At 64.8% G+C, this 53888-nt stretch carries 52 protein-coding genes, 2 tRNA genes and 1 pseudogene; 35 read left to right on the forward strand and 20 right to left on the reverse strand.

The window, feature by feature from the left end; all coding sequences use genetic code 11:
- The first annotated feature begins 566 nt into the window (after positions 1–566).
- Positions 567–1136, forward strand: coding sequence for an SRPBCC family protein (locus ACIPUB_RS14340; protein WP_407607983.1), 570 nt, complete (start codon positions 567–569; stop codon positions 1134–1136).
- 148 nt (positions 1137–1284) lie between these two features.
- Positions 1285–2496 (forward strand): NAD(P)/FAD-dependent oxidoreductase, encoded by a 1212-nt coding sequence (locus ACIPUB_RS14345; RefSeq protein WP_407607984.1) that lies wholly within the window; start codon positions 1285–1287, stop codon positions 2494–2496.
- A 63-nt stretch (positions 2497–2559) separates the two neighbouring features.
- Here the strand turns inward: ACIPUB_RS14345 and ACIPUB_RS14350 are convergent, their stop codons facing one another.
- The gene (locus ACIPUB_RS14350; protein WP_407607985.1) at positions 2560–3108 is read right to left on the reverse strand and encodes a dihydrofolate reductase family protein; all 549 of its coding nucleotides are present in this window, start codon (positions 3106–3108) and stop codon (positions 2560–2562) included.
- A 167-nt stretch (positions 3109–3275) separates the two neighbouring features.
- On the opposite strand from ACIPUB_RS14350, the gene ACIPUB_RS14355 reads away from it, so the two are divergent.
- Complete coding sequence (locus ACIPUB_RS14355; protein WP_407607986.1) at positions 3276–3638, forward strand: non-heme iron oxygenase ferredoxin subunit; 363 nt, start codon at positions 3276–3278, stop codon at positions 3636–3638.
- 9 nt (positions 3639–3647) lie between these two features.
- Here the strand turns inward: ACIPUB_RS14355 and ACIPUB_RS14360 are convergent, their stop codons facing one another.
- Complete coding sequence (locus ACIPUB_RS14360; RefSeq protein WP_407607987.1) at positions 3648–4481, reverse strand: hypothetical protein; 834 nt, start codon at positions 4479–4481, stop codon at positions 3648–3650.
- A 204-nt stretch (positions 4482–4685) separates the two neighbouring features.
- Here ACIPUB_RS14360 and ACIPUB_RS14365 point away from each other — a divergent pair, with 204 nt between their 5' ends.
- The 3 genes from ACIPUB_RS14365 to ACIPUB_RS14375 all read left to right on the forward strand — a co-directional run bounded on the left by ACIPUB_RS14365 (position 4686) and on the right by ACIPUB_RS14375 (position 7153).
- Complete coding sequence (locus ACIPUB_RS14365) at positions 4686–5972, forward strand: MFS transporter (protein ID WP_407607988.1); 1287 nt, start codon at positions 4686–4688, stop codon at positions 5970–5972.
- A gap of 82 nt (positions 5973–6054) precedes the next feature.
- Positions 6055–6507, forward strand: coding sequence for a DedA family protein (locus ACIPUB_RS14370; RefSeq protein ID WP_407607989.1), 453 nt, complete (start codon positions 6055–6057; stop codon positions 6505–6507).
- A gap of 226 nt (positions 6508–6733) precedes the next feature.
- Positions 6734–7153, forward strand: coding sequence for an Lrp/AsnC family transcriptional regulator (locus ACIPUB_RS14375; protein ID WP_407608030.1), 420 nt, complete (start codon positions 6734–6736; stop codon positions 7151–7153).
- A 7-nt stretch (positions 7154–7160) separates the two neighbouring features.
- On the opposite strand, the gene ACIPUB_RS14380 is transcribed toward ACIPUB_RS14375, so the two are convergent.
- On the reverse strand, positions 7161–8618 hold the full coding sequence (locus ACIPUB_RS14380) for a GuaB1 family IMP dehydrogenase-related protein (RefSeq protein WP_407607990.1): 1458 nt from the start codon (positions 8616–8618) through the stop codon (positions 7161–7163).
- A gap of 241 nt (positions 8619–8859) precedes the next feature.
- On the opposite strand from ACIPUB_RS14380, the gene ACIPUB_RS14385 reads away from it, so the two are divergent.
- The 3 genes from ACIPUB_RS14385 (at position 8860) to ACIPUB_RS14395 (ending at position 11493) form a co-directional block, all read left to right on the forward strand.
- Positions 8860–9153: a DUF1540 domain-containing protein gene (locus ACIPUB_RS14385; RefSeq protein WP_302264509.1), complete on the forward strand. Its 294-nt coding sequence runs from the start codon at positions 8860–8862 to the stop codon at positions 9151–9153.
- Positions 9154–9389: 236 nt separating this feature from the next.
- Entirely contained in the window at positions 9390–10607 is a 1218-nt protein-coding gene (locus ACIPUB_RS14390) for an NRAMP family divalent metal transporter (RefSeq protein WP_407607991.1), read from the forward strand.
- A gap of 70 nt (positions 10608–10677) precedes the next feature.
- Positions 10678–11493 (forward strand): putative hydro-lyase, encoded by an 816-nt coding sequence (locus tag ACIPUB_RS14395; protein ID WP_407607992.1) that lies wholly within the window; start codon positions 10678–10680, stop codon positions 11491–11493.
- Positions 11494–11740: 247 nt separating this feature from the next.
- Here ACIPUB_RS14395 and ACIPUB_RS14400 read toward each other — a convergent pair.
- Positions 11741–12742: pseudogene (locus ACIPUB_RS14400) on the reverse strand (adenosine deaminase).
- Between the two features lie 123 nt (positions 12743–12865).
- Between ACIPUB_RS14400 and ACIPUB_RS14405 the strand changes: the two are divergent.
- Positions 12866–14212 (forward strand): MFS transporter, encoded by a 1347-nt coding sequence (locus ACIPUB_RS14405; RefSeq protein WP_407607993.1) that lies wholly within the window; start codon positions 12866–12868, stop codon positions 14210–14212.
- A 163-nt stretch (positions 14213–14375) separates the two neighbouring features.
- On the opposite strand, the gene ACIPUB_RS14410 is transcribed toward ACIPUB_RS14405, so the two are convergent.
- Positions 14376–15989, reverse strand: coding sequence for a PucR family transcriptional regulator (locus tag ACIPUB_RS14410; RefSeq protein ID WP_407607994.1), 1614 nt, complete (start codon positions 15987–15989; stop codon positions 14376–14378).
- Positions 15990–16173: 184 nt separating this feature from the next.
- Here ACIPUB_RS14410 and lysA point away from each other — a divergent pair, with 184 nt between their 5' ends.
- The 5 genes from lysA to ACIPUB_RS14435 all read left to right on the forward strand — a co-directional run bounded on the left by lysA (position 16174) and on the right by ACIPUB_RS14435 (position 21134).
- Entirely contained in the window at positions 16174–17478 is a 1305-nt protein-coding gene (gene lysA, locus ACIPUB_RS14415) for a diaminopimelate decarboxylase (protein ID WP_407607995.1), read from the forward strand.
- Between the two features lie 66 nt (positions 17479–17544).
- Positions 17545–18486 carry an ABC transporter substrate-binding protein gene (locus ACIPUB_RS14420; RefSeq protein ID WP_407607996.1) on the forward strand — a complete coding sequence of 314 codons (942 nt, stop codon included), beginning with the start codon at positions 17545–17547 and terminating at the stop codon, positions 18484–18486.
- Positions 18473–19429 carry an amino acid ABC transporter permease gene (locus ACIPUB_RS14425; protein ID WP_407607997.1) on the forward strand — a complete coding sequence of 319 codons (957 nt, stop codon included), beginning with the start codon at positions 18473–18475 and terminating at the stop codon, positions 19427–19429. Before ACIPUB_RS14420 ends, ACIPUB_RS14425 begins: the two co-directional genes overlap by 14 nt.
- Positions 19430–19441: 12 nt before the next feature.
- On the forward strand, positions 19442–20251 hold the full coding sequence (locus ACIPUB_RS14430) for an amino acid ABC transporter ATP-binding protein (protein ID WP_407607998.1): 810 nt from the start codon (positions 19442–19444) through the stop codon (positions 20249–20251).
- 118 nt (positions 20252–20369) lie between these two features.
- Positions 20370–21134: a SurA N-terminal domain-containing protein gene (locus tag ACIPUB_RS14435; RefSeq protein ID WP_407607999.1), complete on the forward strand. Its 765-nt coding sequence runs from the start codon at positions 20370–20372 to the stop codon at positions 21132–21134.
- Positions 21135–21158: 24 nt separating this feature from the next.
- On the opposite strand, the gene ACIPUB_RS14440 is transcribed toward ACIPUB_RS14435, so the two are convergent.
- The 4 genes from ACIPUB_RS14440 to ACIPUB_RS14455 are packed head-to-tail and all read right to left on the reverse strand — an operon-like array spanning position 21159 to position 26036.
- On the reverse strand, positions 21159–21830 hold the full coding sequence (locus tag ACIPUB_RS14440) for a GntR family transcriptional regulator (RefSeq protein ID WP_407608000.1): 672 nt from the start codon (positions 21828–21830) through the stop codon (positions 21159–21161).
- A 56-nt stretch (positions 21831–21886) separates the two neighbouring features.
- Positions 21887–23629, reverse strand: coding sequence for an acetyl/propionyl/methylcrotonyl-CoA carboxylase subunit alpha (locus ACIPUB_RS14445; protein WP_407608001.1), 1743 nt, complete (start codon positions 23627–23629; stop codon positions 21887–21889).
- A complete protein-coding gene (locus tag ACIPUB_RS14450; protein ID WP_407608002.1) occupies positions 23626–25281 on the reverse strand; it encodes a 5-oxoprolinase/urea amidolyase family protein in 1656 nt (551 codons plus the stop codon). Before ACIPUB_RS14450 ends, ACIPUB_RS14445 begins: the two co-directional genes overlap by 4 nt.
- Positions 25278–26036 (reverse strand): LamB/YcsF family protein, encoded by a 759-nt coding sequence (locus tag ACIPUB_RS14455; protein WP_407608003.1) that lies wholly within the window; start codon positions 26034–26036, stop codon positions 25278–25280. The genes ACIPUB_RS14450 and ACIPUB_RS14455 overlap by 4 nt, the downstream gene beginning before the upstream one ends.
- A 205-nt stretch (positions 26037–26241) precedes the next feature.
- On the opposite strand from ACIPUB_RS14455, the gene ACIPUB_RS14460 reads away from it, so the two are divergent.
- The 3 genes from ACIPUB_RS14460 (at position 26242) to ACIPUB_RS14470 (ending at position 27561) form a co-directional block, all read left to right on the forward strand.
- Positions 26242–26430, forward strand: coding sequence for a hypothetical protein (locus tag ACIPUB_RS14460; protein WP_407608004.1), 189 nt, complete (start codon positions 26242–26244; stop codon positions 26428–26430).
- 66 nt (positions 26431–26496) lie between these two features.
- Positions 26497–26997 (forward strand): DUF456 domain-containing protein, encoded by a 501-nt coding sequence (locus ACIPUB_RS14465; RefSeq protein WP_407608005.1) that lies wholly within the window; start codon positions 26497–26499, stop codon positions 26995–26997.
- A gap of 201 nt (positions 26998–27198) precedes the next feature.
- The gene (locus ACIPUB_RS14470; protein ID WP_407608006.1) at positions 27199–27561 is read left to right on the forward strand and encodes a hypothetical protein; all 363 of its coding nucleotides are present in this window, start codon (positions 27199–27201) and stop codon (positions 27559–27561) included.
- A 122-nt stretch (positions 27562–27683) separates the two neighbouring features.
- On the opposite strand, the gene ACIPUB_RS14475 is transcribed toward ACIPUB_RS14470, so the two are convergent.
- The 3 genes from ACIPUB_RS14475 to ACIPUB_RS14485 all read right to left on the reverse strand — a co-directional run bounded on the left by ACIPUB_RS14475 (position 27684) and on the right by ACIPUB_RS14485 (position 29974).
- Positions 27684–27809: a hypothetical protein gene (locus ACIPUB_RS14475; RefSeq protein WP_407608007.1), complete on the reverse strand. Its 126-nt coding sequence runs from the start codon at positions 27807–27809 to the stop codon at positions 27684–27686.
- A 312-nt stretch (positions 27810–28121) separates the two neighbouring features.
- Positions 28122–28832: an SDR family oxidoreductase gene (locus tag ACIPUB_RS14480; protein WP_407608008.1), complete on the reverse strand. Its 711-nt coding sequence runs from the start codon at positions 28830–28832 to the stop codon at positions 28122–28124.
- A gap of 65 nt (positions 28833–28897) precedes the next feature.
- Entirely contained in the window at positions 28898–29974 is a 1077-nt protein-coding gene (locus ACIPUB_RS14485) for an alkene reductase (protein WP_407608009.1), read from the reverse strand.
- A 177-nt stretch (positions 29975–30151) separates the two neighbouring features.
- Between ACIPUB_RS14485 and ACIPUB_RS14490 the strand changes: the two genes are divergently transcribed.
- Both ACIPUB_RS14490 and ACIPUB_RS14495 read left to right on the forward strand, forming a co-directional pair.
- A complete protein-coding gene (locus tag ACIPUB_RS14490) occupies positions 30152–30754 on the forward strand; it encodes a TetR/AcrR family transcriptional regulator (RefSeq protein ID WP_407608010.1) in 603 nt (200 codons plus the stop codon).
- A gap of 63 nt (positions 30755–30817) precedes the next feature.
- Positions 30818–31369 (forward strand): PaaI family thioesterase, encoded by a 552-nt coding sequence (locus ACIPUB_RS14495; protein WP_407608011.1) that lies wholly within the window; start codon positions 30818–30820, stop codon positions 31367–31369.
- A gap of 81 nt (positions 31370–31450) precedes the next feature.
- Here ACIPUB_RS14495 and ACIPUB_RS14500 read toward each other — a convergent pair whose 3' ends face one another.
- The 3 genes from ACIPUB_RS14500 to ACIPUB_RS14510 form a co-directional block, all read right to left on the reverse strand.
- Positions 31451–32314, reverse strand: coding sequence for an alpha/beta fold hydrolase (locus ACIPUB_RS14500; protein ID WP_407608012.1), 864 nt, complete (start codon positions 32312–32314; stop codon positions 31451–31453).
- Between the two features lie 72 nt (positions 32315–32386).
- On the reverse strand, positions 32387–33382 hold the full coding sequence (locus tag ACIPUB_RS14505) for an NADP-dependent oxidoreductase (RefSeq protein ID WP_407608013.1): 996 nt from the start codon (positions 33380–33382) through the stop codon (positions 32387–32389).
- 436 nt (positions 33383–33818) lie between these two features.
- The gene (locus tag ACIPUB_RS14510) at positions 33819–34493 is read right to left on the reverse strand and encodes a TetR/AcrR family transcriptional regulator (RefSeq protein WP_407608014.1); all 675 of its coding nucleotides are present in this window, start codon (positions 34491–34493) and stop codon (positions 33819–33821) included.
- A gap of 108 nt (positions 34494–34601) precedes the next feature.
- On the opposite strand from ACIPUB_RS14510, the gene ACIPUB_RS14515 reads away from it, so the two are divergent.
- The 8 genes from ACIPUB_RS14515 (at position 34602) to ACIPUB_RS14550 (ending at position 43341) form a co-directional block, all read left to right on the forward strand.
- A complete protein-coding gene (locus tag ACIPUB_RS14515) occupies positions 34602–36026 on the forward strand; it encodes a flavin monoamine oxidase family protein (RefSeq protein ID WP_407608015.1) in 1425 nt (474 codons plus the stop codon).
- Positions 36027–36031: 5 nt separating this feature from the next.
- The gene (locus ACIPUB_RS14520; RefSeq protein ID WP_407608016.1) at positions 36032–36910 is read left to right on the forward strand and encodes a universal stress protein; all 879 of its coding nucleotides are present in this window, start codon (positions 36032–36034) and stop codon (positions 36908–36910) included.
- 84 nt (positions 36911–36994) lie between these two features.
- Positions 36995–38521 carry an APC family permease gene (locus ACIPUB_RS14525; protein ID WP_407608017.1) on the forward strand — a complete coding sequence of 509 codons (1527 nt, stop codon included), beginning with the start codon at positions 36995–36997 and terminating at the stop codon, positions 38519–38521.
- 185 nt (positions 38522–38706) lie between these two features.
- Positions 38707–39237, forward strand: a complete 531-nt coding sequence (gene idi, locus ACIPUB_RS14530) for an isopentenyl-diphosphate Delta-isomerase (protein ID WP_407608018.1) — start codon at positions 38707–38709, stop codon at positions 39235–39237.
- 165 nt (positions 39238–39402) lie between these two features.
- Positions 39403–40167, forward strand: a complete 765-nt coding sequence (locus ACIPUB_RS14535) for an electron transfer flavoprotein subunit beta/FixA family protein (protein WP_407608019.1) — start codon at positions 39403–39405, stop codon at positions 40165–40167.
- Between the two features lie 15 nt (positions 40168–40182).
- Complete coding sequence (locus ACIPUB_RS14540; protein ID WP_407608020.1) at positions 40183–41151, forward strand: electron transfer flavoprotein subunit alpha/FixB family protein; 969 nt, start codon at positions 40183–40185, stop codon at positions 41149–41151.
- Between the two features lie 45 nt (positions 41152–41196).
- Positions 41197–42129 carry a cytochrome b/b6 domain-containing protein gene (locus tag ACIPUB_RS14545; protein ID WP_407608021.1) on the forward strand — a complete coding sequence of 311 codons (933 nt, stop codon included), beginning with the start codon at positions 41197–41199 and terminating at the stop codon, positions 42127–42129.
- A 75-nt stretch (positions 42130–42204) separates the two neighbouring features.
- Positions 42205–43341, forward strand: coding sequence for an acyl-CoA dehydrogenase family protein (locus ACIPUB_RS14550; protein ID WP_407608022.1), 1137 nt, complete (start codon positions 42205–42207; stop codon positions 43339–43341).
- 212 nt (positions 43342–43553) lie between these two features.
- On the opposite strand, the gene ACIPUB_RS14555 is transcribed toward ACIPUB_RS14550, so the two are convergent.
- Both ACIPUB_RS14555 and ACIPUB_RS14560 read right to left on the reverse strand, forming a co-directional pair.
- A complete protein-coding gene (locus tag ACIPUB_RS14555; protein WP_407608023.1) occupies positions 43554–43949 on the reverse strand; it encodes a RidA family protein in 396 nt (131 codons plus the stop codon).
- Between the two features lie 94 nt (positions 43950–44043).
- Complete coding sequence (locus ACIPUB_RS14560; protein WP_264270185.1) at positions 44044–44520, reverse strand: Lrp/AsnC family transcriptional regulator; 477 nt, start codon at positions 44518–44520, stop codon at positions 44044–44046.
- Between the two features lie 403 nt (positions 44521–44923).
- On the opposite strand from ACIPUB_RS14560, the gene ACIPUB_RS14565 reads away from it, so the two are divergent.
- Together ACIPUB_RS14565 and ACIPUB_RS14570 are read left to right on the forward strand one after the other, a co-directional pair.
- Positions 44924–45136 carry a helix-turn-helix domain-containing protein gene (locus ACIPUB_RS14565; protein WP_264270243.1) on the forward strand — a complete coding sequence of 71 codons (213 nt, stop codon included), beginning with the start codon at positions 44924–44926 and terminating at the stop codon, positions 45134–45136.
- 76 nt (positions 45137–45212) lie between these two features.
- Positions 45213–45285 (forward strand) — tRNA-Ala (locus ACIPUB_RS14570).
- A 21-nt stretch (positions 45286–45306) separates the two neighbouring features.
- Here ACIPUB_RS14570 and ACIPUB_RS14575 read toward each other — a convergent pair.
- Positions 45307–46473, reverse strand: coding sequence for a DUF4232 domain-containing protein (locus tag ACIPUB_RS14575; RefSeq protein WP_407608024.1), 1167 nt, complete (start codon positions 46471–46473; stop codon positions 45307–45309).
- Positions 46474–46899: 426 nt separating this feature from the next.
- Between ACIPUB_RS14575 and ACIPUB_RS14580 the strand changes: the two genes are divergently transcribed.
- Positions 46900–48054 (forward strand): N(5)-(carboxyethyl)ornithine synthase, encoded by a 1155-nt coding sequence (locus ACIPUB_RS14580; protein WP_407608025.1) that lies wholly within the window; start codon positions 46900–46902, stop codon positions 48052–48054.
- A gap of 72 nt (positions 48055–48126) precedes the next feature.
- Entirely contained in the window at positions 48127–48801 is a 675-nt protein-coding gene (locus tag ACIPUB_RS14585) for an alpha-ketoglutarate-dependent dioxygenase AlkB family protein (RefSeq protein WP_407608026.1), read from the forward strand.
- A gap of 9 nt (positions 48802–48810) precedes the next feature.
- Here ACIPUB_RS14585 and ACIPUB_RS14590 read toward each other — a convergent pair whose 3' ends face one another.
- Positions 48811–49713, reverse strand: coding sequence for an endonuclease/exonuclease/phosphatase family protein (locus tag ACIPUB_RS14590; RefSeq protein WP_407608027.1), 903 nt, complete (start codon positions 49711–49713; stop codon positions 48811–48813).
- A gap of 318 nt (positions 49714–50031) precedes the next feature.
- Here ACIPUB_RS14590 and ACIPUB_RS14595 point away from each other — a divergent pair, with 318 nt between their 5' ends.
- Together ACIPUB_RS14595 and ACIPUB_RS14600 are read left to right on the forward strand one after the other, a co-directional pair.
- Positions 50032–51285, forward strand: a complete 1254-nt coding sequence (locus tag ACIPUB_RS14595; RefSeq protein WP_407608028.1) for an NAD(P)/FAD-dependent oxidoreductase — start codon at positions 50032–50034, stop codon at positions 51283–51285.
- A 307-nt stretch (positions 51286–51592) separates the two neighbouring features.
- Entirely contained in the window at positions 51593–52726 is a 1134-nt protein-coding gene (locus ACIPUB_RS14600; RefSeq protein ID WP_407608031.1) for an MFS transporter, read from the forward strand.
- A gap of 24 nt (positions 52727–52750) precedes the next feature.
- On the opposite strand, the gene ACIPUB_RS14605 is transcribed toward ACIPUB_RS14600, so the two are convergent.
- Positions 52751–53365 carry a TetR/AcrR family transcriptional regulator gene (locus ACIPUB_RS14605; RefSeq protein ID WP_407608029.1) on the reverse strand — a complete coding sequence of 205 codons (615 nt, stop codon included), beginning with the start codon at positions 53363–53365 and terminating at the stop codon, positions 52751–52753.
- 375 nt (positions 53366–53740) lie between these two features.
- Here ACIPUB_RS14605 and ACIPUB_RS14610 point away from each other — a divergent pair.
- Positions 53741–53813, forward strand: a tRNA-Ala gene (locus ACIPUB_RS14610).
- The last annotated feature ends 75 nt before the right edge of the window (positions 53814–53888 follow it).

A 53888-nucleotide genomic window follows, 5' to 3' on the forward strand; every position in this document is an offset into this window, starting at 1 on the left:
AGGAAGAGGATCGGGGTGCCTTCGCCGAGCTCGTGGTAGTGGGTGATTTCGCCTTCGGCGGTTTGCAGCCACTTGTCTTCGAGGCCGAAGAAGGCGTCGGTCGTGTAATCGGGAATCTGGGTGACGGTCATCGTGAAACTCCTGCGTAAATCGGTGGGCCGGAAGGTGGTTTAGCTCAACCCTAGACGCGTGCCCGGGTGCCGGGGGATGGGTCGTGCCAAGGTGCGGCACGACTTCGGAGGCCACGAACCCGTGGCACCCGTAAAATCCTGCCGACGTGGGCCAATAGATTGCACTAGTGCATAAAATTACGCCCGCGGATCCCGGACACCGGGGCCACCCGCAGGCATGGGGCGTGGCGTAGATTTGGCTGCAAAGCACCCTCCCGAGGTGTAAAGGAAGCACAGCATGAACATCCCGTCATCCGGCATCCCGGTCGTGGACCCCGTGCAGCGCCCGGCCCCGCATCGTTTCTTCCCGCCTTGCCCTCCGCCCACCAGCGCGCCGTGCTTCCGGGGCAGGCTGCGGCAAGGCCGCCACGAAAGCACGGAAGCGGGGATGAGGGCATGAGCACCATCGGGTCGGATTCGCCTCCGCAGCGGGCGCCCTGGTGGTGGTACCCGGAATCGCGGCGCGCGGGCCGCGACATGGCGGCACAGCCGTTCACCGCGCTGGCCCCGGGGCAACGCTGGTTCCGCGCCATCGACGTCGACGCGCCGACCAACACCGTGTTTGAGTGGGTCATGCAACTGCGGGTGGCGCCCCACAGCTACGACCTGCTCGACAACTACGGGCGGCGCAGCCCGCAGACCCTTGACCGGTCGCTGCTCGACATCCAGGTCGGCGACAGCGTCATGAGGATCTTCACCGTCACCGCGGTGGTGCCGGGAGCCTCGATGACCCTCCGCGTCAACGACGGATCCCCGACGCGTCTTTTTGGACCGCTGAGCGTCCACTACGGCGTCGATCGGCTCGGCGACGGGTCCCGGCTTTCGGCGCAGCTGGTGGTTCCTCCTGCCGCGGGAGCGTTCAAGGGCCTTCGGCAATACGCGCTGGCCTGGGGGGACCTGGTGATGATGCGCAGGCAACTGAGGGAACTGAAGCGGCTGGCCGAGCAGACAGCTGCCGAGTCTTGAGTCCGGTTCCGCACCCAGCGCCGTCACGGTTTTCCCCGGGGTGCCGCGTCCGCGGGATGATGGAGGGAGCAGAAGCAAAGCCAATCGCCGTGGTGTGCCCGCCATTGGGCACACGAACGACCAACCCGAACGGATCGGCAACATCCCCATGAACCTTGATTCCATCCTGATCGTCGGAGGCGGCCTGGCCGGATTCACCGTGGCGCAGAACCTGCGCGTCCGCGGATACGCCGGAACGTTGCAGATCATCGATCCGGCAGGGATCCCCTATGACCGTCCGCCCCTGAGCAAGGGCTACCTGCTGGGGGAGAAGGACGCCGCGGGCATCGAACTTGCCCCCGCTTCATGGTTCGCCGAACACCGGGTGGACCTTCTTCAAGGCACGGTGCGGGCCCTGGAACTCGAGCCCCTGGGGGTGGAACTGGAGGACGGTCGGACGCTGCATACCGACCGCCTGGTCCTGGCCACCGGCGGCTCCGCCCGCCCGCTCCCGATCCCGGGCGGGGACCTGAACTCCGTGTTGGTGCTGCGAGACCGCGCGGATGCAGACAGGCTGCGGGCCAAGATCGTCCCCGGGATGCGGCTGGCCATCGTCGGGGCCGGGCTCATCGGTGCCGAGGTCGCCTCCTCGGCCCGGCAGCTGGGCGCCGAGGTCACGCTCGTTGACCCCATGGACCCGCCCCTGGTTCCCGCGGTCGGACCGGAGTTGGCCAGGCGGTTGCACGCCATGCATGCCGACGCCGGGATCACCGTCATCCACGGCGCCCCCGTGGGCATCACCCGCACCGCCGACGGCCACCGGCTGGAGCTGGCTGACGGTCGGGTCGTTGAGTGCGACGAGGTGCTGGTGGGCATCGGCATCATCCCCAACACCGAGCTGGCGCAGGCCGCGGGGCTCGAAACCGACAACGGGGTGCTGGTCGATGAAAACCAGCGCACCTCGCACCCCGGCGTCTTCGCCGTGGGGGACATGGCCCGTACCCGGAAGGCCGACGGAACGCTGCTGCGCCGCGGTGAGCATTGGGAGTACGCCATGAACACCGGGGCCACCGCCGCCGCGGCGATCCTGGAGCAGGAACGACCGGTCCACGGTGCCTCCTGGTTCTGGTCGGACCGGCACGGCACCCACGTTGAGGGAATCGGGGACATGAACGCCGAGGGCACCACGATCCTGCGGATCAGCGAGGGGGAACCCGTGGCCGCCTTCCGCATCGCGGCCGACGGGCGGATGCTGGGAGCAGCGGCCATCGATGGGGGACTGACCATCAAGGCGGCGCGGCGCATCATAGACAAGGGCATCATCGTCCAGGCCGCCGCGCTCGCCGACCCGGGAGTCCAGCTGAAGAAGCTGGCACGTTAGGCACGGTCACCCGGATCCGGGTGAGGGGGCAGGGTCTTCGCCTACCGCGACCGGACCCGTGGCCTAGCTTTTCGGCTCGTACCGCATGGCCACCGCCCCCGAGGCGAACTCCAGCCGGCTCACGAGCCTCAAATCGATATGTCTGGACAGCCCCTCGAACAACTTCGGCCCGTGGCCCGTCAGCCTGGGATGCACCACGAACTCGTACTCATCGATCAACCCCAACTCCGCCAGCGCCAACGGAAGCTTCATGCCGCCCACGAAAATTCCCTGGCCGGTCTCTGCCTTGAGCCGCCGGACGGCTTTTTCCAGGTCCCCGCGCACGAGCTCCGCGTTCCAATCGACGCTTTCCAGGGTGCTCGAGACGACGTACTTCCTCGCCGCGTCGATCGTCCGGGCGAAGGGCTCCATCCAAGCGGGCCTCGCCCCCGCAGCCACCGGCGAGCGCCATGCTTCCTCCATCATCTGGTAGGTCACACGGCCAAAAAGAAGGGCGTCGGCCCGGACGAGGTTCTCAACAGCATGTCGATGCAGGTCCTCGTCGACGACTCCCGCACGATGATCGCAGCACCCATCCAAGGTGACGTTGATGGAGTACCGAAGGGGTCTCATGGCGCAAGAGTACCCACTGGGCGCTGGGCATGGAATACGTGATCAGCTGTTCCCCGTCGGCATACTTCGGTTCTTCCTTGCCCCCGTCCCGCGGCGGGGCCAGACTGGAGGCGGGACAACGGCAGGACGCTGTTTGCCCCCCCGGCCAGCAGGAAGGCAGATCCAGGATGGACACCGAACCCACCGGGGACAGTCAGCGCGCCGTGGATCTGGGAGAGGTGGACATGCTGGAACCGGGCACCGCCGTGCTGGTTTCGGGCGAGACCAGCGGGTATCCGGATGACATCGGCCTCTTTCGCACCGAGGCGGGGGATTACTACGCCCTGGACGACGAGTGCCCGCACGAGGTTGCTTCCCTGTCCGAGGGATGGATCGAGGGGGACGAGATCGAATGCCCGCTGCATTCCTCGCGCTTCGACCTGCGGGACGGCAGGGTGCTTTGCCTCCCGGCGCTCAACGATGCCCGCACCCACAAGGTCGAGGTCAGGGACGGACGCGTGCTCCTGTTCCCGGGAACCGACGCGCCCTGACGCCCCCTGCTAGGGGCTCGGACGCAAGGTTGCCACGCGCACCAGGGCCGCCCCGGTGCCCAGCTCGGCACGGTCTCCGGGATTGGCCCAGTAATGCTCCAAAGTGCGCAGGAGCTGGTCCGGGTTGGCCGTGAGTTCATGGACCAGGATGACCACTTTTCCTGCCCGTGCCTGTTCCCCGGCCTCCTGGCGTACCACGATCCAGGCCGGGCCGCGCTTGCCCAGGGGCTTGTGCCGTGCGGGATCGGCCGCCTCGATGCCGGCGACATCGTTCCAATAGATTTCCCTGGCGCCGCGCGATCCATGGACCACAATGCGGCTGCGGGTGAGGTAGACACCGGGTTCCTGGGACGCTGCCGCAATGCGGGCCAACCGGATTCCGCGGTTCAGCACGTATATGCCGGTGGCCAACAGAAAAATCGCCAACAAGATGATCAGGACCAGCGGGTCGTAGTCCTGGAGGATCAGCAGCCGGGCGCTCAGCGCCACGGTGGCCACCAAAATCACTACCGCCAGACCCATCACCACGGCTGCCCATTGGGCCGAGGTCCGGAACATCGGGAACCATGTGGCGGCGCGCGGCCCCGTGCTGGTCAGAACGGCCTCGGTGCCCGCGGCGTGATCCTCCGTGGGGCGGCGGTAGGCAGATGCCACGCCGAGCAATACCGCCAGGGCACTGGCGATCAGTGCCGTGGACAACACGGGACTGGCATGTAGTGCGGCATAGATTCCGGTGCCGGCTAGAAAGGCGAACAACACAAAAGATGGCAGAAGATGGTGCGCCATTTTCCAGCCGCTGTGGCGCGGTGCCCACAGGGGTGCCTCGGAACCGGTTTTGCTCATGTCACCAGCCTAAGCCGCCGATTGGATGAAAGACGTTACACACTGCGCCATGGCGTCTTCTCCAACGGGACATTCGCTGCATATCTCGCCTACGATAAACGCACTATGGAATCGATTCGCAAACGCGTAAAAGTGATCACTTGGCTGCTGATTGCCGCCCTGGTCGTCGGCACCGGTGCCGGCCTGCTTTCGGGCGTGCTCTAAATGCCGCATAACCCCAACGATCCCGCGACTCTTCCCGGAGGCGGCGAGGCGGGACTTCCCGAGGCCCTGCGCACACCGACGGTAAACGTCAAGCGCAGCTGGGTGGCCTCGGTTGTCGCCATCAACATCGGCATCAACATTGTCTTCTTTGCCCCCATCAACGTGTTGCTCGGGTTGCAGGCCACGGCCATCGACGCCGGGTCCAAGGAAGCGATCCTGTCGCTGGTCACCGCCTGCGGCGCATCCGTGGCGCTGGTGGCCAACCCGCTGTTCGGGGCGCTCTCGGATCGCACCGTCTCCAAGATGGGGCGTCGCTCGCCCTGGATCCTCGCCGGGGCCATCCTGGGTGCCGCGTCGCTGTTGATGCTCTCCGGGGCCACAACCGTCGGGCTGATGTTGCTGGGTTGGTGCGGCCTGCAGGCAGGTGCCAACTCCGCCTATGCCGCGGTCACCGCCACGATCCCGGACCGCGTGCCGGAACGCCGGCGCGGCGGAATCGGCGGGCTCGCGGCCATGGGGCAAACCGTGGGCATCCTGCTGGGTGCCGTGGTGGGCTTCATGATCACCGGGAATATCGCCGTGGGCTACATCATCTGCGCCGCAGCCCTGGTCGTCTCCGTCATTCCCTACGTGCTGCGTGCCAACGACCCAGCCCTGCCGCGCGAGTTCCGTCCGCCGTTCAATTTGCTGGACTTCGTCAAGGGCTTCTGGATCAACCCGATGACCCACCGGGACTTCGGGTGGGCCTGGCTGACCCGGTTCATGATGAACACCGGCAACCAGATGACCATCGTGTACCTGCTCTTCTTCCTCACCGACGTCGTCAAACACCCCGACCCCGCCGGAGGAGTGCTGATCCTGACCGGCATCTACGCGATCATGGTCATCATCAGCGCAGTGCTCCTGGGTCCGATCAGCGACAGGTCGGGCAAGCGGAAGATCTTCGTGATTGTCTCCTCGATCGTCGTGGCCTCCTCCGCCCTGATCATCGCGGTGTCGCAGAACTTCGCCGGCGCTGTCATCGGTGCCGCCGTCCTGGGGCTTGGGTTTGGCGCCTACCTTGCTGTCGATTTTGCGCTGCTGACCCAGGTCCTGCCCTCGGCCAAATCCCGTGGCAAGGACATGGGCGTGATCAACGTGGCCAACTCGCTGCCGCAGGTCATCGCCCCGGCGTTGGCCTTCTTCGCAGTGAAGGTGCTGGGCGGTTACACGGCCTTGTTCATCGTTGCGGCGATCATTGGCATCTTCGGCGCCCTGCTGGTGCGCAACATCCGCTCGGTACCCTAGGCGGCGCACGGCCCGCGCCGGCCGGTGTCTGGTGGCTCACCAAAACCGCACAAGGGGCGGCGGCACCGATAGGCTGGGACCCATGGCATGGTTACGCGACGCACCGTTTGGCTGGGCCTTCGCGTTCCTCTTTTTGCTGTCCATGGCTCGGGCCAACACCACCTACTGGATTGGCCGAGGCATTGCCGCCGGGGTGGAGCACACCCGCTTTCAGCATCTGCTGACCGGCCCGATCTATCAGCGAGCCGAACGCTTCATCCAGCGTTGGGGCGTGTTTGCCATTCCGCTGTCCTTCATGACAGTTGGCATCCAGACCGCCGTCAATGCCAGCGCCGGCGTCGCCCGGATGCCGGTGCTGCGCTACCTTCCGGCCGTCATTGTCGGGTGCCTGATCTGGGCCACCATCTATTCCACCGTTGGCATGGCGGTGATCTACGCGTGGCTGGCCCTGGGATGGCAGTGGATCGTTGCAGGGGCGCTGGTCCTTCTCATCGCGACCTTGGCCTGGATCCGCTACCGCCGGCGCGACAGCTGAGGCGGATATCCGTCGATCAGTGGAGTGCGCAGTACATAACGATTGCGCCATCGTTCCGGGTGGGCTTCCTGCAGCGTGTTGAGGTCTTTGGCAAATATTCTTCGGTAGGATTCAGGAAACCAACGAAACATTGCGAAAGCTGGGTACAGACTTGGCCATCACGACAAGGAACCCCCGCGAGGCCGGCCCCGTGGAGCTCGATGACATCGACCGCGGGCTGCTGCGCATGCTCACAGAGAACGCCCGCCGCACCAACAACTCGCTCGCCGAGGAACTGGGCATCGCGCCATCGACCTGCCTGGCCCGGCTCAACGCCCTGCGCTCTGCCGGGGTCATCCGCCGCTTTACCCTGGAAATCGATCCCGAGGTCCTGGGCCACGCGCTCGAGGCGTTGATCTTCGTGAAGATCCGCCCGGGCGCCCGCCACCTCATGTCGAGCTTTGCCGAGGAAATGCGCGGCAAGCCCGGGGTCACCCAGCTCTTCTTCCTGGGCGGTGCCGACGACTTCCTGATCCACGTAGCGGTGCGCGACTCAAAGGACGTGCGCCAGTTCGTGCTCGACAACTTGTCGGCAAACCCCGCGGTTGCCACCACCCAGACGTCGCTGGTCTTCGAGCACAGCCAGGGCGCGGTGCCCTGGCTGTAGCCCGGCTTTACCAGGAGACCTCGCGCGGACGCCCCTCCTCATAGCCGGCGGCGGACTGCACCCCGACGATGGCGCGATCGCGGAATTCGGGAATCGAAGCGGCGCCGGCGTAGCTGAAGGCCGAGCGGACCCCGGAAACGATCGAATCTATCAGGTCTTCCACGCCCGGCCGGTGCGGGTCCAGGTACATGCGGGAGTGCGAGATCCCTTCCTCAAAGAGCGCCGCTCGGGCCCGTTCAAACGCCGACTGGTGCTTGGTGCGCTGCTGCACCGCGCGGGCCGAGGCCATGCCGAAGCTTTCCTTGTAGAGCCGTCCCTCGCCGTCGGAGACCAGGTCCCCTGCCGATTCGTAGGTCCCCGCGAACCAGGATCCGACCATCACGCTGGCGGCGCCGGCCGCCAGCGCCAGGGCCACGTCGCGCGGGTACTTGACCCCGCCGTCCGCCCAAACCTCCGCACCGGCCTCCCGTGCTGCCGTGGCGCATTCCAGGACGGCCGAGAACTGTGGACGTCCCACACCGGTCATCATCCGGGTGGTGCACATGGCGCCGGGCCCCACCCCAACCTTCAGGATGTCTGCGCCGGCCTCGGCCAGGTCCCGGGTGCCGGCGGCTGAGACCACGTTTCCCGCCGCGATCTGGATGCGGCGACCGGTGCGTTGGGCAAAGTCGTCGCGGGCCGCAACTGCCAGCGGCAGGGCCTCGATCATCCGCTCCTGGTGGCCGTGGGCGGTGTCCAGCACGATGACGTCCACGCCGGCCTCGAGCAGTTCGCGGGTCTTGGCGCCCACGTCGCCGTTGATTCCGACGGCGGCCCCGACCATCAGGTTCCCCGCGGGATCCACTGCCGGCGTGTACAGCCCGGAGCGCAGTACGCCCTTGCGGGTCAGCACCCCGGCCAGGTGCTCGCCGTCAAGGACTGGGACCATACCCAGGTGCCTGGAGCTGAGCATCTCAAACACCGTGTCGAGGTGCGTGTCCTTGTCTGCCGTGACGATTTCGGAGGTCATCACCTGGCGGATCGGGGTGAAGCGGTCGACGCCGAGGCAGTCCTTTTCCGCGACGATGCCCACCGGGCGATGGCCCTCGAGCACTACTGCCGCGCCGTGGGAACGCTTGCCCAGCAGGGCGAGGGCGGCGGATACCGAATCGTTGACGTCCACGGTGATGGGTGTCTCGAAGACGGGGTGTGCACGTTTGACCTTCGCGACCATGTCCTGCAGGGCCACGAGGGAGATGTCCTGGGGCAGGATCGTGATCCCTCCGCGGCGGGCAACGGTTTCGGCCATGCGCTTGCCGGCCACCGCGGTCATGTTGGAAATGACCAGCGGGATGGAGGTTCCCACGGAATCCGGGGTGGACAGGTCCACCCCGGATCGGGAGGCCACCGCCGATCGCGAGGGAACCATGAAGATGTCGTTGTAGGTCAGGTCATGGGCGGGCTTCAGATCATTGAGAAACTTCACCCGCTCAGGCTACAGCCGAAGGGACGATCGGCGCGTGACGCAAGTCATGACGGCCAGGGTGCCCGGAGTCGATTTGGGCATATTCCACGCGCGGAATTGGCACCGCATGAATATGTACGCATGGGTAACGAGAGGGCAATTAGGTCCGGAAAACAGCACTAATTTCCCGGCCCGCATTGGGGTTACCGTGGTAGGCAGAGCGGTTCGAAATCCGCGTGACCGCAGGCTTGAGGAGTGCACCATGACCGTCACCGTGCCCGTTACCGAATGCTCCGTATCCAATTGCTCGTTCAATGACCACACCCACTGCGGGGCATCCGGCATCACCATTGGCGGAAATACCGACCACGCACAATGTGCGACGTTCATCGATACCGGGGTGCATGGCGGTCTGCCGAAGATCCTGGCCTCGGTGGGTGCCTGCCAGCGTATGGAATGCACCCACAATGACCACCTGATGTGCGCGGCGGACTCGGTGCGGGTGGGGCCCGGCGCGGACAATGCCGACTGTCTCACATACGAACACGGCGCATAAGCCGCAACAAGTTTGGCCCTCCCCAGCAGCAAGGGCGCGTTTTCATTTTGCGGGGGAGGGCCTTGTCATGCCCGGATCGTAGGAGTTTTCGTCCCGTGCTCAAGGACTGGGGCTCGAGGCGCGTCGGAATAAATTGTTCAACAACCTCTTGTCAGGATTGTTGAACAACCTGTAGTGTACTTCTCATCGCTCCCACTTGTGACAGCAGTCACCCGCAACCCCCGATGGATGGAATCATGGCCACTCCAAGCACGAAACCGAAGCTCAGCACTTCAGCCAGGCGCACCGCAATGCTTGGTGCCATGTTTCTCATGGCCACCAGCGCCATCGGGCCCGGCTTCATCACCCAGACCACTGAATTCACGGTCCAGATCGGCGCTTCGTTCGCCTTCGCGATCGTCGTCTCCATCCTGGTGGACATCGCCGTCCAGCTGAACGTATGGCGGATCATCGGCGTCTCGGGCCTGCGCGCCCAAGAGCTGGGCAACAAGGTTCTCCCGGGCATCGGCTGGGTTCTGGCCGGACTCGTCTTCATCGGCGGCATGGTCTTCAACATCGGCAACATCGCCGGAACCGGCCTGGGCATGAACGCCATGATGGGGCTTGACCCCAAGATCGGCGGCATCATTTCCGCCGTCGTTGCCATCTTGATCTTCCTCTCCAAGCGCGCAGGCATGGCCCTGGACAAGATCGTGGTCATGCTTGGCGCAATCATGATCCTGCTCATGCTCTATGTGGCCATCGTCGCGGCACCCCCGGTGGGCGAGGCCCTTAAGAACGCGGTGCTGCCGGAGAACATCAGCTTCCTGATCATCACCACCCTGATCGGTGGCACCGTCGGCGGCTACATCACCTACGCCGGAGCCCACCGCATGCTCGACTCCGGTGCCGCCGGCCTTGAGAACATCAAGGACATCACGAAGACCTCCATCCTGAGCATCATCGTCACCGGCATCATGCGCGTACTCCTCTTCCTGGCCATCCTCGGAGTGGTCGCCGGCGGAGCCGTGCTGACCACGAACAACAAGGCGGCCGAGGCCTTTGGCATCGCCGCGGGCGACATCGGAATGCGTTCCTTCGGAGTGATCCTGTGGGCCGCCGCCCTGACCTCGGTGATTGGCGCTGCCTACACCTCGGTTTCGTTCATCACGAAGTCCACCACTCCCGAACGCACCCGCAACCTGATCACCGTCGCGTTCATCGCGGTCTGTGCCGTCATCTACCTCTTCTTGGGCCAGGCTCCGCAGACGCTGCTGATCTTTGCCGGCGCCTTCAACGGATTGATCCTACCCGTTGGCTTCGCGGTCCTGCTTTGGGCTGCCTGGCGCCGTCGGGACCTGCTGCAGGGCTACGTTTACCCGAAGTGGCTGCTGGGCATCGGGGTGGCCACCTGGCTGCTGACGCTCTTCCTGGGCTGGAACTCCCTGGCCGGCCTGTCCAAGCTCTGGGCTTAGCCCACGCGCCGGATCTGCCCGCAATCCTCCAGCCCTCCACGATCGCCCTTTCGGAAGGACGCCAGCAATCATGACACCCGCCAATTCACCCACACCCGGAACCGGGGAACGCGCAACACTTTCCCCCACGCAGGCACGCGAACTGTTCCGCAACGGATTGACGGTGCCGACCGCTGGTTTCTCCCTCGGCTACGCCCAGGCAAACCTGATCATCGTGCCCAGGGACCAGGCCTTTGACGTCTTGCTCTTCGCCCAGCGCAATCCCAAGTCCTGCCCGATCCTGGGCGTGCTGGATGCGGGGGAGACCAGTGGTGAGTTGCTGGCCGGCGGTGACATCCGCACCGACGTGCCGAAGTATGTCGTCTACGAAAACGGCATAAAGGTCGCAGAGCCCACGGACCTGGCCGAATACTGGCGCGATGACCTGGTGACGTTCATCGTGGGCTGCTCGTTCACCTTCGAGACGGCCCTGATGGAAGGCGGAATCAGGATCGCCCACATCGACCAGGGGGTGAACGTGCCGATGTTCAAGTCGAATATCCGCAGCGCCTCGGCCGGCTCCATGTCCGGACCCATGGTCGTGTCCATGCGTCCCATCCCGGCCTCCCAGGTTGCAGACGCCGTGCGCATCACCTCCCGCTACCCGGCGGTCCACGGCGCACCGGTGCACATCGGCAACCCCGAGGAACTGGGCATCACGGATCTGTCCAAGCCCGACTTCGGCGATGCCGTGGAAATCCCGGCCGGGCACATCCCGGTGTTCTGGGCCTGCGGGGTCACTCCGCAGGCGGCGGTCATGGAGTCAAAGCCGGCGCTGGCCATCGGCCACGCGCCGGGGCACATGCTCATCACCGACGCCCGCGACAGCAACTACCTGGTTCCCTAGCAGCCCCCCTCCACGACCTGGTCCCGCTGGACCCTGCCGTGGCCCCCGATCCGCCAAGCAAGTCCCTGTTCCCCCATGCAGGTGCTTCCTTGGCGCCCCAAAAAACGGCCGTCGCCGGGGCGCCTGCCCATCGACGACGTCCGTGAGCATCGCGGCCTGGTTCCCTTGGAACGCCGCCGCGATCCTCGGCTAGGGAAGTGCCCGTTAACCCCAAAACGGGCGCTTCCCTGGCGCCTTTAACTCCTGTTTACGAGTCGTGGCCCGCGGCATGAAGCCACGCGTCCACCTCGGCCGTCAAGCGTGTCTTCACCGGCTCCTCCAGGAAAGAGGATTCGATCGAGTTCGTGGCCAGCGTCGCCTGCTCCTTTGGTGTCAGGCCAAGGACCCTGTTCACTTCCTCGAAGTTGGCGTCAAGGTAGCCGCCGAAGTAGGCCGGGTCGTCCGAATGGATGGACACATTCAGTCCCTTTTCCAGCATCCTCTTCAACGGATGGTCGGCCAGGGAGTCGACGGCGCGCAGCCGCACATTCGACAGCGGGCAGACGGTCAACGGCATTTGTTCCGTGACCAATCGCTGAACCAAGGCCTCGTCCTCGAGGCAGCGGATGCCGTGGTCGATGCGTTCGACCTTGAGCAGGTCCAGGGCCTGGACAATGTATTCCGGGGGTCCTTCCTCGCCGGCATGGGCCACCACATGCAGTCCGTGCTCGCGCGCAAGGGCAAAAACATCCTGGAACAGGACAGGCGGGTAGCCGAGCTCCGAGGAGTCCAGCCCGATGCCGTCGATGTCATGGCCTTCCGCCAGCACCGTGCGCAGGATTTCCATGGCGGATGCCGCGGGCGCGTGCCGCCAGAAACAGGCGATGAGCTTGTGGGTGATGCCGAAGAGATCCTCTCCTTCGCTCAGCCCGCCACGGATGCCCCCGATGACCTCGCCCAACCCGATACCGCGTTCCAGATGGGCTTGCGGGTCAAAGAACAGCTCGACGTGCCTGACCCCTGAGGCATCGGCACGGCGCAGGTAGGCAAGGGCGATCGCGTGGAAATCCGCGCGCGTGCGCAGCACCGCGATGTTGGTGTAGAACAGGTCGAGGAACGACTGGAGATTGCTGAAGTCGTATTGTTCCCTCAGGTGCTCCAGGGATGTCTAGGGAAGATTGATGTCGTTCTGCTCGGCCAGATGCAGGATGGTTTCGGGTTCCAGCGTCCCTTCGAGGTGGATGTGCAATTCTGCAACGGGCAACTTCATGATCTCGGCTCCTGTCGGTGGTCGAACAAGAATAGTCTCCCGAGTCCCTGCATCCCCGCGTGCTCGCCGGGGCTTTTGCCGCTATGAGGGGCAAGTCACGGATCGGCCTGCCTCTCCGGTGCCGTGGCAGACTGGTCGTTGAAGCGCTCGCGATCAAGTGCCGGGGGCGCGCGCGAGACGCAGCCCGTGAATGATGAGAAGGACAAGAACGTGAGCGTCACAACCGACCAGAGGAAGCATTGGCTCCCCGCTGCCCTGAGCCTGATGATGGTGGGTTGGGGAGCCAACCAATTCGTTTCCCTGCTGGTGTTCTACCGGCAGGAACACGGTTTCTCCGAGGTCATGGTGACCTCGATGCTGGGCATCTACGTTGTGGGCCTGGTGCCGGCCCTGCTGTGGGGAGGCCGGTACTCGGATAGGACCGGACGCAAACCCGTCACGCTCTTTGCAGTCGCCCTGTCAATGTCGGCCAACGTGGCCATGATGGGGTCGGTCATCGGAACCTTCCCGCTCTTTGCCGGCCGATTCATGGCGGGCATTGCCACCGGCCTTGCCATGGCCGCGGCCACCAGTTGGGTCAAAGAGCTGTCCCAGGCGCCTTGGGACATGGACTCGATGGCGGGATCGGGGGCCCGGCGTGCATCGCTTTTGACCAGCGCCGGTTTCTGGCTTGGGCCTGTTGTGGGAGGCTTGCTGGCCAGCTTCGCCCCCGGTCCGGCGATCATGCCCTACGCGCTGCACATCGCCTTGTGCATCCCGTTGCTTTGCATCGTGGCCAGGCTGCCCGAGACCCGCTCCGGCGGTACCACCCGGGGCACACTGGCCTCCCATCCGGCCCCGCACCCCGGGGCACGCAAGCGATTCGGGCTGGTGGTGGCGCCGGCCGCACCATGGGTGTTCGCGGCGGGCACCACGGGCTTTGCGGTTGTGCCGGCGGTTATCCCCGGGTTGGGAGAGGGACGGCTCGCGTACGCCACCGCAGCAGTGGCCATCACCCTGGGCTTCAGCGTGCTGATCCAGCCGCTGGCACGACGGCTGGACACCGTCCGCAATGCACGCTCGATGCTGACCGGGACGCTCGCTGCGTTCCTGGGACTGGCGGTCTTGCTCGTCGCGATCCTTGCCGCCAGTCCCGCACTGGGCCTGGTCGCCTCCGCCATCCTGGGCTCTTCCAACGGACTGCTCATGGTCGGTGGGCTCCTGGAGATCCAGCGACTGGCCGCGGCACACGAGCTGGGTAAACTCACGGGGTTCTTTTACACGCTGGCGTATGTGGGGTTCCTGGCCCCCACGGTGGTTGCCTTCGCTGCGCAGTGGGTCAATACGGCCTGGATCATGTCCGGATTGTTGTTGTTGTGCTTGGTGTCGATCGCGTTCATCGGGGCGAACTCCCGCAAGCACTTGCCGCAGGCGCTCGAGCGGGTCGATGCCGTTGCGGCGGAAGCGGGCCAAGTGCCAAAGGCGCGCTAGCCCGGGCGGGGGATCGGCCTGCGAACCGATGGCACATTCCATGTCCTGGACCCCGGTCTTCACTGCCGTGAGGGGGCTGGACAGGGGAAGCAGAACAACGTTGCGGCATCGTTGCGGGACACCGCGCCCAATGCCGCGTCGGCACCATGACCCGCCCTGCGGTTTATGCCGTGGGGTCCGTCGCCACACGCAATTGCACCCACAATGCCAGCTGCTCGTCGCCGGTTGAAAAGTCCAGTCCGAACAATTCGGTGGCGCGCTTGATCCGGTAGCGCAGGGTGTTGGGGTGCAAGTTCAATGCGCGGGCAGCCGCCGCCACGTCGCCCGTGGCGGCAAAATAGGCACACAGGCTCGACCTGTATTCGGTTCCGGAAGCGGCGTCGTTCTTCAGCAGCTCCCGTACGCCCGGATGCACCAGCCGAGGCCGGGACCGCAGCACGCTCTCCAATTGGTCCAGGAGCAACGCCGCGTTCACATCCTTGGTACCCACCACGCGGCCGGTGCCTTGGCGGGGGCCGCGGCCTTCGAGCACCCGCACCACGTCCTCGAGTTCCCTGCGCAGATCGGCCAGACCCAAGGCGCTGCCCTCCACCGAGCTCACGGCAACATCCACCAGGCATCCCAGGCGCGCGGCAAGGGCGGCGGCGGCTCCGCCGGCCAGGCGCATGGCGGCTGGTTCGGAACCAATCGCCGGGACCAGGACGTAGACCATGCTCCCGGATTCAACCGCGGAGACATTGGGGTGGAAGATCGAGCAGTATTGCTCGGCGGCCAATGCCAGCTGGCGGGTCAACGGCAATGCGTTGCCGGGCACTTGGCCAGCGGGCAGTGGGGCAAACATGAAGCCCAGCAGAACCGGGGACATGCCCTCCATGAGGCCGAAGCGTGCCGAGGTCGCCGGATCGGAACCGTGGCCTTCCAGCGCCGATCGCAGCCATTCGGTGCGCACCTGGCGTTCCAGGTCCACGGCGTTTTGTGAGCGCAGGATGTGGATGGCCGCCAGGCGTGCAACTTCCAGGATGGCGGCCTCCCCGTCGGGGCCCAGCGGGGCCTGGTCCTCGATCACCCAAATCGAGCCGAGCATTTGCCGCCCGGCGCGCACCGGCGCCGCGCAGCGGGGCAATTCCCCGTCGCTTGGATCATAGGGAAAGTGGACCACCGAATCGGTGAGCATCACGGCCCGGTACTGGGCGGTGTTCTTTTCCATTTCCGGCACCTGCCGGGCCAAGATCCCGTTGCGGCGCAGCGGGTCGACAGTATGCCGCTCGAGGTTCGAATAGGCGAGGATGTTCTGGTCCAGGTCCTCGATGGCCACCGCGCCATCGGTGGCCGTGGCCAACGCGTTGGCGAGCACAAACAGGTCCTCGCCGTGTGAACTGGCGGCGTTGCTGCCCGTAGGCCGGCCGCTGGTCACCGCGGCGATGAGGTTGTCCAGGTGCAGCCACGGGACCTGGTCGTCCACGACCAGCACGGGCAGGGCCGCCGTGGCCAGCTGCGCCGCATCGGGTGCCGTCCCGCGGCGCTTGAGCACCACCGCGCCGAACCCGTGCTCGGCCGCCCGCGCAATCAGGACGTCCAGGTCCTCGTGGGTCGGTGCCATGCCGACCAGCAGCAGGATCCCGCCGGGGGTATCCGGCAGCGGATCCAAGTGGTCGTGGATCACCGGGACGGAAATCGAAGCATCCAGGCCCCGTGTTCCGGTCAGCGGGGTCAGCAGCGGGGCGCCCAGGCTCTCCAGGAGCCCGGCCAGCGTCAGCGGTCGTCCGGTGCTGTTCAATGAAGTCCGTTCTTTGCGTGCCGCCCACGTCTTTAGCCGACGCGACAATAAATCGGCAAGAAGCTTGGTTCGATCTACGAATAATTTTGGTGAGGCCAATCCTACAGTTGACGCAGGTCACATTCACACCCGGTTGCTGCTCTTGATACCAACCGACAGGCACAAAGGAAATCGGCACATCACCATGACAGTCACCCAGCAAATGCACCACCCGGACCTCAACTTGTTGATGGACATCCTTCCGGAGGAATCCGCCGTTTCCGACACCGGAGAATTGTCCATCGGCGGGGTGCCGGTGGGCGAGCTGGCCCGCCAATACGGGACACCTGCCTACATCATGGACGAGACCGGGCTGCGCCGGCAGATCCGCCGCTTCGTGAAGGGCCTGAAGTCCAGGCGTCCCAATTCCGAGGTGCTCTTCGCCTCCAAGTCGCTGCCGTGCGTTGCCATGTATGCGATAGCGCAGGCCGAGGGGCTCAGCGTGGACGTTGCAGGGGGCGGGGAACTCATGATGGCGCTGACCGCCGGGGTCAGCCCCGCGAACATCTACCTGCACGGCAACGCCAAGTCCGACCACGAAATCCAGATGGCGCTGGCGGCTGGCATCCGCGCCATCATCGTGGACAACTTCAACGACCTGGACCGGCTCGAGGCCATGGCAAGCAAGGAACAAAAAGTCTTGCTGCGCATGATCCCCGGGATCACCCCGGCTACCCACGCCTCGCAGGTCACCGGCGGTAACGACTCCAAATTCGGGCTTCCCCCCGCCGACATAACCCGCGCGATCGAGCGCATCGCCAAACATCCGCTGCTGCACTTCGAAGGCATCCACGTCCACATCGGCTCCCAGGTGCTGGAAACCGAGCCCTTTGCCCGGGCGGTGCAATCCGTTGCCGAGTTCGGCACCTTCGACACCTACGACGTCGGCGGGGGACTTGGCGTGAAATACACCTACGGTGAAATCGCCCCGAGCGTCGAGGACTACCTGGACACACTGACCGAGGCCGCCGCCCGGCTGCTGCCCGCCGAGGCCAAGCTCATCATCGAGCCAGGGCGCTCGCTCGTGGCCCGCGCCGGCATCACGCTGTATTCGGTCAACACCGTCAAGACCACGGGCAAGACCTTCGTCGCGATCAACGGGGGCATGGCCGACAACATCGACATCGCCCTCACCGGACAGCGCTACGAGGCCCTGATGGCCACCAAGATCGGCGCCGAACCCACCGTGGTCGCCGACGTCGTGGGGCGCCAATGCGAATCGGGCGACCTCATGTGCGCGGACGTCCCGCTGGCGGACCCGCAGGTCGGGGACCTGGTGGCCATGCCGGCTACCGGGGCCTACGCCTACACGCTGGCCAACAACTACAACGGTGCCTGCAAGCCGCCGGTCATCTTCTGCGCCAACGGGTCCTCCACGCTCGCAGTCGCCCGGGAAACCTACGAAGACCTGTTGCGCACCCAACAACCTGCCCTGCAGCGTCGCTGGTAAGCCTGCCGCGGCCAACCGTCCATTCCTTCCCTCTCGCATCCCACTCCCAAAGGAAACCGAATCGCCATGAACATCACCGCGCACAACCGCCGTCCCGGGTTGGCATTGCTTTCCACCGCCGCATTGGCCATGGGCCTGGCCCTGACCGGCTGTGCCACGGACGAACCCGTGGCCGCCGGAACCCCGGCACCTGAGGTCAGCGTCGAAGTCGACTCCGAAGCCGCGGCCGCACTGCCCGCGAAGTACAAGGACGCCGGGGCCATCAACGTGGCTGCCGACATGCCCAACCCACCCATGGAGATGCTGGACGAGAACAACAACCCCACCGGCCTCGACTACGACCTGTCGCAGGCCATGGGCGGAAAGCTCGGAGTGAAGTTCAACTTCCAGCAGCAGGCCTTCGACACCGCCATCCCGTCCCTGCAGGCGGGCAAGCACGACATCATCTTTGCGGGCATGAACGACACCGCCGGACGCCAGAAGGTGCTGAACTTCGTGGACTATTTCCACGCCGGGTTCAAGATCCTGGTCAATGCCTCAAACCCCGAGGGGATCGGATCCATCATCGACCTGTGCGGCAAGCCGGTAGCCGTCCAAAAGGCCACCGTGCAGGTCGAATACCTGGTTTCCTACGCCCAGAAGTGCTCCGACGCCGGCAAGCCGCCGATCGAGCTGGTGCAGCTTCCCACCGAACTTGACGCCCAAACCGCCGTGCGCTCGGGCAAGGCCGTCGCCGACGTCGTCGACGCCTCGGTCGCGGCCTACGCCGCCGCCACCGCGGGGGACGGAAAGCTCTTCGAACTGGTCAAGGACCCCGCGTTCCCCAACGGCTACAACCCCGTCTACACCGGCATCGGGCTGCTGAAGGAAAACCAGGACCTCACCGAGGCGCTGCACCTGGCGCTGCAGTCATTGATCGAGGACGGCACCTACACCAGGCTCATGGAAAAGTACGACCTGGCCGACTTCGCCGTGACCGAGGCCGGTGTCAACAATGGCGGGAAATAGCACCGCGCTACGGCAGCCCGCAGCGGCACACCCGGAGGCGGGGGAACCCGGCGCACACGACATCGTGGCCGTCCCGCTGCGCCACCCCGGCCGCTGGGTCCTGGCCTCCCTCATCCTGCTGGCCCTTCTCGGCGTGGCAACCTCGCTGTGGCGCAACCCCAACATCGACCACCCCACGATCGCCAAGTACCTCTTCAGCGACCGGATAGTGGCTGGCGCGGTACTCACGGTGGCCCTGACCATCCTGACCATGGTCCTGTCCACCATCCTGGGCATCGTGCTGGCACTCATGCGGCTCTCGGCCAACCCGGTGCTCAACTCCGTCGCCTGGCTGTATGTCTGGATCTTCCGGGGCACGCCGCTGCTGGTGCAAATCGTGTTCTGGGGCTACCTCGGACTGCTTTACAAGCAGTTGTCCCTGGGCGTTCCCTTCACCGACTTCACGGTCTTCACCGTGGACACCAACGCGTTGATCCCGGCGTTCGTGGCCGGCGTGATCGCCCTGACCACCAACCAAGCCGCCTACACCGCGGAGATTGTTCGCGCCGGCATGCTCTCGGTCGACCAAGGGCAGAAGGAGGCCTGCTACTCCCTGGGTATGACCCCGCTGTTCACGCTGTTCAAGGTGGAACTGCCGCAGGCCATGCGGGTCATCATCCCGCCCATGGGCAATGAGACGATTTCCATGCTCAAGGACACGGCGCTGCTTTCGCTGATTGCCGTGGCGGAGCTCTACACCGTGGCAGCCCGCATCTCCTCGCAGAACCTGCACCAGGTGGAACTGCTGATCGTGGTCAGCATCTGGTACCTGGCGCTGACCTCCATCTTGTCGGTTCCGCAGTACTACCTCGAGCGCCACTACGGTCGGGGGAGCCGGACCCTGGGGCCCACACCCATCGGCAGGGCAGTGGCCCTGGCCAACCGCGTACGCCGCAGCAAGTAAGGAAGCAGAACAATGAACCCCGTCCTTGAATCCCCGTCCCCGGTACGCACCGAGGAAACCCGCAGACCGCTCGTCCAGGCGCAGGGAGTGCGCAAGAGCTACGGCCCGATCCAGGTGCTCAAGGGCATCGACCTGCAGGTCGACGCCGGGCAGGTCATGTGCCTGCTCGGGCCCTCCGGTTCCGGGAAGTCCACCTTCCTGCGTTGCATCAACCACCTTGAGCGCATCGACGGCGGGCGGATCAACTTCGACGGCGAACTCATCGGCTACGCCCAGCGCAACGGCAAGCTCCACGAGATGAAGCCGCGCGAGGTCGCGCGGCAACGCCGCGGCATCGGCATGGTCTTCCAGCGCTTCAACCTCTTCCCGCACCTGACCGCGCTGGAGAACATCATCGCCGCACCCATCGGCATCAGGAAGGTTCCCAAGGCGCAGGCCGTCGCCCAGGCCCATACGCTGCTCGAGCAGGTCGGTCTGGGCGACAAGGCCGGGCTGCACCCTGCCAAGCTCTCCGGAGGGCAGCAGCAGCGCGTGGCCATTGCACGTGCGCTGGCCATGGAACCCAAGCTGATGCTCTTTGACGAGCCGACCAGTGCCCTGGACCCGGAGCTGGTGGGCGATGTGCTGGACGTGATGCAGAAGCTGGCCGCCAGCGGCATGACCATGATCGTGGTGACCCACGAAATCGGGTTCGCCCGCAACGTTGCCGACGAGGTGGTGTTCATGGACGGCGGCGTCGTGGTCGAATCGGGTGCACCCGCCAAGGTGCTGGGCAACCCCAGCCACGAACGAACCAGGGCCTTTCTGGAGAACGTGATCTAGCGGAGCCCTTTCTTGGCTCCGGGCACCGTCCGCGCGGTCGTGAGCGTCGACTGGCGTTCAGCGGCCGTTCGGTTTCGCCTGTTAGGGTTCCAAGGGTTGTTCCAAACGCTGGGAGTTTATGTTGCAGAAGAAGTGGATCATTTCCATGTCCCTGATCGCCTCGTTGGCGTTCATGACCGGGTGCAGTGCCGCGGAGGAACCGGGAGCCGCCCCCGAGGCCAGCGCCTCGGCCCCTGAAGCGGCGCCATCGGACGCCGCGGCACCGAAGCCGGATGTTTCCGGAATCCCGGAGGTCATTGCCGAAGTCAACGGCGAGAAGATCACCAACGCCGACTTCGTCCGTATCTACGAAGGCCAGTTCCCCCAGATGGTGCAGCAGGCGCAAGCCTCGGGCCAGGAGCTTGACCAAGGGCAATTGCGCAAGCAGACCGCCGAGGGCCTGGTGAACACCGAGCTGCTGATCCAGCAGGCGAAAAAGAAGAAGATCTTCGCGACATCCAAGGACCTTGACCAGGCGCTTGGCGACGTGGCGAAGACCAATGACATGAGCGCCAAGGATTTCCTGGCGACCATGGACAAGCAGGGGTTGAACGAAGACGTGGTTCGCGCCCAATTGAAGACCCAGCTCGAGGTCGGGCGGCTGATCTCCAAGGAAGTCGGAGATTTCACGCCCACCGACAAGGAACTCAAGGATGCCTACCAGGTCGTCCTCGAACAGTACAAGGGCCAGGCCACTGCCGGCGCGGAGGCACCCGAGGCACCCACCTTCAAGAAGATGAAACCCGAGCTCGAACAGCAGCTCAAGCTCCAAAAGGAAGGTGCCGCGGTCAAGGGCTACGTCGCGGAGCTGCGCAAGGACGCCAAGGTCACCATGAACATGTAGGCCGGGCCCGGCCGGTGGCGTGAGTCAGTTCCCTTCGGAATCGCCCAGGTGCGCCAGCAACTCCGCTTCTGCGCGGTCAAGGTAGCCGCGCAACGAAGCGGCTGCCTCTTCGCGCTTCCCGTTGGCCAGCAGCAGAACGAGGCCGGCATTGAGTTCCACGTAGTGCGAGTGGAAATCGGGGGCATCTCCCATGGCATGGAAAACCAGGCGCATCTGCGCCAGGACCTTGGTCATGAGTTCCTGCAGGTGTTGGCTGCCGGTGGCCCGAACCAGCTCCTCATGGAAGCACTGGTTGGCGTCCGCCATGCTGGAAATGTCCCCGGCCGCCAGGGCCTTGCGCGCATCCACGATGATCGCGGCCAGCGCCTCGACATTCAGGTTGGGCCCCCACAGGGCGGCCGCGGGTTCGATCATCCGGCGCACCCCGTAGATCTCCCGCACGCCTGCTGGGCCCGGGGAGGCGACAAAGACGCCGCGGTTGGGGATCCGGGTGATGACCAGTTCGTGGTCAAGGACCGCGAAGGCCTCGCGCAGGGTGTTGCGGGAAACCCCCAGCGCATCGGAGAGCGCCTGCTCGGAAAGCTTGGAGCCCGGAAGTAGCTGCCCCTCGGCAATCCGTGAGCGCAGCACCGCGGCAACCCACGCGCCGGTGTGGGCGTGGGTTGACCCCTCGGCCAGGGGGAGTGCTGAAATCATGGCGTTCACTGGCATCCTTCCAATCTAATCCAGGCCTGGCGCGGAACTGCCAAGCGTTAAGCGATGGCCCCGAGTGCTTCGCCGCGGGCAATTGCGGTTCCCGGCTCCTGGGTGCCGCGGGTGAAGGTCCCGGCCCGGTGGGCGGTGATGGTCGATTCCATCTTCATGGCCTCCAGTACCGCCACCGTGTCGCCCTCGGCCACGGCGGCACCGTCGTCGAGCACCCACTTGACCAGGTTTCCGTTCATCGGGGCCGACAGCGTTGCTGCATCAGCTGCCGCAGCCACGTTGTCGGCTGCCACCTCCAGGGCGGCGCCGTTGCCGCCGTTGCGGATGGCATCGACCAGGGACGCGGGAAGGCCGATGTCCATGGCCTTGCCGTCGACCTCGATGGTCAGGGTCTCGCGCCCGGCGTTCGGCTCGGCCGCTGCGATTTCCGGGGAAGCTGCGAGCTCCTCGGCGAACTCGGATTCGATCCAGGTGGTGTAGACCCCGTAGCGCCCGTCATTGGTGAAGTCGGTGTTGCGGACCACCGCGCGGTGGAAGGGCAGCACGGACGGGACACCGGAGATGACCATTTCATCCAGCGCCACCTTGGCGCGGCGCAGCGCCTGGGCGCGGGTGGCGCCGGTGACGATGAGCTTGGCCATCAGGGAGTCGTAGTGCGAGGGGATCACCGAGTTGGTGCGCACCCCCGAGTCCACGCGCACGCCCGAGCCGGTCGGGGCCTCGAAGGAGGTGATGCGGCCGGGGCCGGGCAGGAATCCGCGGGCAGGGTCCTCGGCGTTGAGGCGGAACTCGAAGGAGTGGCCGGTGGGAGTCGGGTCCTCGGTGAGGCTGATGGCCTGCCCGGCGGCGATCCGGAACTGTTCGGCCACCAGGTCCACGCCGGTGGTTTCCTCGGTGATGGGGTGCTCGACCTGCAGCCGGGTGTTGACTTCGAGGAAGGAGATCAGCCCGTCGGGGGCGACCAGGTACTCGACGGTTCCGGCACCGTGGTAGCCGGCCTCGCGGCAGATGGCCTTGGCCGAGGAGTGGATGGAGGCACGCTGTTCATCGCTCAGGAACGGGGCCGGGGCCTCCTCCACGAGCTTCTGGTTGCGCCGCTGCAGCGAGCAGTCGCGGGTGCCAACCACCACGACATTGCCGTGGGTGTCGGCCAGGACCTGGGCCTCGACGTGGCGCGGCCGCTCCAGGAAGCGCTCCACGAAGCACTCGCCGCGGCCAAAGGCCACGGTTGCCTCGCGCACGGCAGATTCGAAGGCGTCGTCGATTTCCTCGAAGGTGCGCACGATCTTGATGCCGCGCCCGCCGCCGCCGAAGGCCGCCTTGATGGCCACCGGAAGGCCGAACTCCTGCGCGAAGGCGCGCACCTCGGCCCCGGATTCCACCGGCCCGTCGGTGCCCGGCACCAGCGGTGCGCCGGCTCGCACGGCGATCTCACGCGCCGTGACCTTGTTGCCCAGCGCGCGGATGGACTCGGGGGAGGGGCCAATCCAGGTCAGCCCGGCGTCCATGACCCCCTGGGCGAAGTCGGCGTTTTCGGAGAGGAAGCCGTAGCCGGGGTGCACCGCATCGGCGCCGGAGCGGGCGGCGATGTCCAGGATCTTGCCCATGTCCAGGTAGGTTTCGGCGCCCGTGGAACCGTTCAGGGCCCACGCCTCGTCGGCGCGGCGCACATGCAGCGCATCGGCATCCGGGTCGGAGTACACGGCCACGGACACCAGCGAGGCGTCCGAGCAGGCCCGGGCGATGCGGACGGCGATTTCCCCGCGGTTGGCGATCAGGACTTTCTTCATGGGGTGGTTCCTTCGTGGCTGGAGGCGCCGGCGGCACGGGGCGCATGCGGGTTGTGGGTGAGCGGGTCGACGAGTTCGAAGCGCAAGTGCGCCCCGGGGGACAGTTGGGCCGCTGCCGGCAGGTCCTCGGCAATGACCCCGGCGATGACCGGGTAGCCGCCGGTGACCGGGTGGTCGGCCAGGAAGAGCACGGGCAGTCCGGACGGGGGCACTTGCAGGGCGCCGACGGCAACACCCTCGGAGGCCAGTTCCCCGGTGCGGATCCGCTCCAGGGGGGAAGAGCCGGCCGGTGCGGCCAGGCGGACGCCGACCCGGTTGGACTCGGCCGAGACGCTCCAGGTCTGCTGGGTCAGCTGGCGCATGCCGGCCGGACCGAACCAGTCATCGCGGGGCCCTTTGCTGATCCGCAGCGTGTAGACGCCGTGTTCATCGGGCACCGGAAGCGTGGAGGGCTCCGGGTTGCCGACCACGTGGGATCCGTGGACGGCGCCCACGGGCAGCAGGGTGCCGGGGGCGAGCGGGGCCGGGCCGATCCCGGACATGGAGTCGGTGGAGCGCGAGCCGAGGACCGGGGCGACGTCGATGCCGCCGCGCACGCCCAGGTAGCTGCGCAGCCCGGACCCTGTAGGGAGAAGGGTGAGGGTTTCCCCGTCGAGCAGGGCGAAGGGCGCGTTCATCTCGGCCGTCCGCTCATCCTTGTGGAATTCGTCCTCCTTCAAGGGGGTGATCAGCAGCTCTGCGTCTGCCCCGGTGACGGCCAGGACCGTGTCTCCGCGGGCGCGCAGGACCAGGGATCCCAGGAGGTTCTCGATGACCGCGGCATCAGCCGCGTTGCCCACCAGTCGGTTCGCGGCGCGGGCGGAGGAGGTGTCGGCGGCACCGGCGGAGGAGACCCCGAGATTGCCCAGACCCGGGCGGCCCAGGTCCTGGATGAGGGATTGCAGCCCGGGATCCAGGATTTCCAGGTGCCCGGCGGCGGTTTTCGGTGCCGGGTGGGCGGGTGACGCAGCGGTGTGGGAGCTGAGCTTCAGCGAGGTGCGCGAGGCGGTGAATTGCACGCGGTCCTGCGGGCGGATCAGCGCGGGGTTCTCCCTCTCGAGGTCCCAGAGCACCGCGTCGGTGTGTCCGATCAACTGCCAGCCGCCGGGGGACTGCCGGGGGTAAACGGCAGAGTAGTCCCCGGCCAGGGCCACGGCACCGGCGGGCACGACCTTGCGCGGGGTGTCGCGGCGGGGCACGTTCAGGGCGCGGTTCTCGCCCAGCAGGTAGGCAAAGCCGGGGGCGAATCCGCCAAATGCGGCGCGCCAGATCTGGTGCGAGTGGGCGTTGATGACCGATTCGACACTGAGCCCGGTGAGCTTGGCGACCTCGGCCAGGTCCTCTCCGTCGTAGTGCACATCGACGGTGACCAGGGAGCCGGTGTTTGCCGGCGCCGTGCCCAGTTCGAGGGCGGGAACGGCTGCGGCGATTTTCCGGGCGTTGGCCCAGGAATCGGCCTTGATGAAGATGGTGGTGGCAGCGGCCAACACGTCAAGCTGTCCGGGCAGCGGGGAGGCTTCCAGCAGGGCACCGAGGGCCAGGACCGAATCGAGGTCGGAGAGCTCGACGAGCACCGAGCGCGTGCCGGCAAAGCGCGTCGCTGTCACGCTCATGCGAAGCTCTTGATGGACACGCCGGCGGACTCGAGTCCCGAACGCACCGCCGCAGCCATGGCGACGGCGCCGGCGGTGTCGCCATGCACGCAGATGCTCTCGGCGTTCATGGGAATGACGCTGCCGTCGACGGCGAGGATGGTTCCCTCGGTGGCCAGGCGGATCATGTTGGCGGTGACTTGGGCGGGGTCGTGCAGCACGGCGTTTGCCTCGCGGCGGGAGACCAGGGTGCCGTCGGGGTTGTAGTTCCTGTCGGCGAAGGCCTCCGCGACCGGGCGCAGCCCCGCGGCCTCGGCCTTGGCCAGGGCGACGGAGCCGGGCAGCAACAGCACCGGCAGCTCCGAGCCGAAGGCACGGATGGCGTCGACGACGGCCTGGGCGTGGGCCTCGTGGTGCACGATGGTGTTGTAGAGGGCGCCGTGCGGCTTGACGTACTTGATGGTGGAGCCGGCGGCGCGGGCCAGGGCCTCCAGTGCGCCGAGCTGGTAGAGCACGTCATCGGCCAGCTCGGTGGGGGAGCAGTCCAGGAAGCGGCGGCCAAAGCCGGCCAGGTCCCGGTAGCCCACGTGCGCTCCGATGGTGACGCCTGCGGCCACGGCGTCGCGGCAGGTCGCCGCGATGCCGCTGGGGTCCCCGGCGTGGAATCCGCAGGCAACATTCGCCGAGGATACGGAGGTGAAGATGGCGGCGTCGTCGCCCATCACCCAGTTGCCGAAGGATTCTCCGACGTCGGAATTCAGGTCGATGTAAGGCATTTGTGACCCCCGTCTCGTGTTGTGGTTACTACAAGGATGCACTATGAGCGCGGATTGTTCAACAATCTTTCGTGACATGTTTTCCGTGCGCCGTTGGCGGGCCGCGCGATTCGCCGTGGCACATCGGCTCGTCCCGCGCCTAGGATGGGGAAACACAGGGCGTGATGCCGCAAAGTGGCGTCGCACTGACCAAGGGATGTGGGACATGAGATTCATTTTCGAAGTCGACATGGGCACCGAGGCGATGGAGCTGGACCCCGAGGCCGAGATCGCCCGGGCCCTGCGCTACTGGGCCGGAAACCTCAAGAACTACCCCATGGAGCCCGGCACCGGGGAGAGCATCTTCGACAGCGAATACAAGTCTGCCGGAAGCTGGGCCATCGTCGACGACTGATCCGCAACGCACCCCTGCCCGGCGCGCCCCGCCGCGAGCGGCCGAAGGGCTGTCAGACTTGCACTCGTGGATATCCAAATCATCACCTCCGTCGTTGCCGGCCTATTGTTAACCGTCGCCGTGGTGGGAACCATCGTCCCTGTGCTTCCGGGGAGCCTGCTCGCCATCGGCACGTTGCTGGCCTGGGGCTGGATCCTGGGCAGCCCCGCCGCCTGGTGGTGCGCCGGGATCGGCATGGCCCTTGCGCTCGCCGGCTGGAGCGCCTCGACGGTGCTGACGGGCAGAAACCTGCAGCAGCAGAAGATCCCGCGCGGTTCCATTACCCTGGGGGTAGTGCTGGCGGTGGTGGGCATGTTCTTGATCCCCGTGCTTGGGCTGTTCATCGGCTTCGCCGTGGGGTTGGTGCTGGGGGAGTTCAGGCGGCGCAAGGATTTCCCTGCTGCACTGCGCGCCTCGGGCTCGGCACTCAAGGCCATGGGTGTGGGCGTCCTGGTTGAATTCGGTTGCGCGGCCCTGGCGGCGTCGGTGTGGATGATCGGCGTGATCACGCACTTTGCCACTCGCTGAGTCGCCAATGTGCGCGCCGCCACGGGAAGGTGGCGGTCCAGGCCACAGACCCCTGTGAGCTTGCCAACCGAAAGTGCTTAATAGCGCATTTCCCTAAAAATCGCACGTAATCTCAATGTTGTAACGATTGGGTTTTGCGGGTGTCGGCTTCCCCGCTTGGAGATTTTAAAGGGGTAGGCAATGCGGTTGGCGCGTCGAACAATGCCACTTGGCGAAGACATTCTGTTGGCCCGTCACGGGTCCAACATTGCCGAAATGACCCAGGACCGCAAGAACAACCTGACCCGGGCCCGCCTGGTCGACGGCAGCATCGACACGGCCTCGAACTTCCTGGTGAGCCTCAACGCGATGGCGGCGGTCACCCCCGCGGAACGCTTCAGCAAGGTGGCCGGCGACTACTCTGCCGACCGCCTGTCGGTCAGCCGTTCGGAAATCCGCTTCATGGCCAAGCTCTCGGCGGCCTGGGGCGCCGCTTCCCTCGCCTTCATCGGTGGCATGAGCTGGGTCATCTACAACTACGGCGATCCCGCAATGCTCATGCAGGTCATGGGCACCTCGCTCTAGGCGCCACTGCACTTTTGATAAGCCGCCTCGTCGGGCCGCACCCCTTGGGGGCGCTCCGGCTGGGCGGTTTTTGCATGCCCCCCGGGGGTTTCGCCGGCCCAGCGCTTCCGGAAAGAAAAGCGTCAAATGATCCAGCCAATGAGCAACACTGCGCCGAGGGAAATCCACAGCCGGGCGTTCAGATCCAGGAACAACAATTCGATGCGGACCCGCTGGCGGTTTTGCAGGATGAAGATCATCTCTAGCACCGCACCGAGGATGGCAATCCAGTCCTCGGCTGAGAACCGCGAGAAGAATCGCGGGACCGGGTTTTTGGTGCAACTGGGGGGTTTCGCTCATGACAACGGGGTAGTCGAATCCCGCAGCCCGACGCGTGGGCGACTGCGTTGGCTCCTTGCAGCCACCCGGAGTGATTCGACGGCGATGCGGCCGGCGGCATGCCGGGACAGGAGCGTGACGCGTAGGTGCCTTTCACCTGCCAAGAATCGACGGCCGGATGATGGGAGATCCTGCCTCCCCGCCATCCGGCCGTCGCCTGGAGCACCTGCGGCTGTTTGCCGCTATTTCCTGACGGCCAGCTGCGGGTAGACGGATTCCAAGGGGGCGCTGAGGGCCGCCTTGAGCTGAACCGACGTCTGGTCCGCGAGGATCTCGTGCTCGCCGGCTTCGAGTGCGTCAAAGACCAAAGCCACCAGGTCTGCCGGGTCCACCTTCGGCTCGGTGGTGTGTGCGGCCATTGCGGTGTCCACGTATCCGACGTGCACGCCGAGGACCTGGACTCCCGCCGGAGCAAGTTCCAGGCGCAGGGAATTGGTCGCCGACCACAGGGCCGCCTTCGTCGCGGAGTAGATTCCCGCCACTGCCCACCAGGCCAAGGCCGAGTGGATGTCGATGATCGCCGCGTTGTCCCTGGCGGACAGGACCGGGGCGAAGGCGCGGGCGAGGAAAAGCGGGCCCAGGAAGTTGGTCTCAACGTTCCGGCGAATCTCCTCATCGGTGTGGGCAAGGATGCCCGGGGTGGAGACCGAGGCGCCGGCGTTGTTGATCAGTACCGTCACGTCCTGGGCGGCCGCCAGTGCCGTCTGGATCGATGCAGGATCGGTGACGTCGAGGGCGAGTGGCACAATCCGATCGTCGTCCCACTGCCGTGGGGTGCGGGCGGAGGCGTAGACCTTTGCCGCTCCACGGGCCAGGGCATCGTTTACGAAGTGGGTGCCGATACCGCCGTTCGCCCCGGTGACGAGGACCACGGCTCCGTTCAATGAGGTCATGGTGAGATTCCTTTTCTTGTTGCGTCAGGGTTGCGCAGTCGCGCTTTCCCGGGAGGGTGGTGGGGTCAGGATTGGTTGAGTGCTGGATAATCGGTGTATCCGGCGGCGCCACCGCCATAGATGGTCGTTGGCATGATCTCGTTCAGCGTTGCGTCGGTGCGCAGGCGCTCAACGATGTCGGGGTTGGCCAGGGCGAGGCGGCCCAGCGGGGCCAGATCGGAGAGACCTGCGTCGATGTCGGAGGCGATCTGTTCCCGCTCGCGCCCGTAGCGCAGGACCAGCAGGGCGCTTGGCCACAGCTCACGGAACGAACGCAGCAATTCGTCGTCACCCAGATGGTGCACGTGCAGGTACGCCAGGTTCAGCTTCGCGAGTTCACCGACGAGATACCGGTATTGGGTGCGCACCGCCTCGGTGTCACCCTCGTTGAGCCCGCCCAGCGGGAAGGCGGGGGAGATGCGGATGCCCGTACGGTCGGCTCCAATCTCCTCGGCCACGGCGCGGGCAACCTCGATGGCAAAGCGAGCGCGGTTTTCCACCGATCCGCCGTAGGCGTCGGTGCGTTGGTTGGCGTTCGGGGACAGGAACTGGTGCAGGAGGTAGCCGTTGGCACCATGGATCTCCACACCGTCGGCCCCGGCCTCGATCGCCGAGGCCGCCGCGTGGCGGAACTCCCCGATGACCTCACCGATCTCCCCACTGCGCAGCTCGCGCGGGACCGGGACCTGCTGGGGGCCGGTGGGAGTGAAGATCGCATCGTCCGGGGCAATTGCCGACGGGGCCACAGCCGCCCGACGGTGCGCGGTGTTGTCCGGATGCGATATCCGGCCCGCGTGCATCAGCTGGATGAAGACGTGCCCACCGCGCTCGTGCACTTCATCGGTGACCTTGCGCCACCCTTCAACCTGCGCGGGGGTGTAGATGCCCGGTGTGTTGAAATAGCCTTGTCCGTCCTCGGACGGTTGGGTGCCCTCGGTGATCAGCAGCCCGAGGGAGGCGCGCTGTCCGTAGTACTCGGCAGCCAGATCCCCGGGGGTGCCGTCGGAGTTGGCACGATTTCGGGTCATGGGGGCCAGGGCAAGGCGGTGCGGTAACTGGATGCGGCCCAGGGTGAAGGGCCGCCACAAGGAAGATGTGGTCATGGGGTAAAAGATTCCTTTGCTGTGGAGGGTCGGGAGTGGCCGCTGTGGTTCGATCGCTATCCGATCGAACCATTTCATCGTGGGAGAATGATTCCCTAGTCGGGCTGCCAAACCCGATCGTTAGCGACTATACTCATAACTGAGTGCAGTCATAATTTATTCCGAGAGGATCACCTGATGCCAACGCCGTCCCAACACATCGGTCGGCGCGAACGGAACAAGCTGGAAAAGCTCGAGCGCATCACCGCCGCTGCCAGTGAACTGTTCGCCGAACATGGCATTGAGGACGTCACCACCCAGCAGATTGCCGACAGGGCAGACATCGGCACCGGAACGTTGTTCCTGTACGCGAAAACCAAGGGCGAATTGCTGCTGCTTGTCCAAAATGCCCACTACGCCCTCGCGCTGGAACATGGTCAGGCAGCGGCCGAGAAAATGCCGGACGTGCTCGATGCCGTGCTGGCAATTGTGACCCCAATTGTGGAATGCAACCGCGTCCAGGTCGAGAACGGGCGCACCTACCTGCGTGAGATGGTCTTCGGCGACCCGGCCGAGCCGCGTCATGCCGAGGCCTTGGGAATTGTCGCCCAGACCCAGGAAGCACTCGCCAAGATCCTTGGTCGGCACGAGCGCATCGGTGAAAGCGAAGCGACAACACTTGCAGGCGTTGTCTCCGCGGTCATGTACCTCGCGATGGCCGCCGGCATCAATGCGCAGCGGAGGACCGTTGAGGTCATCGGTGACATCAGGGCGCAGGTTTCTGCCATTCTTCCGCGCTAGGCGGCAGCCGACGCACCGAGCCCGAACAACCATCACCCGTATCGAGCAAGTGGAGATCAAACGATGTCAGCAAACCCCACGCCACCGGCGAACCGTTCGCGAACGATCCATTACCAGATCCCCGAAGCGGATAAGGCAAAGTTGTTCGAGCGGACCGGACTTGATCAGCTGCGCGCCATGGCCGAAGGGCGCATCGCGGCACCGCCGATCAGCAGCCACATCGGGTTGGAGTTCGTGACCGTCTCCGATGGGGACGTCGTGATGACGGCGCAGCCGGATGAATCGCACTACAACCCGATCGGATCCGTGCACGGGGGATTCTTCGCCACGGTGCTGGACTCGGTGTGCGGGTGTGCCGTGCACAGCACCCTGCCGGCCGGAGTGGGATACACCAGCCTGGAAATCAAGGTCTCCTTCCTGCGGCCAATCACAGCCGAAACGGGCCCTGTCACCGCGCATGGCTGGGTCACCCGACGCGGCAAGGCGGCCGCCTTCGCCGACGCGGAGATTCGGGACGGCGAAGGCCGGGTGCTGGCCACCGCCTCGAGCACCTGTCTGATCATCCACCCCAGCGGTGCTGCCCCGGGCTCCCGGTCCGGTCCGGCGATTCAATAGCGTCCAAGTATCGCCGAGTGAGCCGCAGGCAGAAGAAATTTACGGTGCTTCCCGTCCGATTCGAGGGGAAGCACCGTCATTTTAGGCGGCCAAGAATTTCGCGGCGATGGGAGCGAAATCCTGGTGGAACTGGAAGATGCCACCGTGCCCTGAGTTCGGATAGATGATCAGCTCGCTGCCCGTGATGCGACGGTGCAGGTCCTCGGACAGGACCGTGGGGACCATCCGGTCGTTGTCGCCGTTGGCAATCAGGGTGGGCTGGGTGATCGCCGAGAGATCCGATGGCTCCGAACGCCCGTACTTTTGGATCGCCTTCAACTGGGTTTGGAGTGCCTTGGTGGAGACGGCGGCATCGCGGTTGCTCGTGCGTTCCTTGAGGCGGCTGATGAACGCCTTGCCAGCCCGTTTCCCTGCGGCGTCGCGGTTGAAGAAGAGGAACTCCTTCGGGTCCGAACGCGCGAGTACAGCGCGCAGGATGTCCCGGTAGGTCACCCCCGCGACCTTGTCGATGTCCTTGCCGCCGCGTGGTCCGGTGCCGGTCAGCACCAGCCTGCGCACCATATCGGGGTGCTTGACGATCAGGTCCTGGGCGATGAATCCACCCATCGAGAAGGAGAAGACATCGATCGTCTCGAATCCGAGGGCGGTGATGAATTCATGGGCGTCGTCGGCGGCTTCCTCGAGTGTTTTGCGCACTCGCCCGGAGGATGCGCCGACGCCGAGCTGGTCGAAAGTGATGACGTGCCGATTCCGGGCAATGGGATCAACGATGCGTGGATCCCAGTTATCCAAGGTGGCGGCCAAATGCACGAAGAAGATAACTGGGATACCGCCCTTGGGGCCCAGCTCCCGGTAGGCGAAGGTTTCCTCGCCAACGGTGATGCTCTTGGTAGGGGCCATGGCATAGGAACCGATGACGGGATCCACCCCGTTGTTGGGGTTCATGGTGGGTCTCCTTGATGAAGATGTTGAGAGTGGTGGAGATGAATGCCGGTCCCTTATCCGGATCGGTGGTGCTCAGTCGTTGACGACGACGATTTTCCCGCGTACTCCGCCCTTGGAAAGCGCCTGAACCGCCTGCGGCGTCTGCGCGAAGGGGAAGGTCGCACCCACGATCGGGCGCAGGGTGCCGTCGTCGATGAGCGCGGAAATCTTGCGCAGTTGTTGACCGCTAGGGTGCATGAACAAGAATTCATAGGACACGCGGAGCTTCCTGGCCTGTCGGCGGATCTTGCTGCTGAGTCCCGTGACGGCCAGTCGCAGCAGGGGGTTCAGCCCCGCATCCTTAGCAAACGCTGGATCCGGAGGACCGGAAATCCCGATCGCCTTTCCTCCGGGCTTCAGGATCCGCAGCGACTTTTCCAGGTTCTCGCCACCCAGGGAATCAAGGACCAGATCGTAGCCGGAAAGCTCCTTCTCGAAGTCCTGGCTTCGGTAATCAACCACTTCGTCGGCACCCAGGGAGCGAACGAAGTCGGCATTGGCGGCCGAGGCCGTGGTGGCAACATGGGCGCCGAGGTGCTTGGCCAGCTGGATCGCGATTGACCCGACACCCCCGGCACCTGCATGAATCAGCACCCTCTGGCCAGCCTTCAGCTTCCCCCTGACCACCAAGGCCTGCCAGGCGGTCAACGCCACCAGCGGGAGGGACGCTGCTTCCGCCACGGTGATGGACGTGGGTCGCAACGCCAGATCCGCCTCGGCGACTGCCACCCGTTCGGCGAACGTCCCCACATGCTCCTTGGCAACCCGAGCGTAGACTTCATCGCCAATCTTGAATGCGGTGACATTCGCGCCGATGCCGATGACGCTACCCGCCACATCGTGCCCGATCCCATGAGGCAACGAGTAGGGCAGGATCGCCTTGAACTCGCCCTCAATGATCTTCGCATCGAGCTGGTTCGCTCCGGCGGCAGCCACCTGCACAAGAACATCGTGGTCACCCACGGTGGGTTCTGGGACATCTGCCTGCTGGAGGGGTTGCTTGTACTGGCTGAACACGAACGCTTTCATGGCGCATGGGCTCCCGTCTGGGTTGGGTCGATGGGTGATGTTGATGTTGTTAGGCGTTCGGGGAACACAAGCACCCCGTGGGTGAGGATCATGTGCTTTTGAACCACGGCGCCGCGCCCGGAGCCGGGAAACATTCGCACCGAACATGTTCGGAAAAAACTTGCCGCTGCGTCGGAAACGGAAGGAGGGAACCTAGCTTCATTCCCTCCAGGGGCGATCATCGGCTCATTTGGGAGGCGGCGGCCAGCGGGCCTTGCCGTCGAGGCTTGGTCAGAGGTGCTTGGGAGTGCCCCGGAGCCTGCCGTTGACCAAGCTGGCCGCCATGTTCCCTCACACCTTGTGTAACCCGAAATCGGACAATACGATCATACTCAATTATGAGTACACTCATTTATTAAGTCAAGGGGAGACTAGCTCTCGAGCCCGAGCCGCGCTTCTAGGCGATCTCCGCCCGTTCCATGAGCCCGGCGATGATGGCCCTGAGTCCGGTCATGAAGGCGGTGTCGGCGCTGTTTCGGCCCGTCGCCCGTTGGGCCTCCAGGGCGCTTTCGAAGCTTGGCATTCTTCCGGCGTTCTTGCCCGGGTCGAAGATGTCCAGTGGCGCGGTGGCATCGAGTGCCGACCCGAAAATAAACGATTCGAGTGCCACAATGGCCGGGACGATCTCGGCCTGCTTCCAGCCGGCGCGGGTGAATCCCGCGGCGACCTTTTCGTACATTTCCTGCGTGCGCGGTGAGCCGGAGACCGGCAGGACCGCGATCAGCGGAATCAGCGGGGCGTGTCCGGCGAAGATGTCCCGATAGGTCACCGCCCATTTCTGCAGCGCCTCGTCCAAGGGCAGCGTTTCAAAGACCGAGGAATCGACCCCGTCCATCACTATTTCCTGGATCCATTGCATGAGTTCCTGCTTGGATTCCACATGGTTGTACAAGGCTGACGGCGAGACACCCAGCGACTTGGCCACCGAGGACATGGTCAGCGTGGAGTAGCCCCCGGTAACAACCAGTTTCAGTGCCGCCCGGGCAATGAGCTCCCGATCCAGCACCACCGACCGCGGCCGGCCGGCGCGGCGGCGTGACGCCCCCGGGGGAGTTGCTGGTTCCTGCTTCAAAGTCCGCTCCTGACGTGGCCTACTTCACAATACTGCACAACATGGCCTACCATGGAACCAGTCTAGTAAATGAATGTCATTCATTTAAAACCGAAAGAAGTGGAAGCCATGACAACCCTGGATCGCGACGTCGTCATCATCGGAGCCGGCCCCTCCGGCCTGACCGCAGCCTACGAACTGCGCAAGGCAGGCAAGACCGTGGCAGTGCTCGAAGCACGCGACCGCGTCGGCGGCCGCACCTGGAGCCAGGATATGGACGGCGCAACCATCGAGATCGGCGGCCAGTGGATCTCCCCGGACCAGACTGGCCTGTACTCGCTGATCGAGGAACTGGGTATCGAGACCTTCGAACGCCACAAGGACGGTGCCTCCATCTATCTGTCCGAGGACGGCACTCGCACTGTCTACACCGGAGAGGACTTCCCGGTGGCCGCGTCCACCGTGGCCGAAATGAACAAGCTCATTTCGGAAATGGACCGCCTCACCACCGAGGTCGACCCCGACGCCCCGTGGGAACACCCGCGGGCCGAGGAGCTCGACAAGATCTCCTTCCACCACTGGCTGCGGACCATCTCCGGCGACGAGGTCGCCTGCAACAACGTCGGGCTGTTCATCGCCGGCGGCATGCTGACCAAGCCCGCACACACCTTCTCCGCACTGCAGGCGCTGCTGATGTCCTCCTCCGCCGGGTCCTTCTCCAACCTCGTTGACGAGGACTTCATCCTCGACCGCCGCATCGTCGGCACCATGCAGGGGGTCTCGATCGCCGTGGCAGAGCGCCTGGGGGAGGACGTTTTCCTGAACAACCCGGTGCTGAGGCTCGACTGGTCCGAGTCGGGAGTGACCGCCCATGGCGCGGACGTGAGTGTCAACGCCAAGAAGGTCATCATTGCCGTTCCGCCGAACCTGTACTCGCGCATTTCCTACAACCCGCCGCTGCCGCGCCGCCAGCACGTGACCCACCAGCACCAGTCCATGGGCCTGGTCATCAAGGTCCACGCCGTGTATGCGACACCGTTCTGGCGCGAAGAGGGGCTCTCGGGCACCTGCTTCGGCCCGTCCGGAATCGTGCAGGAGGTCTACGACAACACCTACCACGGGGAATCCACCGGCACCCTGGTCGGGTTCATCTCCGACACCCGGGCCGACGAGATGTTCGAGCTTTCCGAGGCAGCACGCCAGGAGGCCATCCTCGCGGACATCGCCAGGTACCTGGGCCCCCAGGCCCTGGAACCGTCCGTCTTCTACCTCTCGGACTTCGCGGCCGAGGAATGGACCCGCGGCGCGTACGCCACCAGTTACGACCTGGGCGGCCTGTTCCGCTTCGGCCCCGACCAGAACAAGAACGTCGGCCCGATCTACTTCTCCTCTTCGGACTTGGCCGGCGAGGGCTACCAGCACGTCGACGGCGCGGTGCGCATGGGACGGCGCACCGCAGCCCGCATCGTCGCCGCGGTCGACGGTACGGAATACGACGGTGACTACGACGGAGTCGTCTCCAAGTTCGGCACCCTCGCGGCATCGGACGCCTAGGCACCATGCGCTATCTCGTTGGATACACCGCGGACGCCCGCGGCGCCGAGGCAATTGCCCTGGCCGCCGCGCTGGGCGGTCCCACCGCGCACCTTGACCTGGCCATCGTCTTGCCCGAGGCCACACCGTTCTCCGCGGTGTACCCGGGCGGCGACCACGGCTACTGTTCCATTCTGGCCGACAAGGTCGACCTGTGGGCGAAGGAAGCGCTCGCGCTGGTGCCCGAGGGCATCAGCGCCCGCGTAATCGCCCGCGCGGTTCCATCCCCTGCCCAGGGCTTGATGACCGTGGCGACTGAGACCGGTGCCCGGGCCATCGTGCTGGGCGGCCGCAAGCGCCACATTGCCGGCTTCTTTGCCCCGGGATCGGTGGCCAGCGCACTGCTGCACGCCTCGTCGATCCCCGTGGCCATGGGTTCCCCCGAGGCGGTTGCCTCGCTGGAGAAGGCCAACGGCCAGCTTGGCCGGATCACCGCCTTTGTGGGCACCCGCCCAGGGGCCAAGGGGGTGGTGCAGGCGGCCGCGGCCGCCGCGCACCACCAGGGACTGCCGCTCCGGGTGGTGTCCCTCGTGGCCCAGGACGATGTCGAGGCAGGCGCCGCGGACCTGGACTCCTCCATCGCCCGGGCGCGGGCAAGCGTCGCGGAGGTCGTGGCGGAACTGGGCGTCGAAGCCGAAATCTCCATCGCCTCGGGCACCGGCATCGACGACGCCATTGCCGAGTTGGGCTGGCAGGACGGGGAAATCGCCGTCGTCGGCTCGAGCCGCCTGGCGCGCAAGCGCAGGCTCTTCCTGGGCTCCACGGCCCAGCGCATGTTGCGGACCCTGCCGGTTCCGCTGGTGGTGGTTCCGAAGAACTTCAAAACGGGGCCGGCATCGTCCTAGCACCACTCACCGCATGACGGTGCGGCACTGCCCCCCCATGTCCTTGGGGACCGTGCCGCGCCGCCTGGCTGAAGGAAACCAATTATGAGCCGTGAAACAACGATCGAAACCCGTGCCGCGCAAACAGACACGTCGGGCCTGGGCAGCAAGGGCCTGTCCAAGGGCACCGTGGGTGTGCTGGGCGCCGTCGTCATCGGCATTTCGTCCATTGCCCCCGCCTACACGCTGACCGCGGCCCTGGGGCCCACGGTCGCCGAGGTCGGAACCCAGCTCCCTGCCATCTTCATTGCCGGGTTCCTGCCCATGCTCCTGGTGGCCCTGGGCTACCGCGAGCTCAACAGCGCCATGCCCGACTCCGGCACGTCGTTCACCTGGGCCACCCGGGCGTTCGGACCCTGGATCGGCTGGATGGGCGGCTGGGGGCTGGTCGCCGCCACCATCATCGTGCTCTCCAACCTGGCGGCGGTCGCCGTGGACTTCTTCTACATCCTGCTCGCCCAGCTCACCGGCAATGCCGCCATCGCCGAGTTGACCCTCAACCTATGGGTCAACATCCCCACGACGCTGGTGTTCATCGCCGCCGCGTGCTGGATTTCCTATCGCGGCATGCAAACCACCAAGACCTTCCAATACTGGCTCGTCGCCTTCCAGCTCATCGTGTTGACGTGGTTCGCGATTGCCGCATTCAGCCACGTCAACAACGGCACGGCCTTCGACCCCACGCCCATCTCCCTTGACTGGTTCAACCCCATGGCGGTGGAATCCTTCGGCGCATTCGCCGCCGGGGTCTCCCTGTCGATCTTCATCTTTTGGGGCTGGGACGTCACCCTGACCATGAACGAGGAAACCAAGAACCCGGACAAGGTCCCTGGCCGCGCGGCAACCCTCACCGTGCTGATCATCATGGGCATCTACATGGTCATCTCCCTTGCCGTGATCGCCTATGCGGGTGTCGGCGAGACGGGGCTCGGCGCGGGCAATCCGGAGAACCAGGAATCGATCTTCGCGGTCCTGGCCGGACCCATCATGGGCCCGTTCGCGATCCTGATGTCCTTGGCCATCCTGTCCTCCTCCGCCTCCTCACTGCAGTCGACCCTGGTGTCCCCGGCACGCACGTTGCTGGCCATGGGCTACTACAAGGCATTGCCGGAAACCTTCGGAAAGATATCCCCGCGTTTCATGTCCCCGTCGGTGGCAACGATCACCGCAGGTGCGGCGGCCGCGGGCTTCTACGTCATCACCCGGCTGCTCAGCGAGAACGCCCTCTGGGACACCATCACGGCCCTGGGCCTGATGATCTGCTTCTACTACGGCGTCACCGCGCTGGCCTGCGTCTGGTACTTCCGCCGCGAGGCCTTCGACTCGCTGCGCAATGTCTTCTTCAGGTTCCTCGCCCCGCTGGTGGGAGGGGTGATCCTGTTGGTGATGTTCGTGAGCACCGCACGGGATTCGATGGACCCGGACTACGGCTCGGGTTCCAACATCGGCGGCCTGGGCATGGTGTTCATCCTGGGCGTCGGGGTGCTGTTGTTGGGCGTGGCCATCATGTTCTACATGCGGGTGCGCAGCCCAGGGTTCTTCAAGGGCGAAACGCTCAAGCGCCTGAAATAACCCGGAAAGCCCAGGGCCAATGATGCAGCTGCCTGCCGGATCACGACATCCTGTCGCCGGTGGGCAGCTGTCGTCGTTAAGCCGCCAAGGCAACGCCTGCCGCGGCCCGATGGCGGCATGGGAGAATTGGGAGCGCGGGATGGAATTTTCCGGCCCCCAAATCCACCCTTTGATGAAAGAGAGTCATGAGCGAGGAACTTGTGGTGCTGTTGGCGGCAGACGGCACCCGCATCGGCACCGAGTCCAAGGCAAGCGTGCACACGGAGAACACCCCGTTGCACCTGGCGTTTTCCTGCTACCTCTATGACGGGGAGGGCCGGATCCTGATGACCCGGCGCGCCCTGGGCAAGAAGACCTGGCCGGGGGTGTGGACGAACTCATTCTGTGGCCACCCCGGTGCCGACGAATCCTTCGAGACCGCCATCGCCCGCCGTGCCGGGCAGGAACTGGGCACCACCATTGCCGGGATCCGTCCGCTGCTTCCCGACTTTGCCTACCGCGCCGTTGATGCCTCGGGCATCGTGGAGAACGAGGTCTGCCCGGTCTTTGCCGCCCGGATTTCCGGGGAACTGGCGCCCAACCCGGATGAGGTTGCCGAATACGCGTGGGTTGCCCCCGCCGACCTGCAGGCCGCCGCCAGGGCCACGCCGTTCGCCTTCTCCCCGTGGTTGCTGGAGCAAATCGCCCAAGGCTCATTGGACGAAACCCTGCCCTAGGCCGGACTGTGCCGCTGGGAAAGGCAACGCACGTCAAGGCGGCATAAGCGGGTTCCCGCCCGTCTCCTGCGGGAACGCAATTTAGTAGGAAGCCCTAGTAAGTTTTGAAGGTTCCTAGTAGTCTCGCGATTGAATGCAAAGCCCAGCATCACAAGGAGAACTCGGATGAAGATCGTGGTTTTGATCAAGCAGGTTCCGGACACAGCGGAGGAACGCAGGTTGTCCCCGGACACCGGAAGGGTCGACCGCGAAGCCACCGACCCGGTCATCGACGAAATCACCGAAAGAGCCCTCGAACTGGCCCTCACGGTCAAGGACCGGGACAAGTCCACCGAGGTCGTGGTCGCCACCATGGGCCCCGCCGACGCTGCCAAGTCCATCCGCAAGGCATTGTCGATGGGAGCCGATTCCGGCATCCACATCCTGGATGATTCGCTGGCAGGAGCCGACATGGTCCTCACCGCAGCGACGCTGGCCGCGGCACTGCGCGACACCGGCGCGGACCTGGTCATCGCCGGAAACGAGTCCACCGACGGACGGGCCGGAATGATCCCGGCAATGATCGCCGAACACCTGGGCCTGCCGCTGTTGGGCTCCCTGGTGTCAGCGGAAATCGGAGGCGACGCCGTCGCCGGGGTGCGGCTCTCCGAGGTCGGCACGCAGGAAGTCACCGCGTCCTACCCCGCAGTCCTCACCGTCACCGAACGTTTCGAGGAAGCCCGCTTCCCCAACTTCAAGGGCATCATGGGCGCCAAACGCAAGCCGCTGGCAACCATCTCCGCCGCCGATCTCGGGGTCTCCGTCCAGGTGCGCAGCACCGTGCTGGATGTTGCGCAGCGTCCCGCACGCACCGCCGGCCGCAAGATCGTCGACGACGGGAACGCCGCCGCCGAACTCGTCGACTTCCTCGCCGCCCGGCGCCTGATCTAGCAAAGGTCCCCCTCCATGCCAAGCATCCTTGCCCTCATCGAACTCACCCACACCGGACACGCCACCGCATCGGCGCGTGGCCTGCTTGCCGTGGCCGCACGCCTCGGCACCCCCGTCGCCGTCACCGTGTCCAGCGTTCCGCTGCCGCCCGAGACAGTGGCCACGCTCGGCGAGCTCGGTGCCGCCAAGATCCACGCCGTGGAAACGGCAGAGGCGAACACCTCACTGCTCACGCCCCTGGTCGACGGGCTTGCCGACGCCGTGACGGCCCACGACCCGGCGGCAGTGCTCCTGGCCGCATCGGTCGATGGCCGCGAGGCTGCAGCCCGCTTGGCTGTGCGCACCGGCGGGGGACTGCTGGCCGATGTCGTGGACGCGGCCACGTCAGATTCCGGGATCGTCACCGAACATTCCGTCTTTGGCGGCAGCTACGCCGTACACGCCACCGTGTCCGGTGCCCTGCCCATCATCACTCTGCGCCCGGGCGCCATCGACGAACAGGCAGCGCCTGCCACGGCCGAGGTCAACGTCGTCCGGCTCGAGCCGGGCACCGCGCGCACCGCCACCATCACCTCGCACGCCGATGTCCCGGAAGAATCTACCCGGCCGGAACTGCGCGGGGCTGCCACCGTGGTCTCCGGCGGCCGCGGACTGGGTTCGGCAGAGAACTTCGTGCTGGTCGAGCAGCTGGCCGATGCCCTCGGCGGAGCGGTCGGAGCCTCCCGCGCAGCCGTTGACGCCGGATTCATTGCCCAGGGGGCCCAAGTCGGGCAGACCGGGGTCAGCGTGTCCCCGCAGCTGTATTTGGCCCTGGGCATCTCCGGGGCCATCCAGCATCGCGCGGGCATGCAGACGGCCAAGACCATCGTGGCCATCAACCGTGACGAGGATGCCCCGATTTTCGAGATCGCCGATTTGGGTATCGTTGGGGATGTGTTCACGGTGGTGCCGCAGGTGGTCGAACTGCTCAAGTCCCGCTCCTGAGCCACCCCGAACGCACCTACCAACCACGAACACGAGGAACATGAGATGACCGCACGGTCCACCCCCAGGAAACAGGCAGCCAACAAGTGGGTGCGCGCCGGCATCATCGCGGGATCGCTGATCGTCCTGCTGGTCATCGCCGTATTCATTGCCCGCTGGCTGGTCACCCTTGAGGACGTCAAGACCTGGATGGCCACCTACACCGGGCATTCGGAGCTTCCCGCGGGCACGCCGGTGGGGTTCCCCGCGTGGCTGGGATGGCAGCACTTCCTGAACGTCTTCTTCCTGGTGCTGATCGTGCGCACGGGCTGGCAGGTGCGCACCGTGACCCGGCCGGCCGCGCACTGGGTACGCAACAACAAGGGCCTGATCCGCACCAAGGGCGCTCCCGCCCGAATCAGCCTGGACCTCTGGTTCCACCTCACGCTTGACGCCCTGTGGGTGCTCAACGGGATCATCTTCGTCATCGTGCTCTTTATTACCGGCCAATGGGCGCGGATCGTGCCCACCAGCTGGGACATCATCCCTAACGCCCTCTCCGCCGGGCTCCAGTACCTCTCGCTGAACTGGCCGACCGAGCACGGCTGGGTCAACTACAACGCCCTCCAGGTGCTCACCTACTTCGTGACCGTCTTCATCGCCGCCCCGCTGGCGATCATCACCGGCCTGCGCATGTCCGGCGCCTGGCCCAAGAAGGCAGTTGCGCTCAACAAGGCCTACCCCATGGAACTTGCCCGGGCGCTGCACTTTCCGGTCATGATCTACTTCGTCGCCTTCACCGTGGTGCACGTGGCACTGGTGCTGGCCACCGGGGCATTGCGCAACCTGAACCACATGTACGCGGCCAACGACTCGGCCGGGTTGACCGGGCTCATCATCTTCGCCGTGTCCATCGTGGTGATCGTGGGCGTCTGGTTCCTGGCCCAGCCGGTCTTCCTGCGCCCGATCGCCTCGTTGACCGGAAAGGTCGGCAAGTAGCCGAACCCCCGGTTCGGCCCCCACCCACCGAAGTGAACCCGACCTCCGCCCACCGCACAGACCCAGGAGCCGAGCATGTTTGAACTCACCGAAGACCAGAAGGCAATCGTCGAGATGGTGGGGGACTTCGCCACCGAGCAGCTTGCCCCGCACGCCGCGGCCTGGGACAGGGACCACCATTTCCCCGTCGACGTCCTGGCAGAGGCCGGGCAGCTGGGCATGGGCGGGATCTACGTGCGCGAGGAATTCGGGGGCTCGGGCATGAGCCGGCTGGACGCAGCCCTGATATTCGAGGAGCTGGCCAAGGCCGATCCGACCATTTCCGCCTACATTTCCATCCACAACATGGTGGCGTGGATGATCGATCGCTTCGGCAACGACGAGCAGCGAGCGGCCTGGGTGCCGCAGCTATGCACCATGGAGATGCTGGGCAGCTATTGCCTCACCGAGCCCGGAGCAGGCTCCGACGCGGCGGCGCTGGCCACCAGGGCCGTGCTCGACGGGGACTCCTACGTGCTCAACGGGACCAAGCAATTCATCTCCGGAGCCGGATCCTCGGGCGTGTACCTGGTGATGGCCCGGACCGCCGACACCGGAAGCGCCGGAATCACCGCGTTCATAGTCCCGGACGGAACCCCGGGTCTCTCCTTCGGGGCGCTGGAGGCGAAGATGGGCTGGAACGCCCAGCCCACCCGCCAGGTGGTCATGGAAAACGTCAGGATCCCGGTGGGCAACCGCCTGGGCGATGAGGGCACCGGTTTCGGGATCGCCATGAAGGGCCTCAACGGTGGACGGGTGAACATCGGAGCCTGCTCGGTCGGCGGCGGCCAGGCGGCCATGGACAAGTCCATTGCCTACCTGAAAGAGCGCGAGGCCTTTGGCAAGCCGCTGATCGCACAGCAGGCGCTGCTCTTCGAAATCGCCGACATGGAGACCGAGCTGGAAACGGCGCGGACCATGATTTGGCGGGCGGCGGACGCCCTGGACCGCGGGACGGACGACACCGTGCGCCTATGCGCCATGGCCAAGCGCGTGGCCACCGACGCCGGATTCAAGGTTGCCAACACCGCACTGCAACTGCACGGCGGCTACGGCTACCTCTCCGAGTACGGGATCGAGAAGATCGTCCGCGACCTGCGGGTGCACCAGATCCTGGAGGGCAGCAACGAGATCATGCGCATGGTCATCGGGCGAATGGCTGTGGAGCGCTAACCCCGCGTCGCGGTCGGCAGCCGCCCGCTAACGCATGCCCGCAGTGGCCCCCCATCTCGATTTCGACCGTCTTGGCGGGGGCCGATGCTGCGATGAGGGTCCCCCTGAACGGGCCAGGCCGGACCGACCACCGGTCGATATTGCACGTGATTCGGCGAGCCGTGCCCGGCAACGAGTGCCTCGGGACCCGGCCCGCCGAAAAATCGGTGCGGTTACTTCCCTGCCCATGCAGTGGCTTGGACCTCAACCAGAAGTTCGGGTGCCAGCAGCGGCGCCACGATGGTGGCGCGTGAGGGACGGTGGCCACCGAAGGTGTCAACCCATGCGCGGTTGTATTCGCCGGCCATGGCTGCGTCGTTGATGTAGACCGTCGTGGTGGCGACGGCGTCGAGTCCCAGATCATAGGCCGCCAGGACGGTCTGCAGGTTCTTGAGGGTCTGCACCGTCTGTGCGTAGATGTCGCCCTTGCCGACCAAGACCTTGTTTTCGTCCTTGGAGACCATCCCTGAAACAAAGACCAGATCGCCTGCGCGGGTCGCGCTCGGGAAGGGACTTGCCTCGGTGGTCATGCCTGCAACGTCGATATTTGTAAGGCTCGCAGCGCCCATGATGCTCCTCTGTCCGATGTGGTGTGGGCAGCAAGGTGCCACCCAGAAAAGACTAGGGCATCGAGCGGGCAGTCACCGGGACCCCAGTGCGGGTCTAGCGCAGGTGGTTGAGAAGCGCCGTGGTGCGGTACGGGATCACATCGCGCAGGATCATGGACGTCGAGGTCCTGGTGATTCCCGGGCAGAGGCGGATTTCCTCGCTGACGCGGTAGAGGTCATCCGGGTCCTTGGCGACGGCGCGGATCAGCAGGTCGGTGTCGCCTGCCGGGGCGACGCATTCAAGGACCTCGGGAATCAGGCTCAACGCCGCGATGGCTTCTTCTAGGTGCGATTGGTCCAGCTCCGCGCTGACGACGGCGGAAACTCCGCGACCAACCGAAGCCGGCTTCACGCGGCTGGAGTTCGGGCGCAACGCCCCGGAGCTTGCAAGCCGCTCCATGCGGGTCTGTACGGTGCCGCGCGCCAAACCCAATCTCTGTGCGAGCATCATCGTGGGAACCCTGGGATCCTCATCCAGGGCCAAGAGAATGCGCCTATCCGTATCATCCAGTTGGTACGATTCCGGCGTCATTCCGGCTCCTTCGCCTAGGTTCGGTCAGACTGACCAAGTTGTTCGGTAGCTACCGCTCCATGTTAGTCAAAATGATCAGTGATTCCCAACTGTGTTGCACGGTATGCCCGGTTGTTGCTTTAGTAGTTGTTAGAAGCTAAACCAAGGTCACAAGCTACGGTAGGCAGACCCCCGTAGCGGGACCGGATCCAGGCCACGCTACAGGTTGGCCCACAAGGTCTCAGGTCGAAACGTAAGAGTGGTCCGCAAAGATTCCAACAACGTGGAGTCATCGCGGACCACTCTTGTTTTTTGTCGGGATACCGCCGCTTCGTTGACCCGAAAAGCGCCGAAGTTATCCACAAATGTGTCTGGTGACGCTTTGCTGGTTGCGGGAGCATGTAGCCTTCAATGCATGAGGTTCATGCGTCTAGAAGATGTCGCCGACGAGTTGAATGTAAACCTGCCGCAGGTGCGGTCTTTGGTGCGCAGCGGGGACCTTCCGGCAATCAAGATTGGCGGACGCGGAGTGTGGCGGGTGGAGCGCAGCGAACTCGAAGCGTACATCCAGCGCCAGTACACAACGGCGCGAGAATCCATAGAGACCGGAACCGCAGAAGGCAACGATGAAGCGTGATTTGGCCGGCCGACGATTTTGCACGTGGGCCAGGACGGGTCTAGGCTAAAAATGTTGCGGGTCCAGGCCGTAACGCGGGGCATTAGCTCAGTTGGTAGAGCGCTTCGTTCGCATCGAAGAGGTCAGCGGTTCGATTCCGCTATGCTCCACACATGGCACCCGCCGGAACCTTAAGGTTTTGGCCGGGTGCTTTTGTTTGAGCCGGCTGGTTCCAGGACGGGCTCCCAAGCCGTGACCGATACGGCACCGCCGTCAATGATGTCCAGGTCCACCTGCGAACTGTGGCGCAACGTTCCTGAATACGGTGCCACCAGCATGGTTCCGGTGCGCACATCGCCGGCTGCCGCCATCGCATTCCAGCCAAGATATGCCCGTGCGCTCTTGCCGGGCGGCAGGGTGATGGTCGAGACCCCGGGGTCGTCAGTCATGAAGGATCCGCCATGGACCACCAACACCTCTATGGCCCACCCTTCGGCGTTGTTGAAGGCGATGTCGGGATAGGACTCCACGACGCAAGGCCCGGTCCCGGTATTCGTCAGGTCAAAGCCCATGCCCCGGTGTCCGGTCGCACCCTCGGGTTCGTGCCAAGAGATTGACACGTCTTCGCCCGGGCACCAGTTGTCCTTGGCAGGCTGGAAGGCGTCCGACCGGTCCGGCCAGCCGTATGGTGTCGGTGAGGGAGTGGCCGGCGGCGGCGGTGCAGCCTGCGGGGTCCGGGCTTCTACGGTGTAGGTGTACGCGGCGGGGATCGTGACGACTAGTATCACCGCGAGGAGCCCTGCGATCAGCAACGGCATGGCATCGGCAGGTCGCCGCACGGCCTTCGGGCCGGTTAGCGGCTTGGCGGATTTCATGACGAGGGTTCCCGCCAAAGCCGGCAGCCAGCCCCAGACGATTCCCCAGTAGCCGGCCGCCAGCAAAGCGGGCTGGATATCGTCCAGCAGCCAGGCCAAGCGCGCCGGCGGCCAAGAGGCAACGATGTAGCCGAGGGAGGACAAGGTCGCCGTGGCGAAACCGGCAAGGACGATGGCCATCCATGTGGCAAGGAATCCGAGAGGTTGCCGACCAGCCGGCATGCCAGTGCGCCGCAGCAGCAGGAGCGTAAACGCCATCACTGCCAGGACAGAAAAAAGTGAAAGCAGGATCGGCCACGGCTGGGCCGATTGCCAAGTTCTCATTGAAATTGTCTCGGGGAACAACATGCGGGTGAATTGGGTCGGCAGGCGGACCTGGTGGGCGAGCGTCAGGCCGCTCAACGCGCCGCTGAACAGCCAGCCGATCCCTGCCCCGCCGACGATCCATGCGGTCCCGATCGTTGTTTTTTCGTGTCGTCCCATGCCACCGAGCCTATCCGAGCTGACTCGCGGTTCGAATGACCCCTCGACGCTGACAGGTGTGGATCTGTCACCAATGAACCACCGATCCGCCAAGGATACTTGCGCGACATCCGGGCAGACGGAGCCCATCATCTTCGACCTCAATTCGCGCCGACGGGCTTCATGCCGCCGGACATGGCCTCGCACCATCGCGAGTCACATAGGGACGTGCCGGAGCACCGACGGCAGGATGCCGGCAGTCCGCTCACGGCCATGTCGGCCGCGGGAATTGCCCCCTTTTTCGATCGCGACGACGCCCCATGTCCCGGAGGCTTCGGGGCGAGGGGTCAAGACTTTTTCTGAGGCAAGGTTAGGACGACCCGTGTACCGTAAGCCCTATGGGGCGGTCCATTTTGGACTGCTCCACATAGGAAGAGAACAAGACGCATGGGCTTTAATAACGAACTAACACTGGGTGTCATTGCAACTTCGAACAAGGTGGACGAAAAGCGTTTGCCGATCCACCCATCACATTTTGAACGGATTGACCCGCGTTTCAAGAACCTCATCACGGTTGAAGCCGGATACGGGGCGGCTTGCGGCATGGACGACGAACAGCTCGCACCTTTCGTCGGAAGGTTTGCCACCCGCCAGGAAACCATCGCCGGCAGCGACATCGTACTTTTGCCCAAGCCCCAGGTCTCGGATCTGATGGAAATGCATGAGGGGCAGACGCTGTGGGGCTGGCCGCACTGTGTCCAGGACACTGCGCTGACGCAGCTGGCCATTGACAAGAAACTGAACGTGATTGCCTTCGAGGCCATGAACCACTGGGGCACGGACGGCAGCTTCGGACTTCATGTGTTCCACAAGAACAATGAGCTGGCGGGCTACTCGTCGGTCATCCATGCCCTGCAGCTCTGCGGCATGACGGGTGACTATGGGCGCAGGCTATCGGCAACCGTCATTGGGTTTGGCGCCACCGCCCGTGGAGCGGTCACCGCCCTGCGGGCCCATGGCGTCCACGACGTGCGCGTCCTGACGAGTCGGTCTGTAGCCGCGGTCGCTTCACCCATCCACTCGGTCCAAATGGTGCAGTTCGACCAGGACGGCGGGCCGAATCTGAGCGAGGTCATCACAGACGAGGGACGATTGCCGCTGGCGCCGTTCCTGGCCGAAAGCGACATCGTGGTGAACTGCACGCTGCAGGACCCGAACTCCCCATTGATGTATCTGCAGACCAAGGACCTTGCGGCGTTTTATCCGGGCAGCCTGATCATCGATGTTTCGTGTGACGAGGGAATGGGTTTTGAATGGGCCAAGCCCACCACCTTCGCCCAGCCGATGTTCACCGTGGGCCGGAATATCAACTACTACTCGGTTGATCACAGCCCCTCCTATTTGTGGAATTCCGCAAGCTGGGAAATAAGCGAAGGCCTGTTGCCGTTCCTAAATTCGGTAATGGACGGACCGACGGCCTGGAAAGAAAACGAAACGATTGCCCGGGCCATCGAGATTCGTGACGGCGTTATCCAGAACCCGGCCATCCTGGAGTTCCAAAACAGGTCTGCGGAATACCCGCATATGATGGCAAAGGACTGATTCCCGGGACAGGTTCGGGAATGCGGAAGCAGCGGTAACCGCCCGGCAGCCGTGGCACCAGGAGGCGATGACATGGGTACCCTCTTCTCCGAGAGTTTTCTGGGCCGACCCAGGCGGGAACTTGCACCCGGGGCATACTGGGTTCCCGACTGGCTGGGTCCGGAGGAGCAGCGCTGGCTGGTAGCACGGTTCCACGAATGGGGGCGGGGGCCCGTGCCGCCGCGTGCGGCAAAGATCGGCGCCCATGAGATGTCGGTGCAGACCGTTTGCCTGGGTTGGCACTGGCGCCCCTATGCCTATTCGCGCGAGGCCACCGATGTCAACGGCAATAGGGTGCTGGATTTTCCTGACTGGATGGTCCGGCTTGGCCGCAAGGCGATCTTCGCTGCGACCCGGGATGCTGTAGCGGCTGAGCAGTACACCCCGGACACTGCGCTCGTGAACTATTACGGGGCCGAATCCAGGATGGGCATGCACCAGGACCGCGACGAACGGTCGGTCGCACCGGTGGTCTCAATCTCCATCGGTGACTCCTGCCAATTCCGGTTCGGAAATACGCGGAGCCGGAACAAACCCTACGAGGACATCCTGCTGGCTTCGGGAGACCTGTTCGTGTTCGGAGGGCCGGCCCGACTTGCCTACCACGGGGTCACCAAGATCCTGCCCGGCACGGCGCCGGCCGACTGTGGGCTTGAAACGGGACGCATCAACATCACCATGCGTGTCACGGGCCTGTCGGACGGCTAGCGCGAGCTTTTATTGCCCGGGTAGATTCACGACCGTTTGAACGGCCAGATGGTCGCTGGGCCCGGCTTCGACATTGGTGTTCGAGGTGACTTCCAAGCCACGGACCAGGACATGGTCAAGTCGCATCATGGGGAAGGGCGAGCGTGGCCACGTGAAGCCAAGGAGCCCGTCATCCTGATTGGGCTCTTCGAGAATCGAGGAAATCTTCTTGAAGGCGCGGTCGGTACTAGTTGCATTGAAGTCACCCACGGCCATCATGTTTTCCTCGGGATCGGCCTGAACCACGGCTGCCAACTGCCTCAGCATTTCGTCGCGGTCGACGTGGTCGTTGGGACGGGCCGAGGCGGCATGGATGACGTACAGCCGAAGGCTCCCGGAGTCTGCATCGACCTGTGTTGAGAGGGCACGCTTCCAGCCCAGGCCCAATTCGAGTGGTTGGGAGTTCGTGAGTGGGTACTTGCTCCACACTCCCACGGTGCCCACCACGAAGTGGTGTGGATAGACATCCTCAAGTGCGGTGCTGACGCGCTGGGCGCTGCCGGCATCAAGTTCCTGCAAGGCAATGACGTCGCTTCCGTCCTCGGCCAGTTCGAGAGCCGATTGCGCGGCACCCCCGGTGCCTGCCTTGATGTTCTGGCTGCTGAGCGTCAATGTGGCGGCACCCGCCTGGGGCGCGGACCATGACAGCGGAACAATCGCTGGACCAAAGATGAAAAACCAAGTCAAAATGGGGATCAGTAGCACGACCAAGGAGGTCCGGCTACGGGACGCCAAGGCGAGCAGGAGCAACGCCGGTACCGCCAGGCCCATCCATGGTGCGGCGTTGTCAAGGAGCAGACCCAAGCCCAGGAGATCGGGAACCCGGGCGTGGAACGCCATCAGCGCGGCACTTGCCAGGGCACCAATAATCACCAGAAAACGCAGGAACCGATGGGCACGCGATCGGCGGCGTTGCGTACTTTTCACAGCGCGGGACCGGGCAGAATAATCAGACATCGCTACCAAGGGTCGCACATTGGCCTGATTGGAGCGTGGACCGGGGCTGTGATTCGGCCAAGGATTTCCCGGGTGCACCCGGATTGGATCTGGCAAAGTGCGGGCTGGCTACCGACCTCTCGACTACGAGGGCTCAAGGTGAGATTCTAAAACTAGAAATCCTAACGGCTACTCCGATTTCCCGGACCTGGCGGGTCTTGCTGGGTGGCACCATTCTGACAGGAGACGAACACCATGAGTGAAGCGGCAATGGCTGAATCGACGACGCAAGGTGAGTTGGGGACCGTGGTGATTGGTGGCGGTCTTGCCGCAGCGCACTGTGTCCATGCATTGCGCGAGGGCGGCTACACCAAGCCGATTACACTCATCGCCTCCGAGAACGAAGTTCCCTATGAGCGGCCTCCGCTGTCCAAGGAGTACCTCCAAGGCAGAAAACCCGCGCAGGAGCTGCCGCCCTTCACCGCCGACTGGTATGCCGAGGCCGACGTGGATCTCCGCCTGGGCGTCACCGCTGAATTCATTGACGTTTCCGCCAAGAAGGTCGAGTTGGGCGGCCCCGTATCCGTGGGTTATGAAAACCTCGTGATCGCCACAGGTTGCCGTTCCCGGTTAGGTGGTCGCAACGCCAACATGGAGGGGTGGGACCTGCCCGGCGTGTACACGCTCCGGTCGCTTGAAGACGCCAAACGGCTCAAGGAGCAGCTTGTGTCCGGCAAGAATCTGGTCATCATTGGCGCAGGATGGATCGGCATGGAGGTCGCAGCCTCGGCGCGCGCTGCCGGAGTGGAGGTCACCGTCATTACTCCGGATCCAGTTCCACTGGCTACGGCGATGGGCTCCGAATTCGGTTCCCATGTGGCGCAGCTCCATGTCGCCAACGGCGTCCAATGCCGATTCGGGACCGGCGTCAGCGGGATCGCCTTGGACCCGGATAAGGGATTGGCCGTGCAGACCCCGACCGGTGACATCCCCGCGGACTTCGTGCTTCTGGCCATTGGCGCGGTGCCGAACAACGAACTGGCCGTGGCCGCCGGACTCGAGATCGGTACCGGGGTCGTGGTCGATGAGCACCTGCGCAGCAGCAACCCGGACGTCCTGGCCATCGGCGACATAGCCGAGGCCCGCAACACCGCCCTGGGTCGAGCCATCCGGGTCGAACACTGGGACAACGCCATCCGCCAGGGCAAACTTGCGGCAGCCACCATCCTCGGACGCGACGAATCCTACGATTGGCTGCCGTACTTCTTTACCGACCAATTCGATTTAGGCATGGAATACGTCGGGGACCGCGGAGCCGATGACGAAGCCGTCGTGCGCGGTGACATGGCCTCGGGGGAGTTCATCATCTTCTGGCTGCGCAAGGGCGTGATCACCGCCGCCATGAACGTGAACATCTGGGATGTCAACGACCACCTTCGCACCATGATCGGGAAGAACATCCCCGTCGCCACGCTCCAAGACACAGACAACGACCTGATGGCGCTGTAGCACCAAGTCAGCGGTCCTTGGGTCGGCCACCGGCGGGAGGTCCCTGACGGCGTGAAGGGGTGCAGTATCCGCTGAAACAGTCGTGGCCGTGGGCATGCTCACGAACATCCCTGTCAGCGGCTGTGGCCACGTAGGCTTGAGGAGGCGGCGACGAGGCCAGATGCACCGCGCACTGCCGCCTACCCTCCGCTGAACCATTGAAAAGGTACCCGTGAATTCCGACGTAACTGCCCTGGGCAACAGCCGGTCGAGCAGCAGCACCCAATTGTCCGGACGGCAACTGTTCCTGGCGGTCGTGGCGCTTGCCATGGGCGGGTTCGGGATCGGCACCACGGAATTCACCATCATGGGCCTGCTTCAGGAAGGCGCAGCGGACCTAGGTGTCAGCAACGCCCAGATGGGTCTGCTGATCTCCGCCTACGCATTGGGTGTTGTTGTCGGCGCCCCGATTCTGACCGCATTGGGCGCCCGTGTCGCCCGCAAGACCATGGTCCTATGGCTCATGGCGTTCTTCACCCTCGCCAACCTCGGCTCGCTCTTTGCCGCGAACTACGAATGGATGCTCGTTTCCCGGTTCCTTGCCGGTCTCCCGCATGGGGCCTACTTCGGCATTGCAGCCATCCTGGCCGGCACGTTGGTGCCCGCATCGATGCGGGGTCGCGCCATCGCGTGGGTGATGATGGGTCTCGCGGTCGCCAACGTGATCGGCGTACCGGCGGTGACCTTCCTGGGACAGAATCTGGGCTGGCGCTGGATGTTCGCAGTCGTCGGTCTCGTGGGTGCCTTGACGTGGGTCGCCATTCGCTTGTTCGTGCCGTTTTCCCCGGCACACCAAGGCGCCAGTATCCGCAGGGAACTCTCGGCACTGCGCAGTGGGCAGGTCTGGATGGCCATGTTGACCGGCATCGTCGGCTTTGGCGGATTCTTTGCGGTGTATTCCTACATCAGCCCGATCCTCACCGATGTCACGGGGCTGCCGATCACGGCCGTCCCGCTGGTGCTGGGCCTCTATGGGGTCGGCATGGTGGTCGGTTCGCTGATCGGCGGCCGACTGGCCGACTGGTCCGTACTGGGAGCCATCTATGTGGCAACAACCGCCATGGTCGTGTTCATGACCGTGTTCGGCCTCGTATCCACCCATGCGGTGCCGGCACTGATCCTGGTCTTCATCCTGGGCGGAACCGGATCGCTGCTGATTCCTGCGCTCCAGGCATTGCTCATGGACTCCGCACCACACGCCCAATCCCTGGCCGCCTCACTGAACCACTCGGCACTGAACGTTGCCAACGCGCTTGGTGCGGCGCTGGGCGCCGCCGTCATCACCGCGGGATTGGGATACCGCGCACCTTCATTCCTGGGTGCCGGCCTCGCCTTGATCGGCCTGTTGCTGGCCTTGGCCACGGGATGGCGTGCCAAGCGACTTTCGTCGGCGGCAAGCTAGCAGGTTCGCTGTTATTGCCTCGCGCTATGCGTCGCCGGTTGCGGCACGAAATGTCGCGAGCTTGCGCTCCGTTGCCTCGTGGGCCTGTTCCATCAACAGCTTCATGGTGCCCACGACGTCGACGCTGCGGTCCACCAGCCACTGTTGTTGCAGTCCATCGGCCGTGGCCAGGACCATCCGGGTCATCGCGTGGAAGTACGCGAGTTCCTCGGCCGATGGCTTGGGCTTGTCGGCATAGTAGGAATCTTCGGACAACTTCAGCAGGCGGGCATTTCGTTCCTGGAAGTACGCAGCTGCGGGATGTGCGGGATCCGCGGCAGCTGCCGCCATGGTGACGTACAGGGCAATCAGCCCCGGTTCGTTGGGACCCTGCCCCAAGATATCCTCGAAGCGACCCTCTTGTTCGGCAATGGTTCCGCTGATTTCATTGCGGGCGTCGCGCTCGCGCAGTATCTGGACGAGCAAGTCTTCCTTGGAATCGAAGTAGTGCATCACGCCGGCCAGGGACAGGTCGCAAAGGCTTGCGACCTTGCGTAGCGATGTTCCCCGGTAGCCCTCGACGGCGAACACCTCCAGCGCGACATCTAGAATCTCGGCGCGTTTAGCGATGCCCTTTGCGTATGAACCACGAATTGCCATGTTGATAGAGTAGCGAGATTTTGGGCCATCTCTTACTAACCTGTCGTGCACTGGTATTGGGTACGAGTCCTGACCTGCAACGACGCGGTCGAATCCTCGCGCCGGCTCTCGGGAGTGGTGGATACTTCCCGTCGCGGGAGGACTGGTCGACATGCTGTGCCAAGATCGCTCTCGAGGCCTGTGATCGATGTCATGTTCGGATGGGCTGTCGTTGTTTTTCCGCTTGCTTTCGCGCTTAGGGGGCGCCTGGAGGAGACGTTTTCAGGGGGTAAGGCGCCAGTGGTCCACGCTCGATTGGCGCATGGGGCACATCGTGCTGTAGATTGTTATCTCGGTTCGGCAGCCTTTCGAGAAAGCCTTGAACTGATCCTTTTCGGGGGTATGGCGCAGTTGGTAGCGCGTCTGCATGGCATGCAGAAGGTCAGGGGTTCGAATCCCCTTACCTCCACGAAATACAAAAGGCCTCAAACATTGCGTTTGGGGCCTTTTGCGTTCCCTGTCAATGGGGGGGGGGGGGGGGGGG

The sequence above is a fragment of the Paeniglutamicibacter sp. ORCA_105 genome (assembly GCF_045798545.1).
Lineage (GTDB): Bacteria > Actinomycetota > Actinomycetes > Actinomycetales > Micrococcaceae > Paeniglutamicibacter > Paeniglutamicibacter sulfureus.

Coding starts and splice junctions, on each gene's coding strand:
- ACIPUB_RS14370 (WP_407607989.1), top strand. CDS start 6,055: ATGGCATGGTTACGCGACGCACCGTTTGGCTGGGCCTTCGCGTTCCTC.
- ACIPUB_RS14575 (WP_407608024.1), bottom strand. CDS start 46,473: ATGGGACGACACGAAAAAACAACGATCGGGACCGCATGGATCGTCGGC.
- ACIPUB_RS14485 (WP_407608009.1), bottom strand. CDS start 29,974: ATGACCACATCTTCCTTGTGGCGGCCCTTCACCCTGGGCCGCATCCAG.
- ACIPUB_RS14585 (WP_407608026.1), top strand. CDS start 48,127: ATGGGTACCCTCTTCTCCGAGAGTTTTCTGGGCCGACCCAGGCGGGAA.
- ACIPUB_RS14440 (WP_407608000.1), bottom strand. CDS start 21,830: ATGATTTCAGCACTCCCCCTGGCCGAGGGGTCAACCCACGCCCACACC.
- ACIPUB_RS14515 (WP_407608015.1), top strand. CDS start 34,602: ATGACAACCCTGGATCGCGACGTCGTCATCATCGGAGCCGGCCCCTCC.
- ACIPUB_RS14345 (WP_407607984.1), top strand. CDS start 1,285: ATGAACCTTGATTCCATCCTGATCGTCGGAGGCGGCCTGGCCGGATTC.
- ACIPUB_RS14425 (WP_407607997.1), top strand. CDS start 18,473: ATGGCGGGAAATAGCACCGCGCTACGGCAGCCCGCAGCGGCACACCCG.
- ACIPUB_RS14340 (WP_407607983.1), top strand. CDS start 567: ATGAGCACCATCGGGTCGGATTCGCCTCCGCAGCGGGCGCCCTGGTGG.
- ACIPUB_RS14490 (WP_407608010.1), top strand. CDS start 30,152: ATGCCAACGCCGTCCCAACACATCGGTCGGCGCGAACGGAACAAGCTG.
- ACIPUB_RS14535 (WP_407608019.1), top strand. CDS start 39,403: ATGAAGATCGTGGTTTTGATCAAGCAGGTTCCGGACACAGCGGAGGAA.
- ACIPUB_RS14580 (WP_407608025.1), top strand. CDS start 46,900: ATGGGCTTTAATAACGAACTAACACTGGGTGTCATTGCAACTTCGAAC.
- ACIPUB_RS14495 (WP_407608011.1), top strand. CDS start 30,818: ATGTCAGCAAACCCCACGCCACCGGCGAACCGTTCGCGAACGATCCAT.
- idi (WP_407608018.1), top strand. CDS start 38,707: ATGAGCGAGGAACTTGTGGTGCTGTTGGCGGCAGACGGCACCCGCATC.
- ACIPUB_RS14605 (WP_407608029.1), bottom strand. CDS start 53,365: ATGGCAATTCGTGGTTCATACGCAAAGGGCATCGCTAAACGCGCCGAG.
- ACIPUB_RS14500 (WP_407608012.1), bottom strand. CDS start 32,314: ATGAACCCCAACAACGGGGTGGATCCCGTCATCGGTTCCTATGCCATG.
- ACIPUB_RS14435 (WP_407607999.1), top strand. CDS start 20,370: ATGTTGCAGAAGAAGTGGATCATTTCCATGTCCCTGATCGCCTCGTTG.
- ACIPUB_RS14470 (WP_407608006.1), top strand. CDS start 27,199: ATGCCACTTGGCGAAGACATTCTGTTGGCCCGTCACGGGTCCAACATT.
- ACIPUB_RS14540 (WP_407608020.1), top strand. CDS start 40,183: ATGCCAAGCATCCTTGCCCTCATCGAACTCACCCACACCGGACACGCC.
- ACIPUB_RS14480 (WP_407608008.1), bottom strand. CDS start 28,832: ATGACCTCATTGAACGGAGCCGTGGTCCTCGTCACCGGGGCGAACGGC.
- lysA (WP_407607995.1), top strand. CDS start 16,174: ATGACAGTCACCCAGCAAATGCACCACCCGGACCTCAACTTGTTGATG.
- ACIPUB_RS14505 (WP_407608013.1), bottom strand. CDS start 33,382: ATGAAAGCGTTCGTGTTCAGCCAGTACAAGCAACCCCTCCAGCAGGCA.
- ACIPUB_RS14360 (WP_407607987.1), bottom strand. CDS start 4,481: ATGAGCAAAACCGGTTCCGAGGCACCCCTGTGGGCACCGCGCCACAGC.
- ACIPUB_RS14555 (WP_407608023.1), bottom strand. CDS start 43,949: ATGGGCGCTGCGAGCCTTACAAATATCGACGTTGCAGGCATGACCACC.
- ACIPUB_RS14520 (WP_407608016.1), top strand. CDS start 36,032: ATGCGCTATCTCGTTGGATACACCGCGGACGCCCGCGGCGCCGAGGCA.
- ACIPUB_RS14395 (WP_407607992.1), top strand. CDS start 10,678: ATGACACCCGCCAATTCACCCACACCCGGAACCGGGGAACGCGCAACA.
- ACIPUB_RS14600 (WP_407608031.1), top strand. CDS start 51,593: ATGGGCGGGTTCGGGATCGGCACCACGGAATTCACCATCATGGGCCTG.
- ACIPUB_RS14460 (WP_407608004.1), top strand. CDS start 26,242: ATGAGATTCATTTTCGAAGTCGACATGGGCACCGAGGCGATGGAGCTG.
- ACIPUB_RS14390 (WP_407607991.1), top strand. CDS start 9,390: ATGGCCACTCCAAGCACGAAACCGAAGCTCAGCACTTCAGCCAGGCGC.
- ACIPUB_RS14430 (WP_407607998.1), top strand. CDS start 19,442: ATGAACCCCGTCCTTGAATCCCCGTCCCCGGTACGCACCGAGGAAACC.
- ACIPUB_RS14420 (WP_407607996.1), top strand. CDS start 17,545: ATGAACATCACCGCGCACAACCGCCGTCCCGGGTTGGCATTGCTTTCC.
- ACIPUB_RS14525 (WP_407608017.1), top strand. CDS start 36,995: ATGAGCCGTGAAACAACGATCGAAACCCGTGCCGCGCAAACAGACACG.
- ACIPUB_RS14455 (WP_407608003.1), bottom strand. CDS start 26,036: ATGCCTTACATCGACCTGAATTCCGACGTCGGAGAATCCTTCGGCAAC.
- ACIPUB_RS14365 (WP_407607988.1), top strand. CDS start 4,686: ATGCCGCATAACCCCAACGATCCCGCGACTCTTCCCGGAGGCGGCGAG.
- ACIPUB_RS14450 (WP_407608002.1), bottom strand. CDS start 25,281: ATGAGCGTGACAGCGACGCGCTTTGCCGGCACGCGCTCGGTGCTCGTC.
- ACIPUB_RS14445 (WP_407608001.1), bottom strand. CDS start 23,629: ATGAAGAAAGTCCTGATCGCCAACCGCGGGGAAATCGCCGTCCGCATC.
- ACIPUB_RS14355 (WP_407607986.1), top strand. CDS start 3,276: ATGGACACCGAACCCACCGGGGACAGTCAGCGCGCCGTGGATCTGGGA.
- ACIPUB_RS14595 (WP_407608028.1), top strand. CDS start 50,032: ATGAGTGAAGCGGCAATGGCTGAATCGACGACGCAAGGTGAGTTGGGG.
- ACIPUB_RS14350 (WP_407607985.1), bottom strand. CDS start 3,108: ATGAGACCCCTTCGGTACTCCATCAACGTCACCTTGGATGGGTGCTGC.
- ACIPUB_RS14550 (WP_407608022.1), top strand. CDS start 42,205: ATGTTTGAACTCACCGAAGACCAGAAGGCAATCGTCGAGATGGTGGGG.
- ACIPUB_RS14560 (WP_264270185.1), bottom strand. CDS start 44,520: ATGACGCCGGAATCGTACCAACTGGATGATACGGATAGGCGCATTCTC.
- ACIPUB_RS14545 (WP_407608021.1), top strand. CDS start 41,197: ATGACCGCACGGTCCACCCCCAGGAAACAGGCAGCCAACAAGTGGGTG.
- ACIPUB_RS14565 (WP_264270243.1), top strand. CDS start 44,924: ATGCGTCTAGAAGATGTCGCCGACGAGTTGAATGTAAACCTGCCGCAG.
- ACIPUB_RS14385 (WP_302264509.1), top strand. CDS start 8,860: ATGACCGTCACCGTGCCCGTTACCGAATGCTCCGTATCCAATTGCTCG.
- ACIPUB_RS14375 (WP_407608030.1), top strand. CDS start 6,734: ATGCTCACAGAGAACGCCCGCCGCACCAACAACTCGCTCGCCGAGGAA.